General features: G+C 71.4%; 44 protein-coding genes and 3 pseudogenes. 18 read left to right on the top strand and 29 right to left on the bottom strand.

Translation table 11 applies throughout. The annotated features are described in order from the left end of the window. Positions 1–14 precede the first annotated feature (14 nt). From ACZ7D7_RS33305 to tpg, 5 genes are all read left to right on the top strand, one after another. Complete coding sequence (locus tag ACZ7D7_RS33305) at positions 15–2,687, top strand: helicase associated domain-containing protein (RefSeq protein WP_470829231.1); 2,673 nt, start codon at positions 15–17, stop codon at positions 2,685–2,687. A gap of 103 nt (positions 2,688–2,790) precedes the next feature. Continuing rightward, complete coding sequence (locus ACZ7D7_RS33300; protein WP_470829229.1) at positions 2,791–4,029, top strand: ABC-three component system protein; 1,239 nt, start codon at positions 2,791–2,793, stop codon at positions 4,027–4,029. Positions 4,030–4,031: 2 nt separating this feature from the next. Further along, complete coding sequence (locus tag ACZ7D7_RS33295) at positions 4,032–4,520, top strand: three component ABC system middle component (protein ID WP_365724124.1); 489 nt, start codon at positions 4,032–4,034, stop codon at positions 4,518–4,520. 23 nt (positions 4,521–4,543) lie between these two features. Next, positions 4,544–6,493: a DUF3732 domain-containing protein gene (locus tag ACZ7D7_RS33290; protein WP_470829228.1), complete on the top strand. Its 1,950-nt coding sequence runs from the start codon at positions 4,544–4,546 to the stop codon at positions 6,491–6,493. Positions 6,494–6,616: 123 nt separating this feature from the next. Next, positions 6,617–7,207, top strand: a complete 591-nt coding sequence (gene tpg, locus ACZ7D7_RS33285) for a telomere-protecting terminal protein Tpg (RefSeq protein ID WP_470829238.1) — start codon at positions 6,617–6,619, stop codon at positions 7,205–7,207. Positions 7,208–7,239: 32 nt separating this feature from the next. Here the strand turns inward: tpg and ACZ7D7_RS33280 are convergent, their stop codons facing one another. The 5 genes from ACZ7D7_RS33280 to ACZ7D7_RS33260 form a co-directional block, all read right to left on the bottom strand. Beyond that, positions 7,240–8,352 carry a hypothetical protein gene (locus ACZ7D7_RS33280; protein ID WP_470829226.1) on the bottom strand — a complete coding sequence of 371 codons (1,113 nt, stop codon included), beginning with the start codon at positions 8,350–8,352 and terminating at the stop codon, positions 7,240–7,242. Positions 8,353–8,363: 11 nt separating this feature from the next. Next, positions 8,364–9,107: an AAA family ATPase gene (locus ACZ7D7_RS33275; protein ID WP_454367949.1), complete on the bottom strand. Its 744-nt coding sequence runs from the start codon at positions 9,105–9,107 to the stop codon at positions 8,364–8,366. After that, entirely contained in the window at positions 9,104–10,723 is a 1,620-nt protein-coding gene (locus ACZ7D7_RS33270; RefSeq protein ID WP_470829237.1) for a transposase, read from the bottom strand. The genes ACZ7D7_RS33275 and ACZ7D7_RS33270 overlap by 4 nt, the downstream gene beginning before the upstream one ends. A gap of 113 nt (positions 10,724–10,836) precedes the next feature. After that, a complete protein-coding gene (locus ACZ7D7_RS33265; RefSeq protein WP_470829225.1) occupies positions 10,837–12,003 on the bottom strand; it encodes an AAA family ATPase in 1,167 nt (388 codons plus the stop codon). A 614-nt stretch (positions 12,004–12,617) separates the two neighbouring features. Next, complete coding sequence (locus ACZ7D7_RS33260) at positions 12,618–15,011, bottom strand: SpoIIE family protein phosphatase (RefSeq protein WP_470829235.1); 2,394 nt, start codon at positions 15,009–15,011, stop codon at positions 12,618–12,620. 544 nt (positions 15,012–15,555) lie between these two features. Between ACZ7D7_RS33260 and ACZ7D7_RS33255 the strand changes: the two genes are divergently transcribed. Further along, the gene (locus ACZ7D7_RS33255; RefSeq protein ID WP_470829223.1) at positions 15,556–16,179 is read left to right on the top strand and encodes a DUF1349 domain-containing protein; all 624 of its coding nucleotides are present in this window, start codon (positions 15,556–15,558) and stop codon (positions 16,177–16,179) included. Positions 16,180–16,961: 782 nt separating this feature from the next. Here the strand turns inward: ACZ7D7_RS33255 and ACZ7D7_RS33250 are convergent. The 9 genes from ACZ7D7_RS33250 to paaA form a co-directional block, all read right to left on the bottom strand. Continuing rightward, positions 16,962–18,221: a kynureninase gene (locus ACZ7D7_RS33250; RefSeq protein WP_470829221.1), complete on the bottom strand. Its 1,260-nt coding sequence runs from the start codon at positions 18,219–18,221 to the stop codon at positions 16,962–16,964. Then, the gene (locus ACZ7D7_RS33245; protein WP_470829220.1) at positions 18,218–19,069 is read right to left on the bottom strand and encodes an alpha/beta hydrolase family protein; all 852 of its coding nucleotides are present in this window, start codon (positions 19,067–19,069) and stop codon (positions 18,218–18,220) included. Before ACZ7D7_RS33245 ends, ACZ7D7_RS33250 begins: the two co-directional genes overlap by 4 nt. After that, positions 19,059–19,907, bottom strand: coding sequence for a tryptophan 2,3-dioxygenase (locus ACZ7D7_RS33240; RefSeq protein WP_470829219.1), 849 nt, complete (start codon positions 19,905–19,907; stop codon positions 19,059–19,061). Before ACZ7D7_RS33240 ends, ACZ7D7_RS33245 begins: the two co-directional genes overlap by 11 nt. A 25-nt stretch (positions 19,908–19,932) precedes the next feature. Then, on the bottom strand, positions 19,933–20,709 hold the full coding sequence (locus ACZ7D7_RS33235; protein ID WP_470829217.1) for an SDR family oxidoreductase: 777 nt from the start codon (positions 20,707–20,709) through the stop codon (positions 19,933–19,935). Positions 20,710–20,809: 100 nt separating this feature from the next. Next, positions 20,810–21,946 carry a 2Fe-2S iron-sulfur cluster-binding protein gene (locus ACZ7D7_RS33230; protein ID WP_470829216.1) on the bottom strand — a complete coding sequence of 379 codons (1,137 nt, stop codon included), beginning with the start codon at positions 21,944–21,946 and terminating at the stop codon, positions 20,810–20,812. An 8-nt stretch (positions 21,947–21,954) separates the two neighbouring features. Next, positions 21,955–22,467, bottom strand: a complete 513-nt coding sequence (gene paaD / locus ACZ7D7_RS33225; RefSeq protein ID WP_470829214.1) for a 1,2-phenylacetyl-CoA epoxidase subunit PaaD — start codon at positions 22,465–22,467, stop codon at positions 21,955–21,957. Further along, complete coding sequence (paaC, locus tag ACZ7D7_RS33220) at positions 22,464–23,228, bottom strand: 1,2-phenylacetyl-CoA epoxidase subunit PaaC (RefSeq protein ID WP_470829234.1); 765 nt, start codon at positions 23,226–23,228, stop codon at positions 22,464–22,466. The genes paaD and paaC overlap by 4 nt, the downstream gene beginning before the upstream one ends. A 37-nt stretch (positions 23,229–23,265) precedes the next feature. Then, positions 23,266–23,577 carry a 1,2-phenylacetyl-CoA epoxidase subunit PaaB gene (gene paaB, locus ACZ7D7_RS33215; RefSeq protein ID WP_470829212.1) on the bottom strand — a complete coding sequence of 104 codons (312 nt, stop codon included), beginning with the start codon at positions 23,575–23,577 and terminating at the stop codon, positions 23,266–23,268. Next, complete coding sequence (gene paaA / locus ACZ7D7_RS33210; protein WP_470829211.1) at positions 23,574–24,584, bottom strand: 1,2-phenylacetyl-CoA epoxidase subunit PaaA; 1,011 nt, start codon at positions 24,582–24,584, stop codon at positions 23,574–23,576. Before paaA ends, paaB begins: the two co-directional genes overlap by 4 nt. A 324-nt stretch (positions 24,585–24,908) precedes the next feature. On the opposite strand from paaA, the gene ACZ7D7_RS33205 reads away from it, so the two are divergent. Both ACZ7D7_RS33205 and ACZ7D7_RS33200 read left to right on the top strand, forming a co-directional pair. Beyond that, complete coding sequence (locus ACZ7D7_RS33205) at positions 24,909–25,157, top strand: acyl carrier protein (RefSeq protein WP_470829210.1); 249 nt, start codon at positions 24,909–24,911, stop codon at positions 25,155–25,157. Beyond that, positions 25,157–26,641 (top strand): class I adenylate-forming enzyme family protein, encoded by a 1,485-nt coding sequence (locus ACZ7D7_RS33200; RefSeq protein ID WP_470829232.1) that lies wholly within the window; start codon positions 25,157–25,159, stop codon positions 26,639–26,641. Before ACZ7D7_RS33205 ends, ACZ7D7_RS33200 begins: the two co-directional genes overlap by 1 nt. A gap of 198 nt (positions 26,642–26,839) precedes the next feature. On the opposite strand, the gene ACZ7D7_RS33195 is transcribed toward ACZ7D7_RS33200, so the two are convergent. From ACZ7D7_RS33195 to ACZ7D7_RS33180, 4 genes are all read right to left on the bottom strand, one after another. Continuing rightward, the gene (locus tag ACZ7D7_RS33195; RefSeq protein ID WP_470829209.1) at positions 26,840–27,034 is read right to left on the bottom strand and encodes an antitoxin; all 195 of its coding nucleotides are present in this window, start codon (positions 27,032–27,034) and stop codon (positions 26,840–26,842) included. Between the two features lie 92 nt (positions 27,035–27,126). Next, positions 27,127–28,356: a crotonyl-CoA carboxylase/reductase gene (gene ccrA / locus ACZ7D7_RS33190; protein ID WP_470829207.1), complete on the bottom strand. Its 1,230-nt coding sequence runs from the start codon at positions 28,354–28,356 to the stop codon at positions 27,127–27,129. Positions 28,357–28,422: 66 nt separating this feature from the next. Continuing rightward, a complete protein-coding gene (locus tag ACZ7D7_RS33185; protein ID WP_470829206.1) occupies positions 28,423–32,406 on the bottom strand; it encodes a type I polyketide synthase in 3,984 nt (1,327 codons plus the stop codon). Next, on the bottom strand, positions 32,399–41,047 hold the full coding sequence (locus ACZ7D7_RS33180) for an amino acid adenylation domain-containing protein (protein ID WP_470829205.1): 8,649 nt from the start codon (positions 41,045–41,047) through the stop codon (positions 32,399–32,401). The genes ACZ7D7_RS33185 and ACZ7D7_RS33180 overlap by 8 nt, the downstream gene beginning before the upstream one ends. Positions 41,048–41,487: 440 nt before the next feature. On the opposite strand from ACZ7D7_RS33180, the gene ACZ7D7_RS33175 reads away from it, so the two are divergent. Then, a complete protein-coding gene (locus tag ACZ7D7_RS33175; RefSeq protein ID WP_470829204.1) occupies positions 41,488–42,825 on the top strand; it encodes a phthiocerol/phthiodiolone dimycocerosyl transferase family protein in 1,338 nt (445 codons plus the stop codon). 66 nt (positions 42,826–42,891) lie between these two features. After that, the gene (locus ACZ7D7_RS33170; RefSeq protein ID WP_470829202.1) at positions 42,892–43,410 is read left to right on the top strand and encodes an RNA polymerase sigma factor; all 519 of its coding nucleotides are present in this window, start codon (positions 42,892–42,894) and stop codon (positions 43,408–43,410) included. Positions 43,411–43,517: 107 nt separating this feature from the next. Here ACZ7D7_RS33170 and ACZ7D7_RS33165 read toward each other — a convergent pair whose 3' ends face one another. Continuing rightward, a complete protein-coding gene (locus tag ACZ7D7_RS33165) occupies positions 43,518–44,207 on the bottom strand; it encodes a PAS domain-containing protein (protein ID WP_470829201.1) in 690 nt (229 codons plus the stop codon). Positions 44,208–44,883: 676 nt separating this feature from the next. Here ACZ7D7_RS33165 and ACZ7D7_RS33160 point away from each other — a divergent pair. Next, positions 44,884–46,170, top strand: a complete 1,287-nt coding sequence (locus ACZ7D7_RS33160; protein ID WP_470829199.1) for a helix-turn-helix domain-containing protein — start codon at positions 44,884–44,886, stop codon at positions 46,168–46,170. 240 nt (positions 46,171–46,410) lie between these two features. Continuing rightward, positions 46,411–46,698, top strand: coding sequence for a hypothetical protein (locus ACZ7D7_RS33155; protein WP_470829197.1), 288 nt, complete (start codon positions 46,411–46,413; stop codon positions 46,696–46,698). Positions 46,699–46,772: 74 nt separating this feature from the next. Here the strand turns inward: ACZ7D7_RS33155 and ACZ7D7_RS33150 are convergent, their stop codons facing one another. From ACZ7D7_RS33150 to ACZ7D7_RS33120, 7 genes and pseudogenes are all read right to left on the bottom strand, one after another. Continuing rightward, positions 46,773–47,117, bottom strand: coding sequence for a sigma factor (locus ACZ7D7_RS33150; RefSeq protein WP_470829196.1), 345 nt, complete (start codon positions 47,115–47,117; stop codon positions 46,773–46,775). A 130-nt stretch (positions 47,118–47,247) separates the two neighbouring features. After that, positions 47,248–47,814, bottom strand: a complete 567-nt coding sequence (locus tag ACZ7D7_RS33145) for a hypothetical protein (protein WP_470829194.1) — start codon at positions 47,812–47,814, stop codon at positions 47,248–47,250. 662 nt (positions 47,815–48,476) lie between these two features. Next, positions 48,477–48,776 carry a hypothetical protein gene (locus ACZ7D7_RS33140; RefSeq protein WP_470829193.1) on the bottom strand — a complete coding sequence of 100 codons (300 nt, stop codon included), beginning with the start codon at positions 48,774–48,776 and terminating at the stop codon, positions 48,477–48,479. Positions 48,777–48,974: 198 nt separating this feature from the next. Further along, a complete protein-coding gene (locus ACZ7D7_RS33135; RefSeq protein WP_470829191.1) occupies positions 48,975–49,526 on the bottom strand; it encodes a hypothetical protein in 552 nt (183 codons plus the stop codon). A 302-nt stretch (positions 49,527–49,828) separates the two neighbouring features. Next, a pseudogene (locus ACZ7D7_RS33130) lies at positions 49,829–50,095 on the bottom strand (transposase); the annotation flags it as partial. A gap of 286 nt (positions 50,096–50,381) precedes the next feature. After that, a complete protein-coding gene (locus tag ACZ7D7_RS33125; RefSeq protein WP_470829190.1) occupies positions 50,382–50,903 on the bottom strand; it encodes an SMI1/KNR4 family protein in 522 nt (173 codons plus the stop codon). 306 nt (positions 50,904–51,209) lie between these two features. Further along, a complete protein-coding gene (locus ACZ7D7_RS33120; RefSeq protein WP_470829189.1) occupies positions 51,210–51,620 on the bottom strand; it encodes a hypothetical protein in 411 nt (136 codons plus the stop codon). A 674-nt stretch (positions 51,621–52,294) separates the two neighbouring features. Between ACZ7D7_RS33120 and ACZ7D7_RS33115 the strand changes: the two genes are divergently transcribed. Then, the gene (locus ACZ7D7_RS33115) at positions 52,295–52,549 is read left to right on the top strand and encodes a hypothetical protein (RefSeq protein ID WP_470829187.1); all 255 of its coding nucleotides are present in this window, start codon (positions 52,295–52,297) and stop codon (positions 52,547–52,549) included. Between the two features lie 53 nt (positions 52,550–52,602). On the opposite strand, the gene ACZ7D7_RS33110 is transcribed toward ACZ7D7_RS33115, so the two are convergent. Beyond that, on the bottom strand, positions 52,603–52,737 hold the full coding sequence (locus ACZ7D7_RS33110) for a transposase (protein WP_470829185.1): 135 nt from the start codon (positions 52,735–52,737) through the stop codon (positions 52,603–52,605). A 119-nt stretch (positions 52,738–52,856) separates the two neighbouring features. Beyond that, the gene (locus tag ACZ7D7_RS33105) at positions 52,857–53,027 is read right to left on the bottom strand and encodes a hypothetical protein (RefSeq protein WP_470829241.1); all 171 of its coding nucleotides are present in this window, start codon (positions 53,025–53,027) and stop codon (positions 52,857–52,859) included. A gap of 231 nt (positions 53,028–53,258) precedes the next feature. Here ACZ7D7_RS33105 and ACZ7D7_RS33100 point away from each other — a divergent pair, with 231 nt between their 5' ends. From ACZ7D7_RS33100 to ACZ7D7_RS33090, 3 genes and pseudogenes are all read left to right on the top strand, one after another. Next, on the top strand, positions 53,259–53,471 hold the full coding sequence (locus ACZ7D7_RS33100; protein WP_470829239.1) for a hypothetical protein: 213 nt from the start codon (positions 53,259–53,261) through the stop codon (positions 53,469–53,471). A gap of 230 nt (positions 53,472–53,701) precedes the next feature. Beyond that, a complete protein-coding gene (locus ACZ7D7_RS33095; RefSeq protein ID WP_470829184.1) occupies positions 53,702–53,920 on the top strand; it encodes a hypothetical protein in 219 nt (72 codons plus the stop codon). Positions 53,921–54,465: 545 nt separating this feature from the next. Then, positions 54,466–54,891: pseudogene (locus tag ACZ7D7_RS33090) on the top strand (transposase); the annotation flags it as partial. A 343-nt stretch (positions 54,892–55,234) separates the two neighbouring features. Here ACZ7D7_RS33090 and ACZ7D7_RS33085 read toward each other — a convergent pair. After that, a pseudogene (locus ACZ7D7_RS33085) lies at positions 55,235–55,501 on the bottom strand (hypothetical protein); the annotation flags it as partial. Between ACZ7D7_RS33085 and ACZ7D7_RS33080 the strand changes: the two are divergent. Then, positions 55,407–55,799, top strand: a complete 393-nt coding sequence (locus tag ACZ7D7_RS33080) for a DUF2326 domain-containing protein (RefSeq protein WP_470829183.1) — start codon at positions 55,407–55,409, stop codon at positions 55,797–55,799. The pseudogene ACZ7D7_RS33085 and the gene ACZ7D7_RS33080 sit on opposite strands and share 95 nt — an antisense overlap. 415 nt (positions 55,800–56,214) lie before the next feature. Further along, the gene (locus ACZ7D7_RS33075; protein ID WP_470829181.1) at positions 56,215–57,465 is read left to right on the top strand and encodes an IS701 family transposase; all 1,251 of its coding nucleotides are present in this window, start codon (positions 56,215–56,217) and stop codon (positions 57,463–57,465) included. The last annotated feature ends 206 nt before the right edge of the window (positions 57,466–57,671 follow it).

Raw genomic sequence — 57,671 nt, 5'->3', positions numbered from 1 at the left:
GGGAGGATTTCGAAATGCCGGGTATTCAGCTCAAGGAACACCAGGTTGACCAGAAGGCGGCTTTCCGTAAATGGGTGGGATTCCCTGCAAGATCATCTGTGCCCCCGGAGGGTGCTCGGGGCACGATCGTGTCAGCGACCGGTTCGGGCAAGACGATCACTGCGGCCGCGTGCGCGCTGGAGTGCTTCCCGGGCGGCCGGATCCTCGTCACGGTGCCGACCCTGGACCTGCTCGTGCAGACCGCCCAGGCGTGGCGCCTGGTGGGCCACCGATCCCCGATGGTGGCGGTGTGCTCGCTGGAGAACGACCCGGTCCTGAACGAGCTGGACGTGCGCACCACCACCAACCCGATCCAGCTCGCCCTATGGGCAGGTTCGGGGCCCGTGGTCGTGTTCGCCACGTACGCCTCCCTGGTGGACCGTGAGGACATCGATGCACCCGAGGGCCAGCGGAAGGTTCGCGGGCCGCTGGAGGCCGCTCTGGCAGGCGGGGAGCGGCTCTACGGGCAGCAGATGGCGGGCTTCGACCTCGCGATCGTGGACGAGGCCCACGGAACCGCAGGTGATCTTGGTCGGCCGTGGGCCGCTATCCACGACAACCAGCGGATCCCCGCCAACTTCCGCCTCTACCTCACCGCGACCCCGCGCATCCTGGCAGCTCCCCAGCCGCGAAGGGCCGCGGGCGGCCAGGAGCTGGTGCTGGCGTCGATGGGCCAGGACTCCGAGACGTACGGGCCGTGGCTGGCCGAGCTCGGGCTCTCGGAGGCGATCGAGCGGGGCATCCTCGCCGGGTTCGAGATCGACGTGCTGGAGATCCGCGACCCCTCCCCCGTCTACGGGGAGTCGGACGAGGCGCTGCGGGGACGGCGCATGGCTCTGCTGCAGACGGCGCTCCTGGAGCACGCCGCGAAGTGGAACCTGCGCACCGTGATGACGTTCCACCAGCGGGTAGAGGAGGCCGCCGCGTTCGCGGAGAAGCTGCCCAAGACGGTGGCCGAGCTGTACGTCAACGACGTCACCGACGAGGACCTGGCGAAGGCGGAGGCCCTGCCGAAGTCCTCCATCGACGCGGAGTTCTACGAGCTGGAGGCCGGCCGCCACGTACCCCCGGACCGGGTGTGGGCGGCGTGGCTGTGCGGCGACCACCTCGTCAGCGAGCGGCGCGAGGTCCTGCGGCAGTTCGCCAACGGCATCGACGCGAACAACCGGCGCGTGCACCGGGCGTTCCTCGCCTCCGTGCGGGTGCTCGGGGAGGGCGTGGACATCACCGGCGAGCGGGGCGTGGAGGCGATCTGCTTCGCGGACACCCGCGGCTCGCAGGTGGAGATCGTGCAGAACATCGGCCGCGCGCTCAGGCTCAACCGCGACGGCTCCACCAAGGTCGCACGGATCATCGTGCCGGTCTTCCTCCAGCCCGGCGAGGACCCGCAGGACATGGTCGCCAGCGCCTCGTTCCGCCCCCTCGTAGCCGTCCTCCAAGGCCTGCGCTCGCACGATGAGCGCCTGGTCGAACAGCTCGCATCCCGCGCCCTCACCCACGGCAAGCGCAAGCTCCACGTCCGGCGCGACGAGGACGGGCGGATCGTCGGGGCCGACGGCGAAGGGGACGGCGAGGACCAAGACGACACCGACGGCGCTGCCGAGTCCGCGCTGCTGCACTTCTCCAGCCCGCGCGACGCCGCCACGATCGCCGCATTCCTGCGCACCCGGGTCTACCGGCCGGAGTCCCTGGCCTGGCTGGAGGGATACGAGGCGCTGCTGCGCTGGCGCAGGGAGAACGAGATCACCGGCCTGTACGCCGTCCCGTACGACACCGAGGTCGAGGTCGGCATCACCAAGGACTTCCCGCTGGGGCGGTGGGTGCACCAGCAGCGCAAGACGCTGCGCGCCGGCGAACTCGATCCGCACCGCAAGGAGCTGCTCGACGCGCCCGAGGCCGGGATGGTGTGGGAGCCCGGCGAGGAAGCCTGGGAAGCCAAGCTCGCCACGCTCCGGTCCTACCGGCGGGCCACCGGGCATCTCGCCCCCCGTCAGGACGCCGTGTGGACCGACCCCGCCGACGGCGTTCCCGTGCCGATCGGGCAGCACATGGCCAACCTGCGGCGGAAGGGCGCGAAGAACGGCCTGGGCAAGGACCCGAAGCGGGCGGAGCAGCGTGCGGCGCAGCTCACCGCGATCGACCCGGACTGGAACTGCCCCTGGCCACTGGACTGGCAACGCCACTACCGCGTCCTGGCGGACCTGGTCGACGCCGACGGCAGCCTGCCCGACATCGCACCCGGCGTACTCATGGACGGCGACGACATCGGCAAGTGGCTCCAACAGCAGAAGCAGCCGGCCGTCTGGGCGCGGCTCCTGCCCGAACAGCAGGAACGGCTGACCACGCTCGGCATCAAACCGCTCGAGGCGCCGTCTCCCGCCCCGGCGGGAAGGCGTGCCACGAAGGGCCCGAGCAAGGCGCAGCAGGCGTTCCAGCGGGGCCTGGCAGCCCTCGCGCAGTGGGTGGAGCGGGAAGGCGCGGACCGGCCGGTGCCTCGCGGCCACGCCGAGGAGATCACGGTCGACGGCGAGGCGCAGCCGGTGACCGTCAAGCTGGGCGTATGGGTATCGAACACCCGCGCGAGACGGGGCAAGCTCGCCCAGGAACAGCTCGACGCCCTACGGGAGCTGGGTGTGGAATGGGCATAGATGTCGCGCATAGGAATCGGAGTCAGCGGAGATTCGCACCGATGTGCGATCTTATGAGTGTGTATTGATCCAGTTGCAGGCTGTCTCTAGAGTGACGCGCATCGTGACAGAGAAGATGCCCCACTCAGCGGCTGGCCAGATGCTGGGCTACCTCTACCAGTGCGAGTGGGCGTTGGTAGAGCTGGCGCAGCGGTGGTTCAAGGACGCAGAGGCCACGCTACGCATGGAGATGCTGGACGACATTGACCTGCTGCACGGGTCAGTTCCTGTCGAGCTTGTGCAGTCCAAGCATCATGGCGGTCAGGGAGAGATCGGCCCCACCAGTGCTGATCTGTGGCGTTCTATCAATTCCTGGTGCGATGCCTTAGAGATCCTCGGGGACGCGCCACTGCCGCTGCTCCGCTTGGTCACCACGCAGCAGGTTTCTGCCGGGAGCCTCCTGGAGAAGCTGCGCGCCGATCCGCAGACGCGCGATGTAGCCGCAGCTCTAGCAGCTCTTGAGGAGCTAGCCGGTAATGACGAGGGTCCGAAGACGACACGCCCTTGGCGGGAGCGTTTCCTCCGGTGTACTCCGGTGGTCCGGGAGGCTCTGGTGGGCCAGATCGTCGTGGACGATCTTGCGCCTCGAGTGTCAGAGGTGGACTCTAAGCTCCGTGAAGTGATCGGCGTATGGAAGACGGATCAGGGCCAGAGCCAAGAGATCCTGGAGGAGCTGAAGGGCTGGTGGTGGGGGGTCTCCAAGGAGATGCTCGACCGCTCCAACCCCAGCCGGAGGGAGACTGTTTCCGCCGAGGAACTGCGCACGAAGATCGACTACGTGATGAGCAAGTACGCGCAGACCTCGTTGCCCATCAGCGACCGGCTGGAAAGGCTCACCGAGGAAGAGGTGGCCCGGTACAAGGACCGCGTCTTCGTTGCCCAGCTCCAGCTCCTGAAACTGGGACGCCGAAGCATCCGATTCCATCTCGGCGAGTATCACCACGCATGGACCCATCGATCTCGCTGGCTCCACCGTCACTACGTCGCCCAGAGCGAACTCGACCAGTTCGAGTCAGATCTCCGGCGTGAATGGGAGCAGGTGTTCTCCAAACTCGCCGACGCTTTTGACGCTGGCGAGTACGGGGACGATGCGGTCAAGGCCGGTGTGGACATTCTGGACAAGGCCATGGCTGCTGTAGAAACACTGCGGCTGCGTCCGCAGGTGGAGAAGCGGTGGGTCGCCCGCGGCACGCTTCACGCTTTGGCCGATCTGGCTACGCAGGACGACGAGCCGGTGGGCTGGCATCCCGACTTCGAGAACCTGCTGTCCCAGTCGTCTGATACTGCTGACGGGGAGGAATAGCCATGTCGGCTCCCGCGCGTCAACTCCCCGAAGCTGCAGCCCTGTTCAATCCCGCCTTCGGGGCGTATGTGCTGGCGCACTGTGCAGCGGCCCACATGGCAGCGGGCCCCAGTCTGCCTCTCCCCTTGCCGAGCAGCTTCCTGGTCCTTCCCCTGGTGCTGCCGCCGGACTCCCGCGCCGCGCTCCCGAGAGATGTCCGCACGCCGCTGGCCAGCTGGCTGGCTGATAATCCGATCCAGCGCGCGTCATACCCGCACCGCGCCGCCTCGCTAACGCATTACACCCGCGCGTCCCAGCGGTTCGGCGTCCGGCACAACGTGTTGACGGTGCATTCCAGCGGCCTCGCAGTGACCAGACAGCCCAGGCGTCCCAACGCGAACAGTCATGGAGCGGAGCTCGTCGACTGCACACGCGCTGCGGCCCTCGTTGGCCGCTGGCTTGCAGCGACATCGCCTGCTACCGCATTCGCCCTGCTCGGGGTCCGCCCCTAGCTCTCCAAGGAAGCCACCTCAGCATGCATCTGCTCGCTCTGGCCCTGTATCACCGTGATGGCAGGCAAGCACCGCGCACCATTACCTTCAAACCCGGTGCCTTGAACATCCTCACCGGAGAGTCCGAGACCGGAAAATCGGCAGTCCTCGACATCATCGAGTACTGCTTGGGACGGCAGCACATTTCGCTGCCAGAGGGCGTGATCACTCAGACGGTGGGCTGGTACGCGCTGCTCGTACAGATCGGTTCGACGCGCCTGCTCCTGGGCCGGCCCCGCCCAGCGGGAGCCTCCACCAACAAAGCCATGCTGATCATCGGCGACCACACGCTCGAGCTGCCGGCAGGCGACCGTATGAGAGCGAATGCCGACACGGACGCGCTCCGCGCAGAGCTCAGCGCTCGCCTGGGCATCGACGACTTCCGCTTCGAACCTCCGGCGGGCGCCGAACGCTACGCGTTCAATGTCTCTATTGCCCAGGCCGTTTACATGTGCCTGCAAAAGCAGACCGAGATCGCCAACCAGCAGCTGCTGTTCCATCGCCAGTCCGAGCCCGGCATGGCGCAGATGATGAAGGACACGCTGCCGTACTTCCTCGGTGCGGCCGGACCGGAACAGGCCGCACGCCAACGACAGCTTGCGGAGGCCACCCGGGCCCTGCGGCGCGTCCAGCGACAGATTGATGAGAGCCAGCGGGACAACGAATCCACGAACGCCGCCCTGCACGGCCTGGCCCGCCTCGCCCAGGAGGCAGGCATGGTCCAGGCTGTGCCAGAGCGCGCATCGGCAGCCGAACTGAGTGTCCTGCTGCGCGAGGCGGCGGACACAGTTGTTGATCCATCGGCGCCTCCGGTGTTCGGCGAAGACGGGATGCAAGATCGCCTGGCTGCGGAGCGACAGGCGCTGAGGGAACAACTTCACGATCTCAACGAGGCCGGGGCCCTTCTCGACTCGTGGCAGCAGGAGAGTCAGGCGTTCACTGGTGAGCTCCACACCCAGCTCGGCCGCCTTACGTCTCTGCAGCTCCTCAGTCCCGAAGACGCAGGGGCGCCCGAGGTCTGTCCCCTGTGTAATCAGGCCTTGGAGGAGCCCGACCCCGACATCGAGCAGCTCAACGACCTCACGCGCCGTCTCCAGTCCGAGCTGACCGACGCAGAAGCACTTCAACCATCGCGGACCCGTCACCGTCAGGAACTCAACGAGCAGATCGCAGACGTCCGCAGGCGCCTCCAGGCCAATGCCTCAGCGCTCCAGGCCCTGCAGGCCAGTAACCGCCGTCTCCAGGAGATCAATGACCAGCACGCGCGGCAGGCTCACGTGCAAGGGCGCATTCTCCAGGAACTGCAACGAACTACGTCGCAGTCGGCAGACGAATCTGGATCGCTGCGCCGCCAGGCGGCTCGTATGCAGGAGCGGATCGCAGAACTGCAGGAACTGGTCGATGCCGACGATGTGAGGGCCGAAACGGAAAGCCGCCTCAGCCGTATCGCGCTGGACATGACGGACTGGGCCCGCGAGCTGGATCTCGAGCATGCAGACGAGGCTGAAGAAGTACGCATCAGCCTCTCCCTCCTCAACGTCGTCCTGCGCACGGAAACCAGCCGTATCCCCCTCACCCGCATCGGCAGCGCGAAGAACTGGATCGGGTACCACCTCGTCGCGCACCTGGCCCTGCACACCTACCTGCTCAAACACCAGCGGCCCGTCCCGCACTTCATCATGTTCGACCAGCCCACCCAGGCCTTCTTCCCCGAAGAAGTCCATGACGTAGGCGCCCTCACCGACGCCGGCTGGGAAGCAGTACGCAGCTACTTCTCCCTCATGCGAGACGTCGTCAACCGCAACGGCCAGGGACTGCAGATCATCGTGTGCGATCACGTGAACCTACGAGACGATTGGTTCCGCGACGCCGTAATCGAAAACTGGCGCCAAGGCAAAGCCCTGATCCCTACGGACTGGATCACCGAGGCATAGACCTGGCCATAGCTCGGGCGTTCGCCGTGGGCTCTGCAGCTCAGAACCCTCTGTGGTCTCGTGCGGATGACGCATTTTGTTCATTGGGCCCAGCGAATGGCAGCGCAGACGGGCGTTAAAAGTGTGACCGCCAGGGTGGCCGAGTGCTGGGGAGTGTACGTGGGGAAGATAGGTGATGGCATTGAGCGAGCGCTGATGACGCGCCCGGTGCCTACAGGCGCCTCGGCATTGCGCTTTTTGATGAGAGCGGAGAAGGGCTCTACGAAGCACGTGGCGCGTCTTGTGTGCGTTTCACAGCGCACCGTGCAGCGATGGGTCACTGATCGGCCGGAAATGCGGCGGCGTCCCAGCGCAGCGCACACGAAGAGGATCGATGAGGTCGTCAGGGCGCGCTGGCAGCCCCGGGTCCGCGCGCGCCAGCGGGCCATGGCCGAAGAGGACGGATTCGTCATCCACACCAGGGCGCGGTTCGGGTTCGCGGCGCCTGCAGGCTCGTCGGACGATCCGCGGGTGCGGTGGATCACTCAGTATTTGCCAGGAGAGGTGGCCCGTGAACTGTTCGCCGCTCGGGACGCCGGCGCGGGCGAACAGCAGCAGACGGTGATCTTGGCCCGCGCGCTGGGACACGCCTACTTCCGCGAGTGGGGCCGCCGCGCACACGGTCTACACATCGCCTTCAGCGACATCGAGTTCGCTGAATTTTCGATCGGGTGAGCCTGCCTCTTCGAGCGACCGCGTCAGGGGGTTCAGGGTCGCGAGGACCCGGCGCGTCTGGCCGGAATCGCTTCATACCTCTCAGCTTCCTGCTGCTCGCGCCAGTCCCACTCCACCCGGCCGACCGGGCTTTTGCGGCGGGCTGCGGGCGGCTGAGGCGGGCGCAACCTAGCCCTCTCCGCCACGCGCAGCAGGTGTGCGCGGTCACCTGGCGCGGCGAGCAGCTCCTGGTCTTCGCCGGCTACGAGCCGGGTAAAGCGGGCTGCGGCCCGCAGGAAAATGCCCGCCCAGGGCGGTACGGGATAGGCGGCGCAGCCGTCGGTGTAGCGGGCGCGGTCGTGCAGGGCAAGCGTGGCCGCGGCCGTGTCGTAGTCGCGGGGACGTGCGGTGGCGAGTTGCTGGAGGGAGGCGCCTGTGAACAGCGCGGCGACGACGGCCGCAGCCAGGCGAGGATGTGCGGTCGCCGCGTGCAGCCGGTGGGCGACACGCTGGGCGGTGTGCGCGGTGAGAGGCACGGGCGGTGGGCGGTGCCGCCAGACGATCGGCGGTGGCATGCACGGGGCGGCGCAGGGGCGGGGGCTGTCGTAGGAGACAAGGCGTTCCAGTGCCGGCAGGGTGAGCCACCGGCTGGCCGGCGCGGCGGGCTCGTCTGGGGGCGGGGGTTCGGCGGTAGGCGTGCCGTAGTAGTGGCGGCGGGCAGCCTCGATGTCGGCGGTGACGGAGCAGTCGGCCGTCCGCAGGGCCTGGTGCAGAGCGGCGGGGAGGTGAGGGCGGTGGCAGACCAGGGTCAGGTGGATACCGGTGCGGGCCTGTAGCTGCAGGAGGCGCATCGTGCGGCGGGCGGTGAGGCGGTGAGCGCGCAGGACGGTCAGCCTGGTGACGGCCAGGGCGGTCAGCCAGGCAGTGGCGGCTTCCCAGGCGGGCTGGCGGCCGCCGGGAAAGCGGCCCGGGAGCAGGGGCGGTTTGCCCAGGGCGGCGAGAAGGTCGTGGGCGAGGCTGGTTTCGCTGGTGGTGCCCGGGCCGGGGTGCAGGGTGATCCGGCCGGACGGCGGATGGTGGGCGGCCAGAGCGGTGTGCGTGTGCAGCACGTCGTCGTGACGGTCGAGTACCACGGTGACGGACGGCAGCGGCGGGGCAGGAGGCATGGACGGTGTGGTCAGGCGAGGCGGCTGAAGGCCCAGCGCAGCAGCTCCTGGTCGACGCGGGCACGTCCCGTACGGGCCAGTGCGGTGCGGGTGTGGGCGGTCAGCTGGGCCCAGGCGCGGAAGTTGCCGTGCGCGGCATGCTGGTCGGCGAAGGTGATGTCCTCGGGGTCAGCGTCAGCCCAGACCGGGTGGAACAGCGGGATCACCTCGAGGACCTCGTCGGGTGTGAGGCGGGTGAACTGCTGCCAGATGAAGACACGGGAGGACAGCATCGGTTCGCGGCGCAGCACGGTGTGGCAGCCCGCGCCGCCGACGAAAATGATGGCGAGCTGGGTTGAGGGTTCGTCCCAGAGGTAGCGGAAGTATTCGAACGCCTCCCCGTTGAGCCACTGGGCTTCGTCGACGAGGAAGGTACGGGGGCGTTCGGCCAGGGCCGTTTTCAGCAGGCGGTCGAATTCGCTGGGGTGGCGCGGTGGCTCGCCGGCCAGGTCGAGGGCGGTGAACAGTTCGTAGCGCACCGCGCGGGCGGTGGGCCGGGCGCGGAAGGTGATCTTGCGGACGTCCTCGTGCGGTTCGAGTGCGCGCAGGCAGGTGTTGACGGCGAGGGTCTTGCCGAAGCCGGCGCCGCCGTGGATGCACATCATGGCGCGGGCGGCGACGGTGTCGGTGATGTTCTCCCGGGCGGTGAGCAGGGCGCGGGTGGTGACCACGGATGCGTCGGGCAGGTCGACGTACTGGTAGGTGGCCGCGGTCACGAGGTGTCTCCGTCTTCATCGGTGGTGGTGGGAGGTGCGGCCCGCCCATCGCGGCCGTCCGGGGCGGAAGCACCGTCACGTCCATACGGGTACCGGACGGGCGGGCCTGGCGTGGTCAGCGCGGCCAGGGAAGCCGGAGTGCGCCAGTCGGCCGGGGGCGCGGCGTGCGGGATGAGGTCTGGCATCGCGAGCTGCGCGAGGTCGGAGTCGGCATTCTGGGCGAGTTCGGCCTCGGCCTGCGCGGTGGTCAGCGCGCCGATCCGCTGAGGTGCCTCGGCCTGGGTGGCGGCGGCGTAGCGCTCCCGCTGGGAAGCTTCGAGATCCTTCTTCAGACGGCGGGCACGGGCAGACCGTGCCCGCCGTACGGCGCGGAGCTGTTCTTCGGTTGCCTGGTCAGCCAGGTCCGCAGGACCGAGGTAGCGGCCGGTGGCGGCGTCGTAGACCTCGATGCGGTGGTCGTGGTGGGGCATGAAGCGGATACGGACCTGGATCCCGGCCTGGCCGGTCATCCACGGCCCCACGTAGTCGCGTCTGCGGAAGCGGATGCCGCGGGTAGTCAGCGTGCGGGTGCCGGCGTCCTCCAGGGTGAACGTCCACAGATCCGCAGCCGGCACGTCCCGCAGCGGGGTGGGATCGTCCTGCCACGCCTCAAGCGGGCTCTTGCCCCGCAACGGCGCCGGGCGGTGCTCAGTGTTCCACCAGAGCGTCCAGGCCAGAAGCTGGGTGGTGAAGTCCTCGAAGCCCAGCAGCACTTCGTCCTTCGGACGGGAGGAGCGTTTGCCGGGGCGCGGCTGGCGGGCGTAGCCGGGCAGCGCGGCCAGGAACATGCTCTCCACCGCACGGTTCAGGCCCTCCACCGTGCCCTTGAGGTGAGGGGTGTAGGCGGGCAGGTCCTCCACCGTGACGTCGAGGAGATCGAACGCGGCGGTCACCGTCCTCGACAGGAAGTCTTTGCCGCGGTCCACCCGCACTTTCTCGGGCAGCCCGCCGAACGGGCCGTAGGGGTCCTCACGCAGGACCGCGGAGCGCAGCGCGGCCAGCACCGACTCCCGCGACGGATGCCCGGGCGTGACCGCGACGCCGGTGATCGCGTTGGTGGCGCAGTCGGTGAACCAGGTGATCCACGGCCTGCGGGGCTTGCCGTCGACATCGACCAGCACCGGGGCCTGTACGTGGTCGGTCTCCCACACCTTGTTCCGCCAGGGGCGCGGCCGGGCCAGGAACACATCATGCTTGCGCGCCGCGCGCTCTCCTCCCGCGAGCCCGGCCCGCTCCCCCGGCGTCAGATCCCGCTGGATCGCGCGGTGCAAGGTGGGCAGCGACGGCGGCGGAGCCGCCGGAGGGGACTGGCGGGCAGCGCGGGCCGTCAGCTCACGATGCACCGCCGCGACGTTGCCCTTCCACAACGCGAGCAGGCGGCGTACTTCCGGGGTGACAGTGAAGCGGTCCCGGGTCTGGGCCCGCGCCCCGGGCTCCGCGGCCGCGGACTCGTCACGCTCGGCAGCGGCCAGCCACCGCCACACCGTGCGCTCGGTCACCTCCAACGACTGAGCCATCAGCCGTACATGCCGGGTCGTCAGCTTCTGTTCCTGCCGCAGGGCCAGCAGCCTGCGCACGGCAGGGCCGCGCAGCGCCGGCAGGGAGGAAGAAGGCAGACCTCCCCGCGCGTCCGGGCCGTCCCCGTGCACGCCGGAGCGGGAAGCGCCCTCTGTCGGCCCTGCCGCGCCGGTCACAGCGGCCCCATGAGCCCTGCACAGGCCCGCTCCAGCATCCGGCGGTCCACCACCGGCCGGCTCTTGCCGTACGTCTCGGCGGTCAGGTGCGAGGTGAGCTTCGCCCAGGTCCGGAAATTGCCGTGTCCCACATGCTCGTCCACCCACGCGACGTCGTCCTCGCTGACGTCCTCCCAAAGGGGGTGGAAGGCAGCCATGACGGTTGCCACCTCGCGCGGGATGAGGCGCGGCACCAACTCCCAGGTCAGCACCCGAGAGGCCAGCGCAGGCACGCGGCGCAGCGCCCGTTCGCTGCCCGCGCCCGCCAGCACGAGGGCCGTGTCCGTGTCCGGGTGGTCCCACAGCCCGCGTAGAAACTCCAGCGCCGGCCCCGGAAGGCGCTGTGCCTCGTCCAGTACCAGCACACGGGGCTGTCGGAGCGCGTTCACCAGCGTCAGGTCGGCCTCCCCCGCCCCGCGCGGCAGACGCCTGCCCAGCTCGAGGGCGTCCGCGAGCACCCGGCGCAGTTCGGGAACCGTCGGGTGCACACCGACGTGGACCCGACGGACCCGGGCGGGGTGCGGCAGCTGGGACAGGGCGTACTGCAGCGCGACCGTCTTGCCATGGCCGGCGTCGCCGTACAGACACACCACCGCCCCCACCGCGGCCGCGTGCGCGACCGTCCGCAGCACCGACCGCACAGCAGGCGTGTGCACCACCTGCGCGCCCGGCACCAGGACCGGGACCTGCGCCAGATGCTTCTGCTCGCGCAGAAAAACCTGCCCGCCTGTACCTTGGCCGGCCACGACGTTCAGACCGAGCTCGCTGAGCGGATCGGGCCTACGCGGCCCGGCCACCTCAGGCTCCCGCTCGACCATCAACGCCCGGCCCGCCCGGCGGTCCCGGCGGATCACCCGGTGCAGTGTCGACGCCGACGGCACCGACGCCCCGCCAGCCGCGGCCAGCCGGCGCCTCAGCTCAGCGACATTCCCTCCGACCTCGCCCAGCAGCGCCCACACCTCGTCCGACACCGCATACCCCTGCCGGACCGGCGCCTCTACCTGCCCGGTCGTCTTGGCCTGCTCCAGCCAGCGCCACACCGTACGCTCCGAGACACCCACCGTCTCAGCGACCGCACGCACATGCCGCGTGGCCAGCTCCCCCGCCTGCTGCCGCTCCAGCAAACGACGCACCACCAACCCCCGGGGCAGCACAGGCCCACGACCGGCCCCTACCTCTTGATCCACCCCACGATCACACCGGCCCCGCCCATCTCACCGCATAAGAACTCTCAAACCTGAGACAGCATCAGCTGCCATGCGATAAAGCCCCACGACAGCGATCCCACCCATCAATCTCTCACCTCATGACAGCAGCCCACCCACCCAAAAACACCCACTGACCAGCCCCGTAACACCAACCCCTGGACCAGCGCGACCGACTCTCACCACCACCGACACCAACCCGAGAGATCGCACGGATGATCGCGAGCCGCAGGAGTGTCGATACCTCATGAGCTTCTGGTGGCAGCTGAGCATGCCGTACCAGGAGGTATCGGTTGCAGAACTGCGGCTGAATGTCGGCCAGTAGGAGTTGGATGTCGTGATGGAACTGATCAGCGCAATCAGGTCGTCCACGAAGAGATCGACGCATGGCTAGCCGGCGCAGTGCGGACGTTCCCGGTACTACAGGACCACGGCTTCAGTGCTACCTCGGACAGCCACGAAGAAGACTAGCCTCTCGTTGTGGACGTTCGCGTAATTCCCCTGCCGGAACGTCACGGGAACCGCGGCACGACTTACTCGGGCACCTTCAGTTCGGCCCAGATGGTCTTCCCCGACCGTCCGTATCTGCTCCCCCAGCGGCTGCTCAACTGGGCGACGAGGAACAGCCCGCGGCCGCCCTCGTCGCCGGTTGACGCGCGACGCAGCCGGGGCTGAGTGTTGCTTGGATCGCTGACCTCGCACACCAGCACGGTATGGCGGATGAGTCGAAGACCGATCGGCCCGCCCGCGTGCCGGATGGCATTGGTGACCAGTTCGCTGACGATCAGTTCGACGGCGAAGTCGATGTCCGTCAGCTCCCACTCTGCCAGCTTTGCGAGGGCCGCGGCTCGTGCGTCGGCAACTGCGGCGGGTTCGGCGGGAAACAGCCACTCGGCTATGGCGTGGTCGGGCAGGGGGCGGATGTGGGCCAGCAGTAGAGCAGTGTCGTCGGTTGCCTGCAGGTCGGCGTGATCAGCAGTCAGAGTGCGGATGGCCTCTTCCAGGGAGCGGCCAGAGCTGTGCTGGTGGGCGATGCGGTCGCCGAGCCCGCGTACGGCGGCGTCAATGTCGTGGGCCGACGGATCGAGCAGGCCGTCCGTGTAGAGGGCGAGCCAACTGCCCGCCACAAGGCGGATAGTGGTGGTCTCGAATGGCAGCCCGCCGACGCCGAGTGGCGGCCCCGGGTCTATCCGAACCGGCTGAGTGGTGCCGTCCGGCTGGGTCACAAGGGGCGGTGGATGCCCCGCGCTGGCGATCGTGCACTCCTCAGTGACCGGATCGTAGAGCGCGACCAGGCATGTAGCGCCAATGGTGTCACGGTGCGCCGGAGCTGCCTCGGCAGCCAGCCGGTTCACCAGGTCATCGAGGCGGGCGAGCAGTTCGTCCGGGGGGAGTTCGAGGTCGGCCAGCGTCTGGACCGCGGTGCGTAGCCGCCCCATGGTCGCCGCGGCGTGGAGACCGTGTCCGACCACGTCCCCGACGACCATCACGACTCGCAGCGAGGGGAGCGGGATGGCGTCGAACCAGTCGCCGCCGATCTCGGCGCCACCGGCGGCAGGCAGATACCTGCTCGCTGTCAGCACCGCCGCTGTGCGCGTACTCGCGGCCGGCAGCAATCGTCGTTGCAGTGCTACAGCGGCACGATGCTCCCGGGTGTAACGGCGCGCATTGTCGACGCCGAGCGCGGCCTGTACCGCGATCTCGGTCAGCACATCGGCGTCCTGCTGCCCGAAGGGGTCCTCACGACGGGTCCGCCAGACGACGATGGCGCCGAGCACGAGTCCGCGCGCGAACAGCGGCGCGGCGGCGAAGTGGTGAGCGCTGTCCGGAATGATCAGCTTCGCCAAATCTGGGTCGAATCCCTTTTCGAGTCTTGCCCGGTCGACGAAGACAGTCCGTCCTTCTTGAAGTAGCCGTACACCAGGCAGGTCAGGAAACGGTGGTATGGCCATACCCGGCTGCAGTACAGCGGAAGGCCAGACGTCGGCCGCCTTTACCGCGACGCGTCGCAGGTGCAGATTTCCCCCTCCGAATACCAAGGGCGGTTCGTCGCCCGCCAGAACGGCTTCGGCGAGATCGACGGACACCAGGTCCCCGAAGTCAGGCACCAGGACATCGGCCACGTCCTGGGCGATGCGCTGCGGGTCCAGGGAGTGACCGACGGCCACAGCCGCCCGGTGACGCAACTTGAGCCTGCGGGCGGCCAGCCACTGGGCCGTCGCGTCGGTCAGCAACGCCGTGACCCCGGACGGACGTCCACTTCGGTCCGTGGTCCGGACGGCAGACACCGAGATCGACCACTCGCGTGACGGATCGGACAGGGAGCGGACGTGCTGCTCTTCGGCCACCTGGGGCACACCGGTCTCCAGCACTGCGCGCAGCCGTGCCTCCGCGGACGCGGCGTCCGGTGCGGCCATCACGTCGGACAGCTTGCTGCCTGGAGGCATCGCCAGCTGGTCAGGCGACGTGAGATTCGTCCGCAGGAGCGACAGGTTCACGTCTCGCACAGTCACACCGATCTCGCTCTGAGCGAGCAGGGCCCGGAGCAGCGCAGCGCCCTGCTCACACTCGTCGGCTCGGCCAGCGGGCACGGCGAGGAGCAGGCGGTACGGAGAGTCCTGGAACGGCAGCAGACGACAGCGAACGGCGACGCTGTGTCCGTGGGCGTGCCGCAGAAGCGTCGGCCCGCCGGTCCGAGCGACGTCAGCAGGTGCGCCACCGGCAGCGAACAGGTGCCTGAGGGATTGCCCGCAGACCTCGTCGGCCGACCGGCCCAGCAGCTTCGCTGCACCATGAGACCAGTGAGTCACCGTGTCACGGCCGTCGACCACCGCAGCCACCACGTCCGCCAAGGGATCGTCGGACTCGACGTCGGGACCGCCGAAGACGTCCAGGGTGCTCACCACCTGATCAGGGCCGTTCGCCATCATTATGTGTGTGTGACCAGCTCCTCGCGCGACAAGCCGTACATACAGGACACTGGCCCGTGGCCGACGCCGGTCTCGCCGACGCCGCGGGAGGGCACGCGATGGCCTGCTCACCACCCGTTCCCACGGCAGCGCCACCGGCCACCAGTTGATCGAGGGAGCTCCATAAACGCAGCGATCCCCAGTGGAGAGCTTGAGGTGAGGGCTGGCTCCGGGTGGCCGCACCTCGGGGAATTCGACATGTTTGAACATCTGCAGAGGCGAAAGCAACCTCAAACAACCGCGCAAATGCGGCAAATGCGCATCAACGGGCACCTAGGGAATGGGAAGCTCCTTCTTTCCGAGCACCTTTATGCCCCACTTGAGAGCTTCCCCTCTTGCGACTCCATCACTCTGCATCAGGTGTCGCGATTTAGCACTTTCACCCTTATGTTCAATTTAGGTCGATCTCTGCCACCTACCAAATGTGACGGCGACGGGCAATCATTCTCGTGTCCTGCAGAGCCGGTGCCGCATTATGTTCTCGTTGCCACAGGAGGATTCCGTGAATCGATCGTTGACCGTGCCCGGCCTGCCTTTCGACGTTGTCCCGGAGGGGCCGGCTGTCGGGACCACATGGGCGGTCGAGAACGAGGCCCTGACCATTACCGCAGGCCCACGAACCGACCTGTTCCTGGATCCGGCGCGCACCGATCCCGACACAGGCGCCGATCTCCTTCGGCTCGTTGGTGACGTCAGCGGCGACTTCCAGCTGGCGGCCCGGGTCGAGGTGGACTTCAAGGACACCTTCGACGCCGGCGTCCTGTTCGTCCGCGCGGCCGAGCGGACCTGGGCGAAGCTGTGCTTCGAGTACACCCCACAGGGGCGGCCCAGTGTCGTGTCCGTGGTCACCCGAGGAGACTCGGACGACGCCAACGCCGACGAGGTGAGCGGAAACCGCACCTGGCTGCGCATGTCCCGGATGGGGCGCGCCTTCGCCTTCCACGCCTCCCACGATGGTGAATGGTGGCGGCTGATCCGCTACTTCTCCTTCGGTCCGCTGCCCGATTCGGCAGCACTGAAAGTCGGGTTTCTGGCGCAGTCGCCGTTCGGAACGGGGTGCGCGGCCGTTTTCGACAGGATCACGTTCCGCCCGGAGACATTGACAGAACTTCGCGACGGCAGCTGACCCACGCCCGTCGCCGTCCATGCCTGGCAGTCCGGAATGCTGCGGACCCTGAGCAGCCATCAGGACGCGGCACGACCGCTGCCGTCCTGTTCTACCCGCAGACCGGTGGCGTCCAGCATTGCGGCATCTCATTCAGCGAGACGCTCGGCAGGCAGCTGAATCTGAACGCGGGGACTGGGGATCTGCCGGAGTCGCCGCACTCAGTGCGACTGGCCGTCTTCGCGCGCTGTTCGCGATGACCAGGAAGGCACAGGGCTCGGTCGGTCTGCTGGACGACCGGAGGTCACGTCGTACCACTCTCCTCGGGCTCCCACATAGACTGGCATCCCCGCCCCGTTGCTCGACGGTCTGCGAGCCCGGACCGCCGGCCTCGGCCACTATCTGCCCCCGTGACCTGGCAGAGACCCGCACAGTCGCGGCGGACTTCTGGCGGGCTCTCTCGGACGTTTCGGCGATCGACCGGCACACCGTGCTCGACTGCTCGACCACGGTGGACGGTGAGCAGCCCATCCTGCTGCCCCAGATCCTGCCCACCCAACTCCTGACCCTGCCACGGCCGTTGCTGATCCTGGTACGGAGAGCTCTTCCGGCCTTGGGTGAAGCCGGTGCTCAAGCCCATCATGAGCGGGCCGTCGGTGCCTCCGGCCCCGGTGACACCACCCCCCGGGACCCTCGCCCCCTCCCGCAGGAAGCCCAACCCGGCAGAGGCGGCGGCCAGATCCAGCAGCCCGCCGCCAGCCGCCAGCCGCCAGCCGCCAGCCGGCCGAGGGGACGGGGTCTCTTCAGGTCACCGGGCCCGTGGCCGGCGGCGCGGGGTCGTAGGCGGCGTTCCGGGTGAGGTCGCGCAGGCGGAGAGCGGCGGTGAGGAGGTCCTGGTGGCTGGTGTACAGGGCGTTGACGCCGAAGCGCAGCAGGTCGGGTGCGCGCATGTCGGCGATGACGCCGTGTTCGGCGAGGGCGGTGACCAGTCCGCGGGCGTGGGGGTGGCGGAGGGTGACCTGGCTGCCGCGGCGGGCAGGGTCGGCCGGGGTGACGGCGGTGAAGTTGAGGGGGGTCAGGAGTTCGTCCGCGCAGCGCAGGAAGAAGCCCGTCAGGGACAGGCTCTTGGCGCGGACCTGTTTCAGGTCGACGCCGTCGAAGGCAGTGAGAGCGGCTTCGAGGGCGAGCAGGGACAGGATCGGCGGGGTGCCGATGCGGGCGCGGCCGATACCGGCGGCGGGCGTGTAGTGGCGGGCGAGGGCGAACGGGTCCGCGTGGCCGGTCCAGCCCGGCAGCGGCGTGTCCAGGCGGGCGTGGTGGCGGTGCGCCACGTACAGGAAGGCAGGGGCGCCGGGGCCGCCGGAGAGGAACTTGTAGCCGCAGCCGACGGCCAGGTCGACGCCGAGGGCGTCGACGTCGAGGGGCAGGGCTCCGGCCGCGTGGCACAGGTCCCACAGGGCGAGGGCGCCGGCCGCGTGGGTCGCCCGGGTCAGCTCCCGCATGCCGTACAGCTCACCGGTGCGGAAGTCGACGGGCGCGTAGCTGACGACGGCGGTCCGGTGGCCTTCGGCGGTGAGGAAGCGCGGGAGGTCCGCCGGGGGGACGTGGCGTACCTCCAGGCCCCGGCGGCGGGCGACCGCGTCCGTCAGGTAGCGGTCGGTGGGGAAGTGTCCGGGGTCGGTGACCAGCAGCGGCCGGTCCGGGCGGAGCGCGGCGGCGGCGTCCAGCGCGGTGAACAGCTGCACGCTGGTGGAGTCGCCCGCGACGGTCTGCCCCGGCGCGGCCCCGATGAGCGCGCCGATCGCGTCTCCCACCCTGAGGGGCGCCTCCCACCAGCCGGCCGTGTTCCAGGAGCCGATGAGTCCGGTGCCCCACTGGCGCCGCACCGCGTCCTCCAGGGCGGGCGGGACGGCGGCGGGCAGCGGGCCCAGGGAGTTGCCGTCGAGGTAGACGACGTCCGGCGGGAGCAGGAAGCGGGCGCGGAGAGGGGACAGGACGTCTTCGCCGTCGAGCTGTGCGGCCTTCTCTCGCAGTGCGGCCGGCGGGACGAGTGCGGTGGTCATCGGTGTGCCTCCTTCTCCTCGGACGCTCGGCCCCGGCGCCCCGGGGTGAGGGCGCTGGCCACGTCCCGCAGGGTTTCGGCGACCGCGCGGGCGCCGGGTGCTCCCGGCTCGATGAGGGTGTAGTGGCCGGTGCCGGGCAGGACCACCGTCCTGAGGTCCCGGTGCACGGCCGCGTAGTCGCTGAACTGGGTGAGCGGTACCTCCTCGTCGGCGGCGCCGTGCAGCAGCACGGTGGGCACCCCGGTGCTGCCGGCGTCCCGCAGCAGGGTGAGGGGGTCGACCGCGGGAAGCCGTTCCTCGAAGTGCTCTTCCCCGCCGAGGAGTTGCAGCGCCGCGTCGTTGCTGAGGCCGTCGCGCCGGGTGGCGGCGAGGTCGGTGATCGGCGCCAGGGCGAGCACACTGGTCGGCAGGGTGCGCGTGTGCCAGCGCGAGCCGGGCGGCAGCAGTCCCCGGGCGGCGCACCACAGCGCCAGGTGGCCGCCGGAGCAGTGGCCCGCGAGGACGTAGGGCCGCCCCTGGGGCAGGGTGTCCACGATGCGGGCGACGTCGTCGAAGGTCTCGGGGTGGCCGCCGGCGCCGCCGGAACGGCGGAAGCCGGGGAGCAGCACGTCGAAGCCCTGCTGGGAGAGCCACGCCGCGAACGGGGTCAGGTGCATGCGGTCGTAGCGCCAGTAGCCGCCGTGCAGCAGGATCACCAGCGGGGCACCGGGGTCGTCGCAGGGCCAGGCGTCGTAGGACTGGTGGGGGTGTTCGCCGTAGCGGCCGTGCACCGGTGCCAGTACCGGCTTCAGGCTCAGGACGCGTTCTTCTTCCTCGGCGGCGAAGGCGGAGATCGCCCTAGATGTCACCGCGCACCTCCCACAGGTCGGGGAAGACGGGGCGTGCCGCCCGCTGCTCCAGCCAGGCCAGCCCGGCGGAGCCGGCGCTGCCCGGCTTGGCGCCCATGGCACGGCGGACCACCAGGACGTGCTCGAAGCGCCAACGGGCGATCAGTTCGGCGATGTCGGTGAGGAGTTCACCGAGCGCCAGGTGCGGGTGGTGCGGCGGACCGGCGTAGACGTGCCGCCAGGTCTCCACGACGCCGGGGTCGCCGGTGTAGGGGGTGGTCATGTCCCGCTCGCGGACGTGTCGCGGGACGGGCAGGCCCTGGCGGTGGAGGTGGGCCAGCACCTCGTCGTACAGGGACGGTTCGCGGTGGGTCTCCGCGAGCGCCTCGTGCACGGCCGGGTCGCCGCGGTGGGCGTGCAGCAGTCCCGCGGACTTGTCACCGAGGAGGAATTCCATGTGCCGGTACATCGCCGACTGGAAGCCCGACGCCTGGCCGAAGGCGGCCCGGAAGCCGTTGAACCGGGCGGGGGTCAGCGCGGCGATGGGCGTCCAGGAGCCGTTCAGGGCTATCAGCGCGCGGCGGCTGCGCTCCAGCGCGTCCATGGCCGCGGGCAGGTCGTCCTTGGCGAAGGCCACCCGGGCGGTGCGCCACTCGTGCACGATCAGGGTGAACCACAGTTCCATCACCTGGGTGGTGACGAGGAACCCCATCTCGTCCGGGGCCTCGGTGAGGGGGTGTTGCAGCGAGTTGAGCAGCGAGGCGTGCACATACGTGTCGTAGGGGCTGGCGCCGTCGAAGGGCTGGGTCGGGGCGTCGCCCGTACCCGGCTCGTCGGCGGCGGACGTGCGGTCGTTCATCGCATCTCCTAGGGGTGCGGACGGGTCACACACCGAGGTGGGCGCCGCCGGAGGTGTCGATCCACTGGCCGGTCACCCAGCGGGCGTCGTCGCTCACGACGAAGGAGACGACGTCGGCGATGTCCACGGGGTCGCCGAGCCGGCCGAAGGTGGAGGCCTCGCAGTAGCGGCGGCGGATCTCCGGGACGGCGAGGGTGGGGTTGATCTCCGTCTCGGTGTAGCCGGGTGCGACGGCGTTGACGGTGATGTTCCGCGGGCCGAGTTCCTGGGCGAGGCAGAGGGTGAGGTAGTCGAGGGCGGCCTTGGTCATGGTGTACGAGACGATCGCCGGGAAGGCGACGCGGGTGGCGACGGAGGAGATGTTGACGATCCTGCCGCCGTCCCGCAGGCGCTCCAGGCCCCGCTGGATGATGAAGAACGGCGCCCTGGTGTTGATCGCGAAGACGCGGTCGTAGTCGGCCTCGGTCACCTCGGCGAGGGGGCGCGGGAGGGTGACACCGGCGTTGTTGACGAGGATGTCCAGGCCCGCCGGCGCGTCCTCCCTGGCGAGGGCCCGGTCGAAGGCGGACCACAGGGTGTCGGCGTCGCCGGGCACACCGAGTTCGGCGTGCACGGGGAAGGCACGGCCGCCATCGGCCTCGATCTCCTTGACGGTGCGTTCGGCGGCCACCCGGTCGTGGCCGTAGTGGACGGCCACCAGGGCGCCCTCACGGGCGAGACGGCGGCTGACGGCTCTGCCGATGCCCCGGCTGCCCCCGGTGACCAGAGCGGTCTTCCCCTCGTGCCGGGCGGTGACGGTCATGGTGGATCTCCTTCGCTCAAGGGTGGTGCGACAGTGGGGAGAGGGCTCGGTGTGGCGGCCCGGCGTGACGGCGGAGTGTGCGGGTGGCGTGGTGTGCGGGTCAGGCGTCGAAGTCGACAGCGACCTCCGCGGTGCACGCACGCGCCCGGCAGACCAGAGTGAAACCGGCGGCACGGTCCTCCTCGTCCAGGGCGTACTCACGGTCCGCCGTGACTCGCCCGGACAGGACCCTCGCACGGCAACTGCCGCACACACCCTCGCGGCAGGCGTACGGCACATCGGGGTGTGCGCGCAGCAGCGCGTCGAGAAGAGACGGGTCCTGCGGCAGGACGGTGGCCGTTCGGCGGCGCCCGTCGAGCACAGCGGTGACCCGGGCCTCGCCCGCTCGCGGCGCGGGGCCGTCCGGCTCCGGGGGCCGCGGTGCCGTACCGCCGGTCGTGAACAGCTCCCGGCGGACGAGCGACGGATCGGCTCCCGCCTCTGCCAGGACCCGCCGTGCGGTGTCGACGAGGCCGGGCGGCCCGCACAGGGCGAACGCGGTGTCCGGGCCGGGCCGGGCATCCACGGCCGCCAGCAGGCGGCGCAGCCCGGCCGCGTCCAGCCGCCGTTCCAGCACCCCGCCCCCGCTCCCCCGCTCCTCCCGCGTCAGCACGTACAGGACGGTGAAACGGTCCACGAACTCGTCCTTCAACTCGCCCAGTTCATCAGCGAGCACCGCGTCGGCGGAGGTGCGGACCGAGTGGACGAGACTGACACGGCAGGCCGGATCCCGGCGCAGCACACGGGCGGCCATCGGAGCCAGCGGAGTGATGCCGGTACCGCCCGCGAGGAGGACATGGTGGGCGCCGGGCAGCTCCGGCAGGGCGAAATCACCGGCGGGCGGCGTCAGTTCGAGCCGGTCGCCGGCGGCGAGCCGGGTCACGGCGTGGTCGCCGAACCCGCCGGGGCCCAGCCGTTTGATCACCAGGCGGAGCATCTCGGGTGCGTGCGGCGGCGGGCACACCGAGTAGCTGCGGCGCAGTTCGGCGCCGGCCCGGCGGTGCCGGACGGTGACATGCCGGCCGGGGCGGTGGGTGAAGACGTCGCGCAGCCCGGCGGGCACGTCCAGGGTCACGGCCACCGTGTCGGTGCTCAGCCGGCAGACCTCGGTGACCTCCAGCGGGTACCAGCCGGTGCGGCGGGGCGAGGCGGGCGGTCCCCCGCCCGAGGGGGTGGGCGGGACGGTGACGGTGTTCACGGTGTGCCTCACAGTGCGGTCAGGTAGGGGAAGGGCTCACGGCACGCCGTGCACCACAGCACCGACTGGCAACGAGACGGACCGAAAGGACTGTGCGGCCGGGTCGCCCGTGAGCCGCAGTGCGGACAGGGCACCGTGCCCAACTCGACCGGAACCGGGCCGGCGGGGGCCGGGGACACGGGCGGGGCGATGCCGTGCGCGGCGAGTGCGCGCCGTCCCTCGGGGGTGATGCGGTCCGTGGTCCAGGGCGGTGACAGGACCTGCCGGACGCGGCCGTCGGGGTGCCCGCAGGCGGCCAGGACGTCCCGTACCGCGGCGGTGATCTCGGGCAGTGCGGGGCAGCCCAGGTAGGTGGGCGTGATCTCCACCTCGAGTACACCGTCGGCGCCCGGGGCGACGGAGCCCACCACACCCAGATCACCCAGTCCGATCACCGGCAGCTCCGGGTCCGGGAGCGCCGCGATCCGCTCGCGCACCTCCTCGGCGGACCGGCGGACGGTGGCCGGAGCGGGCCCGCTCACCACGTGCCTCCGGGGAACTGCCGTCGCACCGACTGCAGTTCGGCGATCAGCGGGCCGAACTCCTCCGAGTGCAGGCCCGAACGGCCGCCCGAGGCCGACCAGGTGGGGGTGGGTGCGGTGAGGCCCGCCTCCGTGACGACGCCGGTGACCCGGTCGAGCCACGTCTGGTGCAGGGGGGCCGGTGAGGGCGCCGTGCCCGAGGCGGCCAGGCGGGCCGACACCTCGTCCTCCTCGAAGAGTTCGCCGGTGTACGGCCACACCTGCTCCAGGCCGTGTTGCATGCGGCGGGCGCTCTCCGCGGTGCCCCGCCCCAGCGTCACCGTCCAGCGGTCCGCGTGCAGCCGGTGGAAGGCGACCTCCTTGGCGGCGCGCGCCCCGAACGCGGCGAGTTCGGGATCGGCGCAGTGTGCGAGGCTCTCGTAGTACAGGACGGCGTAGTGGGTGTAGGCGAGTTGCCGGGCCACGGTCGTCGCGAAGTCCCCGTTGGGGAGTTCGGTCAGCAGGGTGTTGGTGAACTCGCGTTCCGGGCGGGTGTAGGCGAAGTCGTCCTCGGTGCGGCCGGTTCCGTCGAGTTGTCCGGCGCGGGTGAGCAGGGCGCGGGCGTGGCCGATCAGGTCGAGGGCGATGTTGGACAGGGCCAGGTCCTCGTCGATCGTCGGCGCGCGGGTGATCCACCGGCACAGGCGCTGGCCGAGGACGAGGGCGTCGTCGCCGAGGCGCAGAAGGTGCCGGGCCAGGTCGGAGGCGGCCTCTGACGGCAGTCCACGCGGCGGGGTGTCCGGCGCCGCCACCGCGGCCTCACTCGTCGTGCTCACCTTCGGGGCCTTTCTCGGTCAGCGGCGCATAGTGCTCGGGGTAGCGGTACGGCTTGTGGCGGGCGGCCGCGAAGTACGGGGCGCGTTCGTCCGGGGAGGCGGTGTGCACGGCGTCGGAACGCACCACCCACAGCGACAGCACCTCACCCCGGCGCAGATACAGGTCGCGGGCGGCGGCCAGCGCCGCGTCCGGGCCGGCCGCGCGCACCGAGCCCACGTGCTGGTGGGCCAGGCCCCGGCGGACCCGCAGGAAGACCTCCCAGGACGCCGGCGCGCCCTCCTGTGCCCCGCTCACGCGTCCTCTCCTCCCGTCGCGTCCGTCCGGGCGGCGTACGCGGCGGCGGCCCGGCGGACCCAGGCGCCGTCCTCGTGTGCGGCCCGGCGGTGCGCGATCCGCTGCCGCGCCCAGTGGGTGTCGTCGCCCAGTGCCTCGCGGTAGGTGTCCCAGTCGACGGGCGTGAAGTCGTAGTGGCCGCGCTCCTCGTTCCACCGGATCGCGGGGTCGGGCAGGGTCAGGCCGAGGCGTTCGGCCTGCGGGACGCAGGTGTCGACGAAGCGCTGCCGCAGTTCGTCGTTGGTGTGGCGTTTGATGCCCCAGGCGATCGCGCGGCGGGAGACCGCGGCTCCCAGCGCGGCGCTCCGCGCTTCCGCGCCGCCCGCCTCGGTGTCGGGCGGCCCGAACATCAGCGCCACCGCCGGCAGCCACCAGCGGTTCACCGCGTCCTGCGCCATCTCCTTCTGCCGGGGTGTCCCCTCGCACAGGGCCCGCATCAGGTCGTAGCCCTGCCGCACGTGGAAGGCCTCCTCCTGGCAGACGCGGCGCATCGCCCGGGCGTACGGCCCGTAGGAGGTGCGGCACAGGGGTGCCTGGTTGATGACGGCGGCGCCGTCCGTCAGCCAGGCGATGGCTCCGGTGTCCGCCCAGGTCAGCGCGGGATGGTTGAAGGTGGCGGAGGCGCGTTGCCGGCCGTGGTGCAGGGCGTCCAGCAGGTCGGCGCGATCCACGCCGAGCGTCTCGGCGGCGGAGTACAGGTACAGGCCGTGGCCGGCCTCGTCCTGGACCTTGGCCAGCAGGACCGACTTGCGGTGCAGGGACGGGGCGCGGGTGAGCCAGGCGCCCTCCGGCTGCATGCCGATGATCTCGGAGTGGGCGTGCTGGGCGATCTGGCGGACCAGCATGCGGCGGTATCCGTCGGGCATCCAGTCACGCGGTTCGATCGCCTCACCACCGGCGACGATCGCGTCGAAGTGCGCGAGCGGTTCACTTTCGGCTGGTGCGGGGACGGTGGCCGGCGCGGTCATCGGGCACCGCTCCCGCGCCCGGGGTCCGGCATGGCGGTGCGGCGCTTCGGGCACCGTCCGGGGGTCCGGACCCGTACCGGCTGCCTGGGCACGCGCATCACTCCTTCGGCTGGGGACCGCCCGTGCGGGGCCGGGCGGAGCGGGTGGCTTCGTTGCGGTAAGAGGCCGGGCGCGCGGTCCGGCTATCCCCGCGGCGCGAGGTTGGGGCGCGTGACAAAGCTCACGGGCCGGCCCGGGGAGTGGGACCGGTCCGCGTCCGCCTCTCCAGGGGGTGACATCCGTACACCGCACGGCGGCCGGCACGCCGAGGCGAAAGGGGAAACCATGAGCACCATCAGGGAGTTGCTGGTCGAACTCACCGGAACGACCGAGTACGCCGACCAGGTCGGCGACGACGTCGACCTGGCCGCCAGCGGCATCGACTCCGGGGACCTGGTGCGCCTGGTCCTCCTGGTCGAGCAGCGGCTCGGCGTGGAGATCACCGCACAGGACATGGAGGATCTGCGCACGATCGGCGACTACGAGCGCTTCGTCGCCGAGCGCGCGGCCGCCGGTGCGAGCGGCGGTGCGTGATGTGGCTGACGCAACTGCTGGAGCGCAACCGCCAGTGCCGGCCCGGCCGGACCGCGCTGGTGGACGAGGAACGCAGCGTCACCTGGGCCGAGTTCCACGATCGCACCCTGGAACTGGCGCGGGGCCTGGCCGAGTTGGGCATCGAGCGGGGTGACCGGGTCGCCGTCCTCTCCAAGGACCGGATCGAGGTCCTGGAGAGCTACTTCGCGCTGGCCCGGCTCGGCGCGCTGTTCGTGCCGCTGAACCACAGCCTGGCCGCGCCCGAGGTCGCCGGGATCGTCGAGCGTGTCGGGGCGGTGGCCGTCCTCGGTGAGTCCGAGCTGCTGGACCGGCACCCCGAGCTGCCGGCGTCGGTGCGGATCCAGGTGGCTCTCGACAAGCCCGCCTTCGCGGCGCTGGGCACCCTGGCCGCCGAGCGGGACCTGCCGGACGTCGCCGACACGGAGCCGATCGCCGTACTGCACACCTCGGCGACCACCGGGCAGGCCAAGGGAGTCACCGTCGACAGCGCGTCGTTCCGGGCCATCGCCCTCGGCTGGCTGGTGATGGCCCGTCCCACCGACGACATCGTCATGGTCAACTGCTGCCCGCTGTACCACGGCAGCATGGTGGTGTCCCTGACCTACCTGGCGGCCGGTGCGACGGTCGTGCTGATGCCCGGCTTCACCCCGCAGCGGGCGCTGTCCGCGGTGGAGCGGCACCGCGCCACGCACATGTGGCTGGTGCCGCAGATGCTGCGTTTCATGCTCCAGGCCCGGGCGTCCCACGGCACCGACCTGTCCTGTCTGCGGGAGATCCTGTACGGGGCCGCCCCCATGCCGCTCGACGTCTACGCCGACGCGGTCGAGCGGCTCGGCTGCGGTTTCCGGCAGGTGTACGGCATGACCGAGGTGGGCGGTCCGTTCGTCACGCTCGGCCCGGACGAGCACCCCGCCGCCGGGGACGTCACCGCCCGCATCCCGTGCGGGCGGGTCGTGCCGGGCATGTCCGCCCGCACGGTGGACGAGGGCGGCCGGGAACTGCCGCGCGGCGAGATCGGCGAGATCGTGGTGCGCGGGCCGGGCGTCATGCAGGGCTACTGGAACGACCCGGAGGCCACCCGTGAGATCACTCTCGACGGCTGGATCAGGACGGGCGACCTCGGTTTCATGGACGACGAGGGCCGCATCAGCCTGGTGGACCGCACGAAGGACGTCATCATCCGTGCGGGCCAGAACGTCTACCCCTCGGAGATCGAGCGCGCCCTGATGAGCCACCCGGCGGTCCGTGACGCTGCGGTCGTCGGGATGCCCGACGAGGACTACGGCGAGGTGCCGCTGGCGTACGTGGCCCTGGAGCCGGGTGCGCAGACGGGCGCGGCGGCGCTGCTCGCGCATGTCGCGGGGCTGCTCGCGCCGTACAAGCGTCCGCGGCGGGTGGAGTTCATCGAGCAGGTGCCCCGCAACCCCGCCGGGAAGATCATCAAGAAGGTGCTGCGGGTGTGAGGCGTGCGGCGGCCGGCGGTGGACGGTGGGCGGTGAGGTGTCCGCGCCACGTCCACCGCCGGCCGCCGCCGTTTTTGTCGTTGCCGTGGCCCGTCGTCGGCTGCCGTGGCCCGTCGTCGGCCGGGCCGGTGCACGGCCGGGCATGCGCTTCCCGTCCCCGGGGCGTCGCCCCGGGGACGGGAAGCCGTGCGTACCGGGTCAGCGCTCCTGCGTGCCGCCGTCCCGGTAGGAGCGCCGCACCGTGTCGGCGGCCTTGTCGGTCCGGGCGTCGTACTTGTTGCCCGTCCGCTCGTCGACCACTCGTTCGGCGCCCGCGACACCCTTGTCGGCCTGGTCGGGGTGGCCCTTGGCCATCTGCTTGGCCTTGTTCATCATGTCGCCCAGCTTGCCCATGGGGTACCTCCCGGAAGTGCGTCGGTCTCCGCCGCAGGTACCCCTCACGCCGCGCGTGAATCACCGGGGCCGGCTTCCCGCCGGCCCCTGTCTCATCCCCGGTCGCCGACCCGTGCGGCCATGTTGCCCGCGGGGTGCCGGTTGTCGTGGATGAGCTGGTGGGCGAGGCCGATCTCGTCGAAATCGAAGGTCCGGGACAGGCACGGGTCGATGATGCCCTGGTCGATCAGCCGGGTGACCTCCCGTGCCTCGCGGGCAGTGGCGACGTGCGAGCCCTGCAGGCGCTTCTGCCGCATCCACAGGAAACGCAGGTCGACGTCGCCGTTGTAGCCGGTGGTGCCGCCGCACAGGACGACCATGCCGCCGTTGTCGCACAGGTACAGGGACGTGGGGATGGTGTCGGCGCCGGAGTGCTCCAGCACGACGCGCGGGCTGCGGCGCTCGCCGAGCACCTCCCAGAAGGCCCGCCCGAAGGCGCGGGCCCCGGACAGCCAGCGGCCCATCGCCTCGTCGTCGGAGGTGTCCGGGAGCCGCCCCCAGTGGTCGAACCGGCGCCGGTCGATCCAGCCCTCGGCGCCCAGCTTGAGACAGAACTCGCCGCGTTCCTCACTGGAGACGACCGCGACGGGGATGCCGCCGACGTGCCGGACGAGCTGGATGGCGATGCAGCCGAGGCCGCCGGCGCCGCCCCAGATCAGCACCGGGTCGCCGGGACGCACGGTGTGCGGGGGCCAGCCGAAGAGCTGGCGATAGGCGGTGGCCGCGGTCGCCATGTAGCAGGCGGCCTGCGCCCAGGACAGCCGGGCCGGCCTGGGGTGGCACATGTAGTCGTCGACGACCGCGAACTGGGCGAAGGAGCCGTAGTTCTCCTCGTAGCCCCACACCCGCTGGCTGCTGGACCAGGTGGGGTCGCCGCCCAGACGGATGTCCTCGGCCCTCTCGTCCCAGCGGTTGGCGAGGACGACGACCTCGTCACCGAGCTTCACCCCGCGCACGTCCTCGCCGACCGCCCACACGATCCCGGACAGGTCGGAGCCGCCGATGTGGAAGTCCTCGGTGGCGCCCGCCTTCTGCCGGGCGGCGATCACGTCGAGCGGCAAACCGAGCGCCGCCCAGACGTTGTTGTAGTTGATGCCGGCGGCCATCACCTTCACCAGGACCTGTCCGCGGCCCACGGGCGGCACGTCGACCACCTCGGTCCGGAAGGCGTCGACGGGCTGTCCGTAGCGCTCACGGCGGATCAGCGAGGCGTACATCCGCCGGGGTGCGGTGCCGATCTCGGGCGCGTCGCCGAGTTCGTAGAGTTCCTGGGTCGCTTTCACGCTGGTTCTCCTCAACGCGTGCTCAAGGGTGCTCAGGGGTGTTCGGGGGCATGGGGAAAGGGCGGTTCAGCCGGGGAGGCCGCGCAGGGCCTTGGCGACCGCCTCGCCGATGCGGGCGATCGGTTCGGGTTCGGTCATCTCGTAGTGCCCGCACGGGACTTGGTGGTCGTGCAGGGTGCCGTCGACGTGGGGCCGCCAGCTGTCGGCCTTGCCGGGCAGCACCGCCAGGTCGGCCGGGAAGTCCGTGGGCTCCTCCTCGGCGGCGCTGAAGAACAGCACGTCGCCACGGAAGACGCCGGGGGTGAACTGGGGCGCGATGCGCAGGTTGTTGCGCATGACGGCGGCGATGGCGGCGGCCTCGGCCCGGGTGACGGGGGAACTCGACGGGTCGGCGAGGACCCGTGCGCCGATCCGGTCCAGGACGGTGTCGACGTCCGGGGGTGCCGCGCCGGGGTCGACGGGGAGTCCGGCCACCCTGGACAGCAGGGCCGCCACCTGGCGTTCGGCCGCGTCGGGATCGTGGGCGGTGCCGTGCGGCTGGGGTGCGTCGAGCATGGCGAGGAGTTCGACCCGCTCGCCGTCGCGCTGGAGGGCGCAGGCCATGGCGTGTGCGACGAATCCGCCGTAGGACCAGCCCAGCAGGCGGTACGGGCCGTGCGGCTGCACGCGGCGCACCAGGTCGAGGTAGTGGGCGACCATGGCGGCGGCGTCGGGCGCGGGCGGGGTGGTGCCGTCGAGGCCGGCGGCCTGGATGCCGTGGACGGGCTGGTCGCCGCCGAGGTGGGGCAGCAGGCCCGTGTAGCGCCAGGACACGCCCGCGCCGGGGTGGACGCAGAACAGGGGTGTGGCGGTGCCCTCGGCGCGCAGCGGCAGCAGCGGGCCGAGCGCGGTCGGGGCCTTCCCCGTGGTGGTGCCGTCCGGTTCGTCGGCGGAGGCGAGGACCCCGGCCACCGTGGGCGCGGCCAGCAGGGTCGCCGCCGGGACGTCGAGGACCCCGGTCTGGCGCAGCCGGCCCGCCAGCAGCACGGCGCGCATGGAGTCGCCGCCGAGGTCGAAGAAGTTGTCGTGCAGCCCGATGCCGCCGATTCCCAGGGTCTCCTCCCAGAGCCGGGTCACCGCCTGTTCGCGTTCGGTGCGCGGCGGTACGTGCTCCGTCGTCAGCCGGGGTCGCGGGGCGAGGCCGGGGCCGGTGTCCGCAGCGGCCGGGGTGTCGTCGCAGGCGACGGGGTCCGTACGGGCGCCGGGGGCGTCGATCCAGTGGCGCCGGCAGTCGAAGGCGTACGGGGGCAGCGGCGCCCGCCGGGGCGCGCCCGGTACCGGGGGCAGGGCGCTGTCCACGCCCGCGCTCCACAGCCGTCCCAGCGCCTCGGCGAGGACGAACCCGTCGGACGCCTCGGCCTTGGCGTGCCGCATGGTGGTCACGGTCACCGGTGCCGCGTCGGTGAGCCGGCCGGTGGCCAGCTTGGTCAGGGTGTCGCCCGGCCCGATCTCCACGAGGACGGGGTGGAGGCGGTCCCAGAGGGCGGCGATGCCGTCGGCGAACCGCACGGTGGTGCGGGTGTGGTCGATCCAGTGCCGTACGGAGGTGGCCTGGGCGTCGGTGACCCAGGTGCCGGTGACGTTGGTGACGTACGGGATGCGCGGCGGGCGCAGGGTGACCTGGCGGAGGCGGGCCTCGTAGGCCGGCAGGACCGGGTCGAGGACGTGGGAGTGGGCGGCGACGGGGATGCGCAGGCGGCGGAACGGCACGCCCCGGCGGGTCAGTTCGGTCTCGAAGCGGGTGACGGCGTCGAGGTGTCCGGCGACGGTGCAGGCCTGGGGGCCGTTGACGGCGGCCAGGGACAGTTCGTCGTCGAGCAGCGGCCGGATCTCCTCGGCCGGGGCGGCGACGCCGACGGTGGCTCCTCCGGCGGAGCTGATGAGCCGGATGCGTTCGGTGACCAGGGGCAGCATGTCCGCCAGGTCGATGACGCCGGCCAGGCAGGCGGCCGTGTACTCGCCGAGCGAGTGGCCGATCAGCGCGTCGGGGCGTACGCCCGACTCGATGAGCGTGCGGGCCAGGGCGTATTCGGTGACCACGAGCCCGAGGAACGCGGAGGTGTCGTCGGGCCGCCGTTCCTCGAAGAGGGCGGTGCGCAGGTCGGCGCCGAGGACGGGCCGCAGGATGCGGGCGCACTCGTCGACGGTGTCGCGGTACACGGTGTGGTCGCGGTACAGCTCCGCGCCCATGCCGGGGTACTGGGTGCCGCCGCCGGGCAGCAGGAACGCCGTGCGGGCCGGGTCGTCGGAGAGCGGCGGGGTGGCGGGGGCGGCGGTGCGCAGCGCGTCGAGGGCCTCGTCGCGGGAGGCCGCCGTGACGGTGAGCCGGTGGCGCAGCGCGGGCCGGTCGGTGCGCAGGGAGTGCGCCACGTCGTCCAGGCGTAACTCCGGGCGGCGTTCGAGGTGCCGGGCGAGTGCGTCGGCCTGGCCGCGCAGGGCGCCCGCGGTGCGGGCGGACAGCGGCAGCACCAGGCGGCGTTCGTCCTCGGGCGGGCGGGGCGCGGCGGGGGCGGTGGGCGGGGCCTCCTCCAGGACGACGTGGGCGTTGGTGCCACCGATGCCGAAGGCGCTGACGGCGGCGCGGCGGGGCTGCTCCCCCGCGGGCCAGTCCTCCAGGGCGGTGGGCACGCGGAAGGGGCTCGCGTCGAAGTCGATGAGCGGGTTGGGCCGTTCGAAGTGCAGGCTGGGCGGGATCTGCCGGTGTTCCAGGGCCAGGACCGCCTTGATGAGTCCGGCGATGCCGGCGGCGGCTCCGAGGTGGCCGATGTTGGTCTTGACCGAGCCGAGCGCGCAGAATCCGGTCCGTCGCGTGCTCTGCCGGAACGCCTCCGTCAGGGCGGACACCTCGATCGGGTCGCCGAGTTTCGTGGCGGTGCCGTGCGCCTCGACCAGGCCGATGGTGCCGGCGTCGACCTCCGCCTGGGCCTGGGCTGCGAGGACGACCTCGGTCTGTCCGGCGGCGCTGGGCGCGCTGAAGCCGACCTTGCGGCGGCCGTCGTTGTTGACGGCGCTGCCGCGGATGACGGCGCGGACGCGGTCGCCGTCGGCGAGGGCGTCCTCCAGCCGCTTGAGCACGACGGCTCCCACGCCGTCGCCGGAGGAGGTGCCGGCGGCGTCCGCGGCGAAGGCGCGGCAGTGGCCGTCGGGTGAGAACGGCCCGTCGGGTACGTGGCGGTAGCCGAGGACGGCGGAGGGGTTGAGGGAGACGGCGGCGGCGAGCGCGGTGTCGCAGCGGTGGTCCAGCAGGTCCTGGCAGGCGGTGTGCACCGCGACCAGCGCGGTGGAGCAGGCCGTCTGGAGCGACACGCTCGGGCCGGTGAGGCCCAGTTCGTAGGAGAGGCGGGTGGCGAGGGTGCCGAGGGAGTTGGCGGTGGCCGCGTGGACGAGCGCCACCGAACCGGGCTGCCCGGCGAAGCGCGGGTACACGTGGGCCGGGTAGTAGCGGCTGTCGCCGGCACCCGCGTACACGCCGAACGCCTCGCCCGTACGGTCCCCGAGGCAGCCCGCGTCCTCCAGGGCGTGGTACGCCGTTTCCAGCAGCAGCCGCTGCTGGGGGTCGACGACGGCGGCCTCGGCGGGGCTGTAGCCGAAGAAGCCGGAGTCGAAGCGGTCGATGCCCTCGACGACGGAGGCCATCCGGATCAGTGCCGGGTCGTCCAGGTCGCGCGGGTCGCCGCCCGCGGCGAGGAACTCCTCGTCGGTGACGGGCCGGATCGCCTCCCGGCCGGCCGCGAGGTTCTCCCAGAAGGCGTCGAGGTCGTCGGCGCCGGGGAAGCGGCCCGCCATGCCGATGACGGCGACGGCGGGGAGGTCCTCGTCGTGGGGTGTGCTGGTGTCGTGCACGGCCTGTGCCTCGTCCTCTCCCGGCTCGGCGGTGTGGTGCGGGGGCTGCGTCTCGTAGCGGCCCGGCGCGGTGGTGTGGTGCAGGGGCTTCGTCCCGGACCGGCCCGGGCCGGTGGTGTCGTGCGCGGACGTCGTCCCGTACCGGCCCGGTTCGGTCGTGTCAGGCACGGCCCCGGTCCTTCCCGTGTCGTGCGGTGCGGCGTGCGCGGGCGGCGCGCCGGCGTTGTGCCTGTTCCTTGGCCTGCTCCAGGGCGCCGCCGGTCTCCGGCCGCGGTGACGGTTCGGCGTCCGCCGCCGGGGCGGCGCCGCGTTCCGACAGGTGGCGGGCAAGGTCCCGGACGGTGGGGTGGGCGAAGAGGTCGACCACCGACAGGTCGGTGCCGAAGGCGCGGTTGACGGCGGTCTGGGCGGTGACCAGGAGCAGGGAGTTGCCTCCCAGGTCGAAGAAGTTCTCGTCCCGGCCCACCCGGTCGCGGCCCAGGACGTCGCACCACACCTCGGCGAGCCGGTGCTCCAGCCGCCGCGGGTCCTCCCCCGCCTCCGGCCCGTCCTCGTCCGGGCGGGCGGTGGTGCCCGCCGAGCGCAGGATCCAGGCGTCGGACAGGCCGGCCGCGTGGGCGCCGTCGGCCGCCGCGCGGTACAGGGTGCCCAGGTCGGTGCCGTCGGCCAGGCCGACGCGCGCGGTCAGCCGCCGCGTCTGCCGCACGGGGGCCGCGACGTGGCTGCGGACCCAGGGGGCGGTGCGGTCGGCGCCGATCAGCAGGTGCGGCTCGTCCAGGGAGCGGGCCAGGTCGAAGGAGCGCAGCGCGGCGGGGACGTCGAGCAGCCGGTAGCCGCGGGCCTCGGTGAGCGCGGTGAGCTCGTAGCCGCGGCTCATGCCGCGCTCGCGCCACATGCTCCAGGCGAGGGACTGCGCGGGCAGGCCGAGGGCGCGGCGGTAGTGGGCGAGGGCGTCCAGGTGGGCGTTGGCGGCGGCGTAGGCGGCGTTCATGGCGCCGCCGAAGAAGCCGTTCACCGAGGAGAAGGTGACGAAGGAGCCGACCGGGTGGTCGGCGGTGAGCCGGTGCAGGGTCCACGCGCCGCGCACCTTGGCCTCGAGCGCCCGGCGCCAGGTGGCGGCGTCCAGCCCGTCCACCGGTCGTTCCACCAGCGTGCCGGCCAGGTGCAGCACCGATCCGAGGGTCACGCCCCACGCCTCGGCGGCGGCCTCCACCGCGGCCCGCACCTGGCTTTCGTCGGTGACGTCGGCGCGGGTGTAGCGGACCTCGCCCAGTTCGCTCAGCCGCGCCGGGACGGCGGCCTCGGATTCCGGGGTGCGGCCCACGATCAGCAGGCGGGTGCCGGGGGTGCGGAGCAGATGCGCCGCGATCTCGGCACCGACGCCGCCCAGTCCGCCGGTGAGCAGGGTGAAGCCGTCGTGCGCGGCCGGCTCGACGCGGGCCGGGGTGTCGGGCAGGGGGGCGAGGCGGCGTACGTGCCGGAGACCGTCGCGGTACGCCACCTCCGCGCCGTCCGCGGTGACCGTCGCCTCGGCCAGCAGGACGGGCAGCGGGTCCGCGCCCTCGTCGCCCGCGAGGTCGAGGTGGGCGCCGCGCAGCCAACCGAACTCCTCGCCCAGCGATTTGAGCAGGGCGCCCACCATGGCGTGCGCCGGTGAGGGACGGTCGTCGGGGCGCACGGCCTGCGCGCCCGCCGTCACGTACACCAGGTCGACGGGGCGCAGGTGGCCGGGCCGGGCGGCGAGGGCGCGGGCGAGGGCGAGCAGTTGCTCCGCGCCGGCCGGGTCGTCCGGCGCCGTCTCCGGTTCCGCCGTGCCGCGCAGCCCGTCGAGGTGGAGGACGGTGTCGACCGGTCGCTGGTCGTGCTCCAACTGCCCCAGCAACGCGGCGTAGTCGGCTTCCTCGGCGGGCCTCAGGCGGTAGTGCGCGGCGTCGAGCCGGGCGTACGACGTTCCCTCACCGACCACCGTGCACAGGCCGCCGGCGGACCGCAGCGCGTCGGCGAGCCGCTCCGCGGCCTTCCGGACCCCGGGGTCGGCGCCCGCCAGGACGAGGGTGTGCCGGCCCGGTGTCGCCGCAGGGGCACCGGGGCGTTCCGCCCGCTGCCAGAGGGGTCGCAGGAACCAGTCGGGGACGGTCGCGGCGGTGCCCAGCAGCACCTGGGTCCGGCGGACCTCGTCGTCGAAGTCGCCCGCCTCGAAGCTCTTGCGCAGCTTGGTGCGCTGGATCTTGCCGATCTCGGTCTTGGGCACGGCGTCCCGAGCGACCGGGACGAGGAAGGCCGGGCTGACGCCGATCTCCCGGGTGACCTTGCCGGTGATCTCGCGGAGGGCGGCGGCCGGGTCGGCGGCGGCTTCGGGGGTGAGGTGGAGGAACAGGGCCAGTTCGTCGGTGGGCGACGACGGGTCGGTGCGCACCGCGACCGCGGCGGTGAAACTGCGTTCCGCGTACGGCAGTTCCTCGACGCAGGCCTCGATCTCGTGGCTGTAGTGGTTGACGCCGTTGACGATGATGACGTCCTTGGCGCGGCCGGTGATGTACAGCTCGCCGTCCCGCAGGAACGCCAGGTCGCCGGTGTCGAACCAGCCGTCGTCGGTGAACGCCTCCGCGTTGGCCGCCGGGTTGTCGTGGTAGCCGCCGGTCACGGAGGTGCCGCGGACCTGGAGCCGGCCGGCGTCCCCTTCGGTGAGGACCGCGCCCTGCTCGTCGACGATCCGCATGGCGAAGCCGGGGTAGGGCCGGCCGCAGCTCACGAACGTCCCCTCGTCCGCGACGGGTTCGCCGGGCAGGACGGCGTCGGTGACCACGGAGCAGGTCTCGGACATGCCCCAGCCGGGGTGCATCACGTGCTGCGGCAGGCCGAACGGCTTCAGCGTGTGCAGGAAGCGACGGGCGGCCGGGGCGACGACGACCTCGCCGGCGTTCATCACCAGCCGCATCGGTGACAGGTCCCAGGCGCGGTCGGTGAAGCGGTGGGACTGCTCCGCGAGGAGCCCGAAGGCGAAGTTGGGCGCCCAGGTGACGGTGACCCGGTGCCGGTCGGCGAGGTCCATCCAGCGCAGCGGGTCCTGGAGGATCCAGGAGGTGGGGGCGTGGATCTGGGTGCAGCCCAGGTACACGTCCCGCAGGTGGAACATCACCACGCCGGTGACGTGGTCGAGCGGGATCCAGTTCAGGGAGACGTCGTCGGCGCCGAGCCCGTTCATCTGCTCGGTGGCGGCGGAGCGGGTCAGCACGTTGCGGTGGGTGAGCCGTACCGCCTTGGGCAGGCCGGTGCTGCCGGACGTCATGAGCATCAGCAGGAGGTCGTCCGGTCCGGCGGGGTGCCAGTCGTGGTCCTCGGGCGCCTCGCGCAGCGCGTCGGCCGTGGTGAGCCGCAGCCCGGGCCAGTCCTGCCGGGCGGCGAGGGCGCGCAGCCCGGCCTCGCGGTCGGCGGAGCACACGATCCACGGCCGGCCGAGCATCCGCCAGATGCCCTCCAGCTTGGTCAGCGCCGCCGAGGGCGTGTCGTAGGAGGCGGGGACGGTCAGCGGGACGGCGACGAAGCCGCCGAGGACGCAGCCCCACAGGACGGCGAGGAAGTCCTCGGTGGCGTCGCACTGGAGGACGACCCGGTCGCCCGGGCGCAGGCCGGCCCGGCGCAGACCGGCGAGGACGCGGGAGGCCTCGGGGATCAGGGAGGCGTAGGTGCGCCGGTGTTCGCTGCCGTCGGCGTGGACGTGGACGATGTGGCCCCGGTCCCGCTCGGCGGCGCGGCGCAGGGCCCCGGCCCAGCTCGGCACGGACGGCTCGGTCAGGGCGGGGCCCTCGCTGAGCGCCGGGACGGCGGACGCCCGGTCGGTGCGGGCGGGGGCGGGGGCGGGTTCCGTGGTGCGGTCGGGCAGGCCGGTGTGGCGGCGGTCCAGTTCCTCGGGGGCGCTCTCCACCGTCACCTCGGCGGCGGTGACGCCGGGGAGGGCGGTCAGGCGCTCCCGCCAGGTGCCAGCCGCGGTGCGGTCGACGGCGGGCAGGGCGTGCAGGGCCGCGGTGTCGACGGTGCCGTCCGCCGCGCGGGGCAGCGCGTTGACCGCCGTGACACGGACGGTGCCGTGGCCGGCGCGGTCCAGGGCGTCCTCGGCGCGTTCGGCGGCGTCCGCCCGCCCCGGCACCACGTACAGGCGGGGTGGGGTCCCGTCGGTGCCGGGCAGGGCGCGGGCGTCGCGGATGCCGGGCACGGCGAGGGCCGCGCCCTCCAGTTCCGCGAGGCCGGTCGCGGCCGGGGCGGGGGTGCGCTCGGGGAGGGCGGGCAGTTGCCCGAGCCGGACCCCGGGATCGGCGCCCACAGTGCGCAGGGTGGCGTGCAGGGCGTGGGTGAACGCCTCGGCGGTGCCGGCGTCGTAGAGGTCGGTGGCGTACTCGACGTGCAGGGTCAGTCCGTCAGGGGCTCCCTCGGGGGTGTGGCGTTCCAGGACGTCCACGAAGAGGTCGAACTTGGCGGTGCCGGTGGCGGTGGGCCGCAACACGGTGCGGGTGGAGCCGAGTTCGAGGACGGCGGGGGTGTTGTTCTGCAGGGCCAGCATCACCTGGAACAGGGGGTGCCGACCGGGTGTGCGGGGCGGGTTGAGGTCGTCCACCAGCCGGTCGAAGGGCAGGTCCTGGTGGTCGAGGGCGGCCAGGTCGGTGGTGCGCACCCGGGCGAGGAGGTCCCGGAAGGCGGGGTCGCCGGAGGTGTCGGCGCGCAGCACCAGGGTGTTGGTGATCAGGCCGATGAGGGGATCCAGCGCGGGTTCGGTGCGGCCGGCGACGGGGGTGCCGAGGACGATGTCTTCGCCTGTGCCGCAGCGGGTGAGCAGGGCGCCGACGGCGGCGTGCAGCACCATGAACAGGCTGGCGCCCTCGCGGTCGGCGAGGCGCAGCAGGGCGCGGTGCAGGGCGGCGTCGACGGTGGCCTCGACGTGTGCGCCGCCGCCGCGCGGTGCGGTGGGTCGCGGGCGGTCGCCGGGCAGGGTGCACTCCTCGGGCAGGCCGTCCAGTGCGGTGCGCCAGTGTGCCGTGAGCCGCTCCAGCCGGCCCGGGCCGTCCGGTGCGGGGGCCAGCAGGGCGCGCTGCCACAGCGCGTAGTCGGCGTACTGCACCGGCAGCGGGGTCCAGGTGGGCGCCCGGCCGGTCCTGCGGGCCGCGTAGGCGGTGCTCAGGTCGGCGGCGAAGGGGCCGAGCGACCAGCCGTCGGCCGCGCTGTGGTGCAGGACGAACAGCAGTGACCGCTCGGTGCCGGTGCCCAGCAGCCAGGCGGCGAGGGGGCTCTCGGCGGTGGGGTCGAAGCGGTGCCGCAGCGCGGCGGTGACGTGGGCGGCGGTCTCCGCGGCGGGGCAGTCGACGTGCCGCAGTACCGGGCGCAGTTCCCCCGGCGGCAGGATGCGCTGGTGGGCGCCGCCGTCGTGCTCGGCGATCACCGTCCGCAGGATTTCGTGGCGGTCGGCCAGGTCGCCGAGGGCCGCCCGGAGCGCCTCGGTGTCGAGGTCGGCGTCGACCGGCACCAGGAGCGGGATGTTGTAGGTGGCCGCTCCCTCGTCGAGGCGGTTCAGGAACCACATGCGTTCCTGGGCGAAGGACAGCGGCACCCGCTGCGGGCGTGCGGTGTTCCCGAGGGCCGGCCGGGGCGGGGTGTCGTCCGCCCGTGCGTCGAGCCGCCGGGCGAGGGCGGCCGGGGTCGGTGTCTCGAACAGGGCGGTGATGGGGATCTCGGCGCCGGTCGCGTGCCGCAGGCGGGCCAGCAGGCGGGTGGCCAGGAGGGAGTCGCCGCCGAGGTCGAAGAAGCCGGCGTCGGTGCCGACGGTGTCCCGCGGCAGTTTCAGCACGTCCTCGAACAGGGCGCACACCAGGGCGTGTTGCGGTGTCTCGGGGCGGGTGCCGGACGCGGTGGCGGTGAAGTCGGGGGCGGGCAGGGCCTGGACGTTGAGCTTGCCGTTCGCGGTCAGCGGCAGCGTGTCCACCGGGACGCAGGCGGCCGGGACCATGTGCTCGGGCAGGCGGGCGGCGGCGTGGGCGCGCAGTTCGGCGGGGTCCACGGGTTCGTCGCCCGCGGGGACGGTGTAGGCGACGAGGTGCAGGGAGCCGTTGTCGGCGCGGCGGGGCACGACGGCGGCGCGGGCCACGCCCGGATGGGCGGCGAGGACGGCCTCGATCTCGCCGGGTTCGACGCGGAAGCCGCGCAGCTGCACCTGGGCGTCGGCGCGCCCGGCGTAGTCGAGCGTGCCGTCGGGGCGGCGCCGGGCCAGGTCGCCCGAGCGGTACATGCGGGTGCCGGGCGGGCCGTAGGGGTCGTCGAGGAAGCGTTCGGCGGTCAGTTCGGGCCGGTTCAGGTATCCGGCGGCGACGCCGGCGCCGGATACGTACATCTCGCCGGTCGCGCCGGGCGGCACGGGGCGTCCCGCGGCGTCCAGCAGGTGGACGCGGAGGTCGGCGAGCGGGGTGCCGATGACGCTGCCGCGGCGCGGGTCGTCCAGGTCGGCGCGGGTGAGGCGGTGGTGGGTGACGTGCACGGTGGTCTCGGTGATGCCGTACATGTTCACCAGCGCCGGGCGGTCCAGGCCGTGCCGGTCGGCCCAGGGGCGCAGCCGTGCCGGGCGCAGGGCCTCGCCGCCGAAGACGACGTAGCGCAACGCCCCGGTGTCGCCGCCCCGTTCGAGGTCGGCGTCGATCAGCTGCTCGAACGCGGACGGTGTCTGGTTGAGGACGGTCACGCCCTCGCGGTGCAGCAGTTCCAGGAACTCGCGCGGCGACCGGCTGACGGCGTACGGCACGACGGCGACCCGCCCACCGTGCAGCAGGGCGCCCCAGATCTCCCAGACGGAGAAGTCGAAGGCGTAGGAGTGGAACAGCGTCCACACGTCGTCGGCGCGGAAGTCGAAGTGTGCGGCCGCGGCGGCGAGGAGCCGCACGACGGCCGCGTGCGGGACGGGCACGCCCTTGGGGCGTCCGGTGGAGCCGGAGGTGTGGATGATGTACGCGATGTCGGACGGGCTCACCGGCCCGTGCCGGTCGGTGTCGCTCAGGTCGGCGGCGGGGCGGCGGGCGAGGTCCGCCGCGACCTCCGGGTCGTCCAACCGGACGACGGGGACGGCGTCTTGGGCGAGATGGGCGTGGGCGTGCTCGGTGACGAGGACGACGGGGGCCGCGTCCTCGACGACCAGCCGCAGTCGCTCGGCCGGGTGGCCGGGGTCCAGGGGCAGGTAGGCGGCGCCGGTCTTGAGGACGGCCAGCAGGGCGGGCAGCAGCCGCACGCCGCGCTCCAGGGCCAGTGCCACCACCCGGCCCGGGCCTGCGCCGTGTTCGGTCAGCAGCCGGGCCAGGCGGTTGGCCTCGGCGTTGAGCGCGGCGTACGTGAGTCGTTCGTCCCCGCAGGTGACGGCGGTCCGCTCGGGCCCGGCCGCTGCCCGCTCCTCGAACAGCTGCGTGAGGGTCCGTTCGACCGGGTACGTGTGGACGGGCGTGTCGCGGGGGTGTTCGCCCGGCAGCAGGATGTCCAGGTCGCCGAGCGGTGTCGTCGGCTCCGCCTCGGCCAGCCGGCGCAGCAGCGTGACGAACCGGTCGCGGTGCAGGGCGAGTTCGTCCTCCGCGTACAGGGCGGGGTTGGCGTCGAGGGCCAGCCACAGTCCGCCGGGGCGGGCCCCGGGGCGTACCGAGATCTGGAGGTCGTCGACGGCCCCGCCGGACAGGTGGTGCCAGGTGGTGGGGTGCCCGCCGAAGACCGGGGACTCGTCGAACGGGACGATGTTGAGCACCGGCCCGTACAGCCGGCGTCCGGTGCCCAGCAGGCCCAGGTCGCGGCGGAGGAACTCGCCCCGGTAGCGCTGGTGGCGGCGCAGCGCCTCCAGTTCGTCGGCGACGGCCCGCGCCAGCTCCGCGACGGGCGTGCCGGGAGCGGCGGCCACGCGCAGCGGGAGGACGTCGGAGGCGGTGCCGGGGGTGCGCAGCGCGGCGCTGCCGAGGCGGCTCATGGTGGCCAGGCCCAGCACCAGTTCCCCGGCGCCGGTCATGCGGTGCAGGTAGGCGGCGGTGGCGGCGGTCAGCAGGTCGGTGCGCCGGACCCCGAGGCGGGCCGCGGCGGCGTCGAGGGCATCGGTCTCGGCGGGCGTCAGTTCGGCGGTGCGGCGCAGGAAGGGCGCGGTGGGGGCGGCCGTACGGGAGGTGAGGCGGGCGGGCTCCGGCAGGCCGGCCAGACGCCGCGACCAGTGGTCGCGGTCGCGGGCGTACCGCTCGGAGGCGCGGTAGGCCGCCTCCTCCTCATGGAGCCGGCTCACCGGCGCGAAGCCGCAGGGGTCCGGCTCGCGCCCCTCGGCCAGGGCGTTGTACGTCTCGGCCAGGCGCCGCCCGAGGAGCTTGTAGCTGTAGCCGTCGAGCAGGAGGTGGTGGGCCCTCAGCAGCCAGAGGAACCGGTCGGGGGCCAGGGTCAACAGGGTGTGCGCGAACAGCGGGCCCTTGTCGAGGTCCGCGGGGGCCGCGAGATCGGTGCGGACGTGGGCCCACGCGGCGGATTCGGGATCGTCGGCGCCGCTGACGTCGACCCGGTGCAGGGTCCAGTCGTCCGCGTCCGCAGCGAGGTGGCAGCGGGGGCCGTCGTCGGTGTCGGCGAAACGCAGGGCGAAGGTGTCGGCCTCACCGACGGTGCGCCGCAGCGCGGTCTCGAACAGGGCGGTGTCGAGGGGGCCGTGGATCTCCACCGCCTCCGCGGTGTTGTACGCGGCGCTGTCCGGTGCGAGCCGTCCGGCGTACCAGAGGCCCTCCTGGGCTCCGGACAGCGGTCGACGTTCGTCCTCCTGGAGTGACATAGCACAACCCTCACGTGGCAAGCCGTAATGTCCCGGACGGCGAAGGCCCGGCCGGATCGGACGGGTGCGGCCGCCGCCGTGTGCCGCCGCCGCGTGTGTGTACGCGCCGGGCCGCTTCACAGGGCGGAGAAGTCGCCGCACGCCGAGGGCGGGGAAATCACGTCACCCGCCCCGGTTTCACGGCACAGCACGGTGGTGCACCGGAAGCGGCCGGGTCAAGGGATACCGGCTCCCGGGACGCCGATTCAGGGGTTTCCCTGAAGAATGCGGAGCCGGGGAGTGCGGGCCCCGGTTCAACTTTTAGGGAAAACACGCGACTTCGGTTCGCCGGGGGCTCCGCACTGGATTCGGCCGCGTTCCGCCGTGCACTCTCGAAAGGCCTCCGGCATCCCCGCGGACAGCCGCGGCGGCGGACCGATCCCGGGCCGATGGACCTCAAAATGAACGACGGAAAGAAGGCTGACGGCATGCACCGTGCGCTGTGTCCGGTCGAGACGCTCTACGTGGGTCAGAGAAGCAGGGCCTTTCTGTCCTGCTCCTTGCACGGAGCCGTGGACGTCGCGGCGCTGTCGGCCGCGTTCGACGCCATGACGGAGGCGAACCCGCCGCTGCGGTCCCGCATCGAACAGGACGGCGCGGGTCATGTGCTGCGCGTCCTCGGTGAGGACGAGCGGCCGCGCCTGGTCACGCGGACCGGCGACGAGGCGGAGGCCTACGCTGCGGAGCTGAACAGGCCCCTCCCGGTCGGTGGGCCGCTGAGCCGTGCGGTCCTGGTCAGCGCGCCGGACGGCGAGAGCCACCTGTTCCTGCTGGTGGTGGACCACACCATCACCGACGGCCACAGCAGTATCGCGCTGCACAACGCGCTGTGGGACCGCTACCGGGCGCTGGTCGACGGCGACGAGCCCGCTGCGGAGACCACTGCCAACGGCCTCCCGCGCTGGCCCGAGCCCGTCAGCCGGCTGCTGCCCGCGGCCGACGACGCCGACACGGTGAAGTACCTCGACGACCGGACCGAGCGGGCGCGGCGGCACCCGGTCGAGCTGGTGCCGTACGACGCCGTCGCCGGTGAAGGGGCCGACGGGGGCGGGCACATCGAGGTCCGCAGGCTGACGCTGAACGCGGACCTCACCTCGCGGCTGCGCCGGACGGCGCGCGGCTCGGGCGTCTCCGTGCACGCCCTGGTCGCGGCGACGCTGCTGGTCACGGCCCGGCGGCGCCTGGACGGCGAGGGACCCCGCACCCTCGGCTGCCTCTCCCCCGTCGACCTGCGCTCCCGGCTGTCCCCGCCCGTGCCCGCCTCCGCCCCGGTGCCCGCGGTCACCACCCACCTGCAGACCCTGGAGGTGTCCGAGACCTCCGAACCACTGGAGCTGGCGCGTGCCGTGCACGCCCGCCTGGGCGACTTCCTTGCCCGCGGGGACCACTTCCACGAGATGCGCATCACGCCGGAGATCCCCCGCAATCCCGCTCTGCAACTGGCCACGGTGATCGCCACCAACATGGGCGTCGTCCCCGGCCCGCGGCTGCCCGGCGGGCTGCGGGCGGTCGACGTGCGTCTGGTGCCGGCCCGCGAGCACTACTTCCCGCAGGCGGGACGCAGTCCCGTCATGGCGTGCGTCGTCTCCTTCGAAGGCCGGCTCTCCATCGAGTTCCCGCACTCCACGGCCTGTTACAGCCCGGCCTTCATGCAGGCGTTCCGCGACGACGTGCGTGCCGGGCTGCTCCGCTTCGCGACCGCGGCGCAACCGGGGGACGCCCGCGCCGCCACGGGCTGAGCACCGCCCTTCGCCCCTCCTCCCCCTCGCCCCCGCCCGCCCGGCTGCCGTAAGGAACCTCTGCCGATGACCACCGTCAGCGAACTCCCCTCGCCCCTGACGCTGCTCCCCCGAGCCCAGGCGGGTGACGAGCACGCGATGAACCACCTGCTGACCGGCATCACGCCCTACGTGGCGCGCATCTGCCGGTCCATCACCCACGACGACGGTGCCGACGCCACGCAGGAGGCGCTGCTCGCCATCTACCGCGGCCTGGGTTCCCTGCGCGAACCGGCGGCGTTCTACGGCTGGGTGCGCTCGGTGACGGTCCGCGAGGCCGTCCGCACCGCCAAGCGCTACGGCGAGGAACGCTGCTGTTCCGAGGTGGAATCGCAGCAGGAGACGAACCCCCTGGACGCGGTGCACATCAGCGATGTGCTGGAGCGTCTGTCCCAGGCGCACCGGCAGGTCCTCACCCTGCGCGCCTACGGGCTCAACGAGGAGGAGATGGCCGAGGTGCTCGCCCTGCCCGTGGGCACGGTCCGCTCCCGTCTCTTCCGCGCCCGCCGCCGGTTCCAGGAGGCGTGGCAGCCCTCGGCGGCGTGAGGCCGAAACCGGCACCTCGGGGCCGGATGCGTACGAGGTGAAGGCGGCTGTGGCGGTGCGTCACCGCCACAGCCGCCTCGCGGGGCCCGGCGAGCCGGCGTGCCGCGCTACCGCACGCGTTCGGGCAGGACGCGCGGGGGCCACTGGCCCGCGGCGAACATCCCGAGCGCGTGCGCCCGCGCCACCAGGGCGGGGCGGTTCGGCGCGTCGAAGCGCCGCAGCATCTGCCCGACGCGGTACTCGATTCCCTGACGGCTCAGATAGAGACGGGAGGCCAGCTGCACCGTGGACTCGCCACTCGCCACACCTTCCAGAACCTGCGCGTCGAGGGCGCTGAGCACGGGGTCCCCGGAAACCGCGCCGTCGGAACGGCGAAGAAGGACGACGACGCCGACGATTTCACCCGACGTTTTCCTGACGGCGACCGCGGTGACCTCCGCCGGGAAATTACGGCCGGTTCCGTCCCGGCCTGTCACCCTTTCCTCGAAGCGCCGGCTGCTTCCCGAGGAAAGCGCGGTGAACTGTTCCCGCAGCCGTGCGGGAACGGGTGAGCGGAGAAGGTCGAGCAGGCCGTATCCGCATATCTCGTCGGCACTCAGGCCGAATTGGCGGGCGAATTCGGGGTCCGCCTCCGTGACGACCAGCTCCCGGGGAGAGACGTGGGCTCTGCAGCCGTCCGGCGGGGCGGCACCGTCCGGCGCGCCGCTTCCCGGCAGGGTGCGGCGGGCGGGGGCGGCCTGGGCGGCGGCTTTCTTCTTCTTGCGGGGCGAGGCGTCGGGGAAACTCGTGGTCGCCACGGACGTACCGTCCTTCTTCCTGCGTGGGGGGCTGGGAAGGGTGAGCGACGCGGAGCGGACCGGTGCGCCGTGTCTGTGTCGGCGAGCGCCCGGTGACGGCGCACGCCACTCGTCGGCGGCCGTGGCCGGTGTCCGCGTCACCCCGGGGCGGCCGGCGTCGGGGCGCCGGAATCCCGGGTCGGTCAGGGTGAGCAGAGGGAGCGGCGCCGAGGCGGCCGGCACCCGACTGCCGTGGATAACGTTGTCATGACCATTCGATCTCGGTGTCCGATCCCTGCGGGAAGCCACCGGGCCGACCGGCGGGCCGCCTGTCCGGCCCTCGCGAGATGCCCGGTCGGGAGCTGCGCAGCACGAAAGCCTCCACATCACGAAGGTGGGATCGCATTAACGGGGCGCATTCGAGATTAGGGGTCGGCAACCCTTGTGGCAAGGGTTTGCCAGATGACCTCGGCAATCTGGCAATTCTCTGGAATTCGGGCCCTATTCGGGCAGCGTGCGGCCCAATCCAAACACCCCTCACCCAATGGGGGGCCGCCTCGGCAATGGCCAGTTGACCTGCACTTAACGGCTTGTAGCCCCTTGCCACGCTTCATACAGTGTTGACATCCCACGCGCCCGACCGGGCAGGCAGGGGCGACGACGCCAGTCGATCGCGCGACGGAACCGGAGGGGGGAGATGCTCGAGCAGCCGCATTTCGGCCGTCGGCTGAAGAGGCTCCGGCTGGCACGGGGCCTGAGCCAGGCCGGCCTCGTCGGGGAAGGCATGTCGACGGGCTACCTGTCGCGCCTGGAGTCCGGTGACCGGCGTCCCACCGAGCGCGCCGTGTGCTACCTCGCCGACCGCCTGGGCGTCGACACGTCCGCCCTGACCTGCCCGTCGGAGGAGAGGTCCCTGACGGAGGTGCTGGCCGCCGTGACCTCGGCACCGCCCGGCACGGACGACACGGCGGCTCTCAGCCGCGCGGTCGAGGAGGACGCGGGCGAGGATCCCGCCGCCCGCTGGCAGGCCCTGTGGCTGCTGAGCCGCGCCGCCGGCCGCGACGGCGACTACGAGCTGGAGCGCACGCGGCTGCTGGAACTCGTCGAGCTGAGCGACGTGTTGGAAGCACCGGAGCTCCGGGTCCGCTCGCGCGTCCGGTACGCCCGCTGCACCCGCGCCCTGGGCGACATGCGCACGGCCGGACCGGCCGCCCTGGAGGCGCTGTCCCTGGCCCGCTCCGCGGACCTGGGCGTGTCCGACACGCTGCCCGCCCTGATGGCGCTGATCAGCATCGAGACGGAGCTCGGCAGGTTGGAGACGGCAGGCCGGCATGTCGCCGAACTGGAGCGAGAGTTGCTGGACCGGGCCACAGCCGCCCAGGCGGCCGAGGCCTTGTGGACGGCCGCCGTGGTCAGCAACCGCCAGGGCGACGACGCGACCGCCCGGGCCAGGCTGGACGCGGCCCTTGGCCTGCTGAAGGGCAAGGACGACCTGAGTCTGTGGACCCGGCTGCGTGTCGCCGCCACCGCCGCCGCGCTGCAGATGTCACCGCCCCGGGTGGCCGCCGCCGAGCGCTGGCTGGGCGAGGCCGCTTCCGTCCTGGGCCTGATCGGCACCCCCCTGCAACTCCAGGAGCTGCGGGCGCTCCAGGCCCATCTCGCCTTCCACCAGGGCCGGCTGGACGACGCCCGGGCCATCGCCGCCGCCCTGCTCACCGATGAGGACCTGCGTCTGTCCTACCGTGACCGGGTACGGCTGTCGGTCCTCGACGGCCGGCTGATGATCCTGGCGGGCCGCGTGGACGAGGGCATCGCCGCCCTGCAACGGCTCGGACGGCAGGCGACGCAGACCCGGAACCTCGACCTGGCGGCCCACATCTGGCAGGCCCTGGCCACCACCCTGGCCGACGCCCGCTCCCCCGAGGCACGGTCGCGGACGCCGGAGCGGGGCGATTGTGCGGGGCACCACGCGTCCGGCACCTGAACGGCCCGCGCCCGCCCGGGGGGCCGGTGCGGGGCACGTGTGCCCGCAGGCCCGCGCGCACGGGCCAGGCCGGTCGGCGCGCAGCCCTGCCCCGCCGGGTCGTCCGCCGCCCGCACGCACCGCGGGGCCACGTGTTCCGTCGCGGCCTCGTACTCGTCGCGCGCCCGGGCGGCCTCCCCCGCCGCGGCGCGGCTCCGGCCACCGCCACGCATCTGACGAATGCCCGGCCTGCTCGCACCGGTGCGAGCAGGCACGCGCGTAGAGGCGGTCACCAGTGACCTGGCCTGGGTACAGGCCATGCTGGACGCGGAGGAGCGCGTCGCCCGGGTCCAGCGGAGCCACCCCGTCTCCCTGGGCGAAGCGGCGGGCACGCTGGCCGGCTACCTGGAGTACGCGGCACTCGCGGAGGGGGGCACCCTGGCCGACCCGGACGGCTACGTGACGCGGCTGGTGGACGCCTGTGCCGCCGAAACGGGACGCCGTCGCGTTCCTCCCGCCGCGCTTCGAACCGCGGCCGTTCCGCTCTGACGAAGCGTCTCGCCCGGGTGTGCGATCTGCCGGCAGTTGGCCCCGCTCTTCTCGACGATCGCCGGGATCTCGTCCTAGCCGTAACCGAACACGTCGTGCAGCAGGAACACCGCACGCTCGACAGGGTTGAGCCGTTCCAGCACGAGCAGGAACGCCAACGACATCGTGTCGGACAACTCGGCGTGCGCCGCGGGGTCGTCGGCCGTGGCGTCGGTGAGCAGGGGTTCCGGCAGCCACTGGCCGACGTAGGTCTCGCGCCGTGAGACGGCCGAGCGGCGCCGGTCGAGGGCGATCCTCGTGACGACCGCGGACAGGAATGCCTTTGGTGACTCGATCGTCGTTCCCGAGCCGACGGTACGGTGATAGCGGATGAACGCCTCCTGTAGGGCGTCCTCCGCGTCTCCGGCACTGCCCAGCATCCGGTAGGCGATCGAGAACAGTGGCTGGGTCTGCCTTCCGGCTTGCCGCGGCCCCGGCTTCCGGTCTCGCGTGGCCCCAGCCGACGATGAGCCCTCCTTCACCGCTCATCACAAATCAGACCGGGTCAGGTCATGACTTACCGTGGTGGTACTCCTCGGAAGGCATCGAGTCCCATTCGGTATTCGCGCCGTCGCGCGTCACCATGAACAGCGGGCGCGATCGCAGGACCTGCCCGACGCGTTGCCCGCGTATGACGACCCCGGGGTCATCCGGTCCTGCATAGCCCTCGGGCGTGTAGCGAAAGTGACCATCCACTGCCTCGGCATGCGCGATTTCGTCGCTCTCCAGTTCCGACAGGTCCCTACCGACCAGCGGAATTCCATCGTGCCCGACCTGGGGACCGTGGACTGCGTCGGCTGCGATGCAGAACAGCCCCGCAGCTTGGCTCACGTAGGCCGTGACGGCAGGCAGTGAAGAGGGCACCCCGCGGCGATGGACCTCGATTTTCCACGTGGACGAGAAGATCGCGTGGACGTGGGGGCAATCGCTGACCTTTGTCTGGCCGAGGACCTGAAACGCCTCGACCACTTCGTCGACGGTCATACCGAACCGGAGCGGTCCGACGCCGACCGCTGGCGCATAGGACCACTCATCCCGATCGGCAACTCCGGAATCGGCTTCGGCCTTGAACGTCATCGTCGCCCCCCTGGAGACAGCTGAAATCGTCAGGCCATCATGTCAATGGCCGACCAGCAGCCCGTCAGGTGCCTCCAGGCGCGCGCTCCTCCTCCCCGTGCCAGGGCCGCAGTGATTCCAGGCGATCGCTAGGTGAGCCCGCATCGACAGCCCCTCCTGCCACGAGTTACGGCAGATCCAAGGAACAGCTCTTCCCTCGACAACTCCATCCGGCATCGCCTCCCACGGTGACCCACCACGACCGTCCCACCACCCGCCACCCAGACCGGAACAACCCTCAAACGCCCCCATACACCCCCAGGGGTGGGGCCACCTCGACTTCGGCGAGGCGCGCCCACGCTGCCTGTTCCCGGGCGGCGCTCTGGCTCGGGGGCCCGGGGTGGTGCTGGTGGTCTCCCGGCTGCGGACGCTGGCCAGGAGGGACGTGGACGGGCAGGGGCCTCAGTCGCCGTCCTGCGGGGACAGTCACTCAGTGGTTCTTCAACGGCCGTCGCACGGGTCGTCACCCACGGGCACCGGCTTGGTGTCGGCGGCCAGACAGGAGGAGTACACCCGCGGCGGAGTGGGCTCCGGCTCCGGTTCCGTTACTGCGCTCACGGCGCTGATCGCCACGAAACCGGCGCAGATCAGCCCCACTGTCACGGCGAGCCCTGTACGGCGGCTCACCGGTCGCCGCCGAAGTGGTCGAGGACTTCATCGCTGCAGTCGTCCGCGCCGACCCGGGTTCGAGTGAAGGCTAGCACGCCGTCGTCGTTGCCTTCCCTCTTGGCTTTGGCCAGTTGCGTCTCGATGTCCGCGATGTACTCGGCGCACTCGGCGCACTCGGCGCTGACGGGCTTCTCGGGCTGCGGGTCAGGCGCCGGAAAGGCGTTCAGTGCGGCGGTGGCAGCGATAGCGGCCACGCACAGCGCTACCCACACGGCCACCCACGTGCGGCGGCTCATCCGTAACGGCTTGCACATTCAGGCATCCTATGAGCATCGCAGCGGGCTGTCGCCAAGTGGAAGGTTGTATCAGCGGTCGGCCACCCAGCGCGCCCTGGCCCTGGCCTCCAGGCGGCCGTCGCCCTGGTGCGCGACGCGGTCTCGGGAACGCTCAGCGTCTTGCAGATCTCCTGGCACGCGACTGGACTGCCGCCTGACCCGCCGCGTGACAGCGTTTCACCGCGGGGCCGACCCGGCGATCCTCCGCAGCGCCACCTGCAGTGCGTCGGGATCCTCGCACCATGCGCGCTCGGCCGCGGCCGACAGGTCGTCGCCGGTGAGCGCGGAGCCCGACAGGTCGTACTGGAGCGGGACCCAGGAGCCGACGGACAGCGGGTCGGCCGGGGGCACGAGGCGTGGCCTGCTCTTCAAGCCGCCCAGGTCGTCGGCGACGGCGAGCCCTTTGGTGGTGACGAGGTGGAAGCGGCCGTCGTCGAGGCCGTGCATCTCCACGGCGCGTCCGTCGAGGCCGGGTGTATCGGTGGCGCACACGGTCACACTGCCGTCGGCGAACCCGAAGACGGATACGCGATCGGCGGCGGGGTGGGCGGTCAGCAGGAGCTCGCGGTCGGCGCTCACGGTGAGGTGTCCGGTGGGCAGTTGGCCCGACACGAGGCCCTGGGCGGTGCCGGTGGTGATCTTGAGCAGTCGGCCCTCGCCCGCTGTCGTCGTCGCGGCCCACACGTCCGAGGCGTTGGCGGTGACGCCGGTCAGATCCGGTACGTCCACCGCTTTTCGCACCTGGCCGTCACTGAGGCGCACGGAGACCACGCGCGATGCCGGCCCGGCGACCGCGAGCGCGTGCCCACGGCCGGTGAGTGGTGTGGTGCCTGCCAGTTGGCCAAGTTCGAGGCGGCCACACCCCAGCCGGCCGGGCCAGCGGTCCTCTGATCTACTTCCCCGTGCGGTGGAGCATGGCCGAGGAGGTGTCGGCGTACGCGGCGACCGTGGCGGAGTCCATGGGGCCGGTCCACTTCGACGTACAGCAGAACCGACTCAGGCCTGAGCACAGCCGCCAGGCGGCGGTAGCCAATGAGGGCTGCGGCTGTACCGACGAAGGCGAGGAAGTGCTCGGCCTCGCGTTCACAGCGACGGTGAAGTCGTCGGCAGCCGGCCATCCAGGACGCGGTTCTCTCGACCACCCACCGATGCCGGCCCAGCCGTTGCGAGGACTCGACGCCCTTGCGGGCAATGCGATGGCGGATGCCGCGCTCGCGAAGCCATCGGCGCAGGTGGTCGTAGTCATAGCCCTTGTCCGCATGCAGCTTCACCGGCCGCCGACGCCGGGGACCACGACGGGACCGGGATCGGTGGGATGCCGCGCACAAGCGGCTCAAGGCCCAGACAGTGCGCGGCCTCGCCATGCGGACGGCCAAGCTCGCCATCGTTTACCAGGCGCTCCACCTTGCTGCCATCCTCATCTGGACCCGGCGCTGAGTAAGACGCCCGAAGGATTCGTCAAGCCAGTGCGTGGACGACGAGCCTGCTGCTCTCCGCCAAAGATGGCCAGCCAGGACGTCGGCCCCCGGTCCCCTGCCGCGGCATTTCCTGTCTCACGAGCACAGGAGACCACCGTGTTCATTTTCAGGGCAGGAACTCGTAGAACGGGCGGTCAGGCGCGAAATTGCGAGAACACAACGTCACGTCCCTGCCCTTGAGATATGCCAGCAACCAGTCGCTGAACGTCATCTCATAGAGAGTCCAGGACGGACTGTCGAACTCCTGGACGACGACGCGCCAGGGCGACGAGGGGTTGTCCGGAATGCGATGGAAAACCGCCTCGCCCGTTGTGGCTGATGCCACCGGTATCAGTTCCCCGGGGCTCGCCCCGACCGGACTCGGCAGGAACTCGGCCATGTCCTCCTCGCGCCACAGCTCAAGATCCCTCCTGATCATTGTTCCCAGATCGTGCAGAAGATGGCCGGCAGGGTGCTTCAAATACAACTGCCTGTTGACCTCGATCGAACCGTAGGCGTCCACGATCTCACGAAAATCCGCAGGAAATTCGACACCGAGTTCCTGCTCCAGTTCGATCCATGGAGCCGGATCGGACCAGTTGAACCGTGGTTCGCCCAACAGGGCTGTGATCTCTGAAAGCGTTGCCACCACTAGGATCCTTCTGGCATGTTGAGCCGGTGTCTGACGTGGAGTCGCAGTACGGGAGAAAGCTCTTCGACTCCCCCTCCGTGCATGGTCGTCCCCACCTGAACGATGCAGGAACGGCCGAGTGAGAGTCTCCGTCATAGGGGCACATCTGACCAGCCCGGCTACGGCACTGACCGGTCAAGGAGACTTCGCCGTCCCCGGCCGCCGGGGCTGCCCGATGGTGCTACTCACCGGGGTAGCGCACCCCGATCACCATGCGGATGGCGTCCCTTGTCGGCATCACGGCGATCGACTGCTCGTGGGTCATCACTCCCAGGGAAAGTCGACGCCTTCGAAGGGATTGGGTCCCCATTCACCGACGTGCTTGCGTGGCGTGATCTCGTAGGTCGGGGTACTGGCGGTGGCGCGGTACACAGGTGAGCCGGCCTTGCCGTTGTACAGCTCCACCCGGCCCAGGGCGAGCAGGTCGGCAACCATCTGCTCGGATTCGGGCGACGGGTTTGGGTGCGGGTTACGTTGGTTGAAGACGTCGTCGGCGGCGAAGAAGCGGCCGGTGTGGTCGGCGATGCCGGACGGGGCCTGCTCGTTCGCGTGGCGATCGCCAGAACTGTACCGGCGACCGCCAATGCGAGCGCGACGGCTCCGGCGGCGGCAACAAGTGCCCAGCGTCGCTCGGCTGGCGTTGTCGTGCTCAATTCGGCCTTCGCTTCGCACCATAGTCGTTGCCATTCCGTGCGGTCGCCTCCGCAAGCTTCGGCATAGGCCAAGGTGACCTCTAGAGAGGGCAGTTGTCTGCTCTTCACGGCTGCGGCCAGGGAGCCGGCCAATTGGCCGGTACGCGCGGCCATCTGACGATACGTAGGGCTCCCCGCCGCGGTCCGGAGTGCCCGTAACTCAGAGGCGCAGCGCTCTGCTGGGTCGTCCACCCGCTCGCCCGACGGGTGTTGTGATGCTGCGGTCACCTGTCCGTCGTCCAAGCCAAGGCTTGTGATCGTCCGAACGCGACACTTCGTCAATTCTGTTAATTTTGATTGGCATTCGGATCTGAGGAAAAGTCTCGCTGGCGTCATACCGCAGAAGGACGGGCTTTCGTGGATCAAGGATGGGCGGCTCTGAGGGGAGCCGGAGTAGGCGTTGTCGGCGCTCTGTGCACTTCGTGGCTGACTTATGCGGCTGCTCGACGGCAAGCACGCGACCAGGGTTACGGTCGAGCATGGTCGGGCGCTGCGCAGTGAGCGCCTGGAGGCGTACCTCGCGTTCATGGAGGCGGCGGAGCCGGTCGACAGTGTGCTGAACCGCGTTGCCCACCAGGACCGCGAATCGCCCTCCTCCAGAAACACCCCGCCTCCGGCCGATGTCCTTCGTGCGCCGCTGAGGAGCTCGGCACCGCGGTGGCGGCGCTCTACAAGGCGCAGGCACGGCTTGATCTCATGGGACCGGAGTCCGTCGCCGCGGAGGCCGTGAACGTGTGGTCCACGGTGCGGTCCCTGCGGGCGTACCTTGAGGGCGTGCTCAGCGGGACGCGTGAAGGGGATCTGCAGGACGACGGGTACCGCACCGGACTGGAAGACGCGGTTGACGCGGTGGAGGTGAGCCGGGAGAAGTTTGCGCGGCGCGCTCGCGAGGTGATAGAGGCTCCGCCTTGATGGCAACGCGCGAACGGCGGTCCTCGTCGGCACGGTGCCGGCCAGAAGCGCGTTCACGCACTCCGCTGTCCGTGACCCTTGTCTCTCAGCTCGGCGGTTACCTGCGGGGAGCCATGGGTGCCGCCGGACTCGCCGTGGATCTCGCGGATCTTCTCTGCCAGGACTTGGTCCTCGTGCTGCCGGGCCATCCTGGCCTGCCGGCCGGCTCACCAGTTGTAGTAGCTGGAGCGGTTCACGCCCAGGACCTCGCACAGCCGCTTCGCGCCGAAGGCGTCCCGGTGGTCGTGGACGAACCGGATGCGGCTGATCACCAGTTGGCCTCCCCGGCGAAGTATTCGGCCGCCTTGCGGAGTACGTCCCGCTCGGCGGCCAGCTTCCGCTCACTGGCCTCGAGTTCGGCGACCCAAGTCTCGAGCCGGTGGATCCGGTGGATCCGGTGGATCCGGTGGATCCGGTCGTCGGAATCCGCGGACGGCACCGTCCGGCCCGCACCGGCCGCGACTTGGCGTCTCCGGCCGGGCCGAGGCCACGGCGTTCCCGGTTCTGCAGGGCCCAGTTCCGCAGGCTGCCCCTGCTGCGCTGCTGTTGGCGAGGACCGCGGTGCCGTCGGCAGGTGTCCGGAACCTGGCTGTCGAGGGTGGGATGGTGCAGTCGTGCTCGGCCAGGAAGGGCTGGACTCGGTGAACGGCCCTGGTGAGGGTGCTGGTAATTGCAGCGGCTTTTCGTCGGCCCCTTCCCCGACGGGGAGGCGCTGCGCCGCGAGCTGATGGCGCTCCAGACCGTGACCCTGCCATCCGGGCGCGTGCGGTACGAGGGAGTGGGCGAGCACGACGATCTGCCCATGTCCGTGATGCTGGCGCTGTGGCGAACGCAGAGGAGCGGGCAGGGAACCATTCACAGCCCGGTGGGGCACGTCCTATAGGGCGCGCTCGGGGTGTCCCCGTGGGGGAGCATGCCCCAGCACGACTGGTACCCGCGCCCGCGTCGCCGACCGGCCATATGACGAAGGTACGTCCCCTCGCCCCTTGCAGCCGAGCTCACGACGCGCACGCCGAGCACATGAGGACCGTCAGAGGCCCTCTTGCGGGCCATGGCCGACCCGGTCACTCTGGACTCTTCCCGAACGCCGATCTCCTCTGAGAGGAACTCACTGTGCGTCTTCGATCTGCCCTTGTCCTGGCCCCGCTGACGCTCGCGCTGACCATCGGCGGCGCGTCCACCGCGAGCGCCGCCACCGAGACAGGAAAGAGCCCCATCGACGCCACCCTCGACGTCACCATCGACATCGTCGGTGTGGTCGGCTGCGTGGCCGACGCGGCCGAGAGCCCCACGGACCAGACCGCGCTGCTCGACTGCTTGACCGGCCGCTGACGCGCGCCTCGCGATGATCGTGGAAGACCCCGTCGGCTGGCGGGTCTTCTTCCTTTCCGGGCGGGCGTGGCGGCCGGCCCCGTCGTACGGTGAGCACCATGACACCGACGGGTGGACCACACGCCAGGAACTGGTGACGCGCTGCCTGACCGAAGCTATGACGCTGTGATAGGACGGCGACTGGACGGTCAGCGGCACGGACCGGGCAGCAGCACGCGCGAGCTGCCTGACCATGGCGGCCGCGCCCGATGACCCGGACGCCGAAAACGCGAAATGGCCCCCAGGCTGCGCCCGGTATGGGCGGTGGCCTGGGGGCCTCGGGTGTTCAGAGCAGGGCAGCCAACAGGGCGCGGCGGCGAGGGCGAGCAGAGCGACCGGCCGTGATGTCGCCGGCGATGCGCCGGTGTACTTGCGGCGGGCGGTCTGCGAGAGGCGGATGACCCGGTCTGCCGCTACTGCCACGACAATCCCGGCCGGCTCTGCGGCAAATGCGGTTGGGGACTGTAAATCGTTCGGTGTAACTCCCGATCATGGAAGATGCATCGATGACCAGTGAGAACGTGTCCGAGCACGAGGCTGCCGAGTCGGCAGCGGTGGTGTCAGCGAAGGCCGTGGACGACCAGCTGATCGACGAGCTGGTGGGCCGGGCCCAGGCCGAGGGACTGCAGCTGACCGGCGAGGGCGGGCTGCTGCAGCAGCTGACCAAGCGGCTGCTGGAGTCCGCCCTCGAGGGCGCGATCACCGACCACCTCGGCTATGACAAGCACGATCCGGCGGGCAAGGACGGCGGCAACTCCCGCAACGGTAAACGCTCCAGGGCCGTGCTGACCGACGTGGGGCCGGTGGAGATGGCCGTGCCCCGCGATCGGGAGGGCTCCTTCGAACCGAAGATCGTCAAGAAGCGGCACAAGCGCCTGACCGGTGTCGACGAGATGGTCATCTCGCTGGCCGCCAAGGGCGTGACCACCGGTCTCTTCGAAGGTGCGGCCGGCCCGGCGGGCGGGGGCGAGCGGGTTGTTCTCAGGCGGCGCAGCGCGCAGGGCCTGCCCCGGCAGGGACGGGCCCATCGCAGAACCGCGTAGCGGGCCCGTCCCTGCCGGGGGGCGCGCAGCGCACGTTCCGGGGTGCGCGGCACCGCGGACACTCCCCCGGCGGTGCGGCAGCCGGGCCTCGGCCCGCTGCTCCCAGCTGTGGGGAGCCGTGCGGCCGGTGTGCCCGGCCGGGCTGCTGCCAACCGGGCCCCGGTGTGCCTTGACGAGGTGGTTCGGTCGAGTCGTTTCTCAGGCTGTGCTTGGCCGGGGCGGGGCGAGGCTGTCAGCGTTGGACGCGGTTGCGGACGGCGAGGACGGACAGGCCCAGGAGCACGGGTTCGGTCAGGCGGGAGGTCATCTCGATGTAGGTGCCGGTGGTGGTCAGGTCCTGGCCGAAGGAGCGGAACACCACCGAGTTGAGAGTAACGTTGAGGGCCTTCTCGAAGCGCTCGCCGGTGAACCGGTCGGTGGGCTTCTGGGGATCGTCCTTGTCGATCACGAAGGTGACCTCGCCTCCGCCGGCCGGGACGTCGCCGGTCGCGGTCTGCTTCGACCTCACCCTGGCCGTCCTCGCACACCGCCATGGGCGCGGCCCTGGCTTCCTCATCCACGACAGCCACCTCTACGACGGCGTCGACGAACGGCAGGTCTCACGAGCACTCGCGCTCGCAGCCGAGGTGACCGAGGAGGAGCACTTGCAGTACATCGTCACTCTCAACACCGACACCCTCAGCACCGCTGCCGAGCGCGGATTCACCCCCGAACCCCACATCCGTAGCCCTCGCCTCACCGACGACGAAGAGGGCGGTCTCTTCGGCTTCCGCTTCAAAGCCGCAGGCAAGGCATAGCGCTCAGACGGGCCCGTCCTTTGACGCGCTGAACGAACACGCAGCGGCGTGGACCTACAGCCGGCGCCGGCATCGCCCGCATCACCGGGTCTGCCCGCTGCTCAACGGCCGAACGGGGGCCGGTGGCCGGTACCGCTGCCCTCCCTCTTGGTTACACCCCGAACTGGCTCATCAGGTCCGTGCACAGTTCGTCAGCGCTGCTGCGCCCTTCGTCATCTGCTGAAGCTGGTGAGAGAACGGTGTGGGCCGGGTGCACGCGGTGAGGCCGACGGGCGTACAGCGGCACCGTCTCCGCCCCGTCTCCCCAGGTCGAGGTGAGCGGCGCCATGGCCCTAGTAGGGCTTGGTCACTTCACTCGTGAGTGGCGTGTCTGCTGGACCGTGGGCGTTGTTGGGGTGGTGTGACACCTGAGGAGATGACTGCGGTCCGGGAGGACTTGGAAGCGTTCACGGCGGAGTTGTTCGATGGCTTCTTCCGTGCTGACCAGCGGCGTTGGGGGCAGGTGTATATGCGCGGGCTGCTGCTGGACGGGCGGCGCAAGTCGGTGGAGCCGATGGCGGCAAGGCTGGGTGAAGACGGCAACCGGCAGGCGCTGGCGCACTTCGTGACGTCCAGCCCGTGGAATCCGGCGCATGTGCAGGCCCGGCTGGCCTGGATGATGCAGGACGCGATCCGGCCGGAGGCGTTGGTCGTCGACGACACCGGCTTCCTCAAGGACGGGGACGCCTCGGCGTGCGTATCCCGGCAGTACACCGGCACCGCCGGCAAGGTCACCAACTGCCAGGTGGGCGTGTCGTTGCATCTGGCCACCGACCATGCCTCGGCCGCGGTCGACTGGCGGCTGTTCGTGCCCGCTTCCTGGGACCCGGCCTCGCCCGAGGCCGATCCGGACAAGGTCGCCCGACGCGGCCGCTGCGGCATCCCCGACCAGGCCGGACACGTGGAGAAATGGCAGCTGGCCCTGGACATGATCGACGAGGCGCGCTCGTGGGGCATCGACGTTCCCCTGGTCGTCGCGGACGCCGGATACGGCGATGCCGCTGCCTTCCGCAGCGGCCTGGAGGAACGGAATCTGCCCTACGCGGTCGGCATCTCCGGCCGCCATACCGCTCATCCGGCCGACGCCCGGCCCGTCCTGCCCGCCTACGCGGGCACCGGCCGGCCACCGGCAGTGCAGTACCCCGACCCGCCGCAGACCATGAAGGACCTCGTCATGGCGGCTGGCCGGACCGCCGCTCGGCCGGTGTCCTGGCGGGAGGGATCTCGCCCGGGCAAGGCCCGCAGCGGCTTTAAGCGCATGTACTCGCGATTCGTCGCCCTTCGCATCCGCCCCGCCGGGCGAGGCATCCGCAAGCAGGCCGACGATCCGGAACTGCCCGAGCGCTGGCTGCTGGCCGAATGGCCCGCCGGCGAACCCGAGCCGGTCCAGTTCTGGCTCTCCAGCCTGCCCTCCGGCATGCCTCTGGCCACCCTGGTCCGACTGGCCAAGCTCCGCTGGCGCATCGAGCACGACTACCGCGAAATGAAACAAGCCCTGGGACTGGCCCACTTCGAGGGCCGCACCTTCAACGGCTGGCACCACCACGTCACCCTCGTCTCCGCCGCCCACGCCTTCTGCACCCTGCAACGGCTGGCACGAGACCCAAAAGACCCTGCGCAGGACTGAGCCTCTACCAAGTCGTCCACGAGTTGCAGACACTCCTCGCACTCTGGGCCGGCGCCTGCCCCACCTGCCACCGCGACATACCCACACCCAGACGAACCTGACCAAGCCCTACTAGTACTGCAACGGTCTTTGCCGTGACTGCTGGCCAGCTCAGTCGTTGGTGTGGTTATGGGTGGGGACCTTGCTGGTGTCATGCTGTGGGCCGG

The organism is Streptomyces sp. NPDC037054 (genome assembly GCF_055606745.1).
Note: the sequence above shows the minus strand (reverse complement) of the source record. Positions and strands in the feature narration are given on the sequence as shown.

Bases quoted from the DNA above. Each gene is read 5' to 3' on its own strand.
- ACZ7D7_RS33305 (WP_470829231.1), top strand. From the start codon at position 15: ATGCCGGGTATTCAGCTCAAGGAACACCAGGTTGACCAGAAGGCGGCT.
- ACZ7D7_RS33295 (WP_365724124.1), top strand. From the start codon at position 4,032: ATGTCGGCTCCCGCGCGTCAACTCCCCGAAGCTGCAGCCCTGTTCAAT.
- ACZ7D7_RS33290 (WP_470829228.1), top strand. From the start codon at position 4,544: ATGCATCTGCTCGCTCTGGCCCTGTATCACCGTGATGGCAGGCAAGCA.
- ACZ7D7_RS33280 (WP_470829226.1), bottom strand. From the start codon at position 8,352: ATGCCTCCTGCCCCGCCGCTGCCGTCCGTCACCGTGGTACTCGACCGT.
- ACZ7D7_RS33260 (WP_470829235.1), bottom strand. From the start codon at position 15,011: ATGGCGAACGGCCCTGATCAGGTGGTGAGCACCCTGGACGTCTTCGGC.
- ACZ7D7_RS33250 (WP_470829221.1), bottom strand. From the start codon at position 18,221: ATGACCACCGCACTCGTCCCGCCGGCCGCACTGCGAGAGAAGGCCGCA.
- ACZ7D7_RS33240 (WP_470829219.1), bottom strand. From the start codon at position 19,907: ATGAACGACCGCACGTCCGCCGCCGACGAGCCGGGTACGGGCGACGCC.
- ACZ7D7_RS33235 (WP_470829217.1), bottom strand. From the start codon at position 20,709: ATGACCGTCACCGCCCGGCACGAGGGGAAGACCGCTCTGGTCACCGGG.
- paaA (WP_470829211.1), bottom strand. From the start codon at position 24,584: ATGACCGCGCCGGCCACCGTCCCCGCACCAGCCGAAAGTGAACCGCTC.
- ACZ7D7_RS33205 (WP_470829210.1), top strand. From the start codon at position 24,909: ATGAGCACCATCAGGGAGTTGCTGGTCGAACTCACCGGAACGACCGAG.
- ACZ7D7_RS33200 (WP_470829232.1), top strand. From the start codon at position 25,157: ATGTGGCTGACGCAACTGCTGGAGCGCAACCGCCAGTGCCGGCCCGGC.
- ACZ7D7_RS33195 (WP_470829209.1), bottom strand. From the start codon at position 27,034: ATGGGCAAGCTGGGCGACATGATGAACAAGGCCAAGCAGATGGCCAAG.
- ACZ7D7_RS33180 (WP_470829205.1), bottom strand. From the start codon at position 41,047: ATGTCACTCCAGGAGGACGAACGTCGACCGCTGTCCGGAGCCCAGGAG.
- ACZ7D7_RS33175 (WP_470829204.1), top strand. From the start codon at position 41,488: ATGAACGACGGAAAGAAGGCTGACGGCATGCACCGTGCGCTGTGTCCG.
- ACZ7D7_RS33170 (WP_470829202.1), top strand. From the start codon at position 42,892: ATGACCACCGTCAGCGAACTCCCCTCGCCCCTGACGCTGCTCCCCCGA.
- ACZ7D7_RS33160 (WP_470829199.1), top strand. From the start codon at position 44,884: ATGCTCGAGCAGCCGCATTTCGGCCGTCGGCTGAAGAGGCTCCGGCTG.
- ACZ7D7_RS33150 (WP_470829196.1), bottom strand. From the start codon at position 47,117: ATGCTGGGCAGTGCCGGAGACGCGGAGGACGCCCTACAGGAGGCGTTC.
- ACZ7D7_RS33145 (WP_470829194.1), bottom strand. From the start codon at position 47,814: ATGACGTTCAAGGCCGAAGCCGATTCCGGAGTTGCCGATCGGGATGAG.
- ACZ7D7_RS33140 (WP_470829193.1), bottom strand. From the start codon at position 48,776: ATGTGCAAGCCGTTACGGATGAGCCGCCGCACGTGGGTGGCCGTGTGG.
- ACZ7D7_RS33120 (WP_470829189.1), bottom strand. From the start codon at position 51,620: ATGGTGCGAAGCGAAGGCCGAATTGAGCACGACAACGCCAGCCGAGCG.
- ACZ7D7_RS33110 (WP_470829185.1), bottom strand. From the start codon at position 52,737: ATGGCCCGGCAGCACGAGGACCAAGTCCTGGCAGAGAAGATCCGCGAG.
- ACZ7D7_RS33075 (WP_470829181.1), top strand. From the start codon at position 56,215: ATGACTGCGGTCCGGGAGGACTTGGAAGCGTTCACGGCGGAGTTGTTC.